At 64.9% G+C, this 55,105-nt stretch carries 55 protein-coding genes and 2 pseudogenes (2 of these 57 cut by a window edge); 30 read left to right on the forward strand and 27 right to left on the reverse strand.

The features are described 5' to 3' along the window. The 8 genes from H0I86_RS12640 to H0I86_RS12675 form a co-directional block, all read left to right on the forward strand. Window positions 1–62, forward strand: partial view of a Gfo/Idh/MocA family protein gene (locus H0I86_RS12640; protein WP_180925268.1) — the final stretch only. The gene continues 997 nt to the left of window position 1, outside the view; only the last 62 of its 1,059 coding nucleotides appear in the window; the start codon falls outside the window, past its left edge; the stop codon is at window positions 60–62. A gap of 130 nt (window positions 63–192) precedes the next feature. Continuing rightward, a complete protein-coding gene (locus H0I86_RS12645; protein WP_180925269.1) occupies window positions 193–378 on the forward strand; it encodes a hypothetical protein in 186 nt (61 codons plus the stop codon). 54 nt (window positions 379–432) lie between these two features. After that, window positions 433–1,359, forward strand: coding sequence for a sugar ABC transporter substrate-binding protein (locus H0I86_RS12650; RefSeq protein WP_009048473.1), 927 nt, complete (start codon window positions 433–435; stop codon window positions 1,357–1,359). 100 nt (window positions 1,360–1,459) lie between these two features. Beyond that, entirely contained in the window at window positions 1,460–3,025 is a 1,566-nt protein-coding gene (locus H0I86_RS12655) for a sugar ABC transporter ATP-binding protein (RefSeq protein ID WP_180925270.1), read from the forward strand. A 70-nt stretch (window positions 3,026–3,095) separates the two neighbouring features. Beyond that, window positions 3,096–4,118, forward strand: a complete 1,023-nt coding sequence (locus H0I86_RS12660; RefSeq protein ID WP_023968959.1) for an ABC transporter permease — start codon at window positions 3,096–3,098, stop codon at window positions 4,116–4,118. 435 nt (window positions 4,119–4,553) lie between these two features. Beyond that, a complete protein-coding gene (locus tag H0I86_RS12665; RefSeq protein WP_007923643.1) occupies window positions 4,554–4,958 on the forward strand; it encodes a TraR/DksA family transcriptional regulator in 405 nt (134 codons plus the stop codon). 603 nt (window positions 4,959–5,561) lie between these two features. Continuing rightward, window positions 5,562–6,800 (forward strand): methyl-accepting chemotaxis protein, encoded by a 1,239-nt coding sequence (locus H0I86_RS12670; RefSeq protein ID WP_373369427.1) that lies wholly within the window; start codon window positions 5,562–5,564, stop codon window positions 6,798–6,800. A 131-nt stretch (window positions 6,801–6,931) separates the two neighbouring features. After that, a complete protein-coding gene (locus H0I86_RS12675) occupies window positions 6,932–7,150 on the forward strand; it encodes a hypothetical protein (RefSeq protein WP_180925272.1) in 219 nt (72 codons plus the stop codon). Here the strand turns inward: H0I86_RS12675 and H0I86_RS12680 are convergent. The 3 genes from H0I86_RS12680 to H0I86_RS12690 form a co-directional block, all read right to left on the reverse strand. Continuing rightward, window positions 7,147–7,386 (reverse strand): DUF2789 domain-containing protein, encoded by a 240-nt coding sequence (locus tag H0I86_RS12680; RefSeq protein ID WP_124350635.1) that lies wholly within the window; start codon window positions 7,384–7,386, stop codon window positions 7,147–7,149. The genes H0I86_RS12675 and H0I86_RS12680 overlap by 4 nt on opposite strands. Window positions 7,387–7,471: 85 nt before the next feature. Further along, entirely contained in the window at window positions 7,472–7,864 is a 393-nt protein-coding gene (locus H0I86_RS12685; protein ID WP_180925273.1) for a hypothetical protein, read from the reverse strand. 65 nt (window positions 7,865–7,929) lie between these two features. Next, complete coding sequence (locus H0I86_RS12690; RefSeq protein WP_009043392.1) at window positions 7,930–8,160, reverse strand: hypothetical protein; 231 nt, start codon at window positions 8,158–8,160, stop codon at window positions 7,930–7,932. Between the two features lie 544 nt (window positions 8,161–8,704). Here H0I86_RS12690 and H0I86_RS12695 point away from each other — a divergent pair. From H0I86_RS12695 to H0I86_RS12705, 3 genes are all read left to right on the forward strand, one after another. After that, entirely contained in the window at window positions 8,705–9,154 is a 450-nt protein-coding gene (locus H0I86_RS12695; RefSeq protein WP_031286381.1) for a hypothetical protein, read from the forward strand. Beyond that, window positions 9,151–9,348: a hypothetical protein gene (locus H0I86_RS12700; RefSeq protein WP_180925274.1), complete on the forward strand. Its 198-nt coding sequence runs from the start codon at window positions 9,151–9,153 to the stop codon at window positions 9,346–9,348. Before H0I86_RS12695 ends, H0I86_RS12700 begins: the two co-directional genes overlap by 4 nt. 117 nt (window positions 9,349–9,465) lie before the next feature. Continuing rightward, on the forward strand, window positions 9,466–10,482 hold the full coding sequence (locus H0I86_RS12705; RefSeq protein ID WP_180925275.1) for an ABC transporter substrate-binding protein: 1,017 nt from the start codon (window positions 9,466–9,468) through the stop codon (window positions 10,480–10,482). Window positions 10,483–10,592: 110 nt separating this feature from the next. Here H0I86_RS12705 and H0I86_RS12710 read toward each other — a convergent pair whose 3' ends face one another. Further along, entirely contained in the window at window positions 10,593–12,728 is a 2,136-nt protein-coding gene (locus tag H0I86_RS12710; RefSeq protein WP_180925276.1) for a TonB-dependent receptor, read from the reverse strand. 91 nt (window positions 12,729–12,819) lie between these two features. Then, window positions 12,820–13,209, reverse strand: coding sequence for a DUF2946 domain-containing protein (locus H0I86_RS12715; RefSeq protein ID WP_180925277.1), 390 nt, complete (start codon window positions 13,207–13,209; stop codon window positions 12,820–12,822). A gap of 97 nt (window positions 13,210–13,306) precedes the next feature. On the opposite strand from H0I86_RS12715, the gene H0I86_RS12720 reads away from it, so the two are divergent. After that, the gene (locus H0I86_RS12720; RefSeq protein ID WP_180925278.1) at window positions 13,307–13,744 is read left to right on the forward strand and encodes a DUF3995 domain-containing protein; all 438 of its coding nucleotides are present in this window, start codon (window positions 13,307–13,309) and stop codon (window positions 13,742–13,744) included. Between the two features lie 113 nt (window positions 13,745–13,857). Here H0I86_RS12720 and H0I86_RS12725 read toward each other — a convergent pair whose 3' ends face one another. The 6 genes from H0I86_RS12725 to H0I86_RS12750 are packed head-to-tail and all read right to left on the reverse strand — an operon-like array spanning window position 13,858 to window position 19,927. Further along, window positions 13,858–14,226 (reverse strand): Na+/H+ antiporter subunit G, encoded by a 369-nt coding sequence (locus tag H0I86_RS12725; RefSeq protein ID WP_180925279.1) that lies wholly within the window; start codon window positions 14,224–14,226, stop codon window positions 13,858–13,860. Beyond that, window positions 14,223–14,501 (reverse strand): K+/H+ antiporter subunit F, encoded by a 279-nt coding sequence (locus tag H0I86_RS12730; protein WP_007932799.1) that lies wholly within the window; start codon window positions 14,499–14,501, stop codon window positions 14,223–14,225. The genes H0I86_RS12725 and H0I86_RS12730 overlap by 4 nt, the downstream gene beginning before the upstream one ends. After that, window positions 14,498–14,986 carry a Na+/H+ antiporter subunit E gene (locus tag H0I86_RS12735; protein WP_180925280.1) on the reverse strand — a complete coding sequence of 163 codons (489 nt, stop codon included), beginning with the start codon at window positions 14,984–14,986 and terminating at the stop codon, window positions 14,498–14,500. The genes H0I86_RS12730 and H0I86_RS12735 overlap by 4 nt, the downstream gene beginning before the upstream one ends. Beyond that, on the reverse strand, window positions 14,983–16,668 hold the full coding sequence (locus H0I86_RS12740) for a monovalent cation/H+ antiporter subunit D (RefSeq protein WP_180925281.1): 1,686 nt from the start codon (window positions 16,666–16,668) through the stop codon (window positions 14,983–14,985). Before H0I86_RS12740 ends, H0I86_RS12735 begins: the two co-directional genes overlap by 4 nt. Beyond that, window positions 16,665–17,009, reverse strand: coding sequence for a Na+/H+ antiporter subunit C (locus tag H0I86_RS12745; RefSeq protein ID WP_003202835.1), 345 nt, complete (start codon window positions 17,007–17,009; stop codon window positions 16,665–16,667). Before H0I86_RS12745 ends, H0I86_RS12740 begins: the two co-directional genes overlap by 4 nt. Beyond that, complete coding sequence (locus tag H0I86_RS12750) at window positions 17,009–19,927, reverse strand: monovalent cation/H+ antiporter subunit A (protein WP_180925282.1); 2,919 nt, start codon at window positions 19,925–19,927, stop codon at window positions 17,009–17,011. Before H0I86_RS12750 ends, H0I86_RS12745 begins: the two co-directional genes overlap by 1 nt. A 245-nt stretch (window positions 19,928–20,172) precedes the next feature. Between H0I86_RS12750 and H0I86_RS12755 the strand changes: the two genes are divergently transcribed. Then, window positions 20,173–20,616: a hypothetical protein gene (locus H0I86_RS12755; protein WP_180925283.1), complete on the forward strand. Its 444-nt coding sequence runs from the start codon at window positions 20,173–20,175 to the stop codon at window positions 20,614–20,616. A 1-nt stretch (window position 20,617) separates the two neighbouring features. Here the strand turns inward: H0I86_RS12755 and H0I86_RS12760 are convergent. After that, window positions 20,618–21,635 (reverse strand): annotated as a pseudogene (locus H0I86_RS12760) (DMT family transporter). A gap of 15 nt (window positions 21,636–21,650) precedes the next feature. Here H0I86_RS12760 and H0I86_RS12765 point away from each other — a divergent pair. The 6 genes and pseudogenes from H0I86_RS12765 (at window position 21,651) to H0I86_RS12790 (ending at window position 27,352) form a co-directional block, all read left to right on the forward strand. Beyond that, window positions 21,651–22,214 carry a helix-turn-helix domain-containing protein gene (locus H0I86_RS12765; protein ID WP_038583791.1) on the forward strand — a complete coding sequence of 188 codons (564 nt, stop codon included), beginning with the start codon at window positions 21,651–21,653 and terminating at the stop codon, window positions 22,212–22,214. A gap of 172 nt (window positions 22,215–22,386) precedes the next feature. Beyond that, window positions 22,387–23,589 carry an SfnB family sulfur acquisition oxidoreductase gene (locus H0I86_RS12770; RefSeq protein WP_180925284.1) on the forward strand — a complete coding sequence of 401 codons (1,203 nt, stop codon included), beginning with the start codon at window positions 22,387–22,389 and terminating at the stop codon, window positions 23,587–23,589. A 10-nt stretch (window positions 23,590–23,599) separates the two neighbouring features. After that, the gene (locus H0I86_RS12775) at window positions 23,600–24,013 is read left to right on the forward strand and encodes an acyl-CoA dehydrogenase (RefSeq protein WP_180925285.1); all 414 of its coding nucleotides are present in this window, start codon (window positions 23,600–23,602) and stop codon (window positions 24,011–24,013) included. Between the two features lie 62 nt (window positions 24,014–24,075). Then, complete coding sequence (locus H0I86_RS12780) at window positions 24,076–25,494, forward strand: LLM class flavin-dependent oxidoreductase (protein WP_180925286.1); 1,419 nt, start codon at window positions 24,076–24,078, stop codon at window positions 25,492–25,494. Between the two features lie 3 nt (window positions 25,495–25,497). Next, window positions 25,498–25,904 (forward strand): annotated as a pseudogene (locus H0I86_RS12785) (ATP-binding cassette domain-containing protein); the annotation flags it as partial. Window positions 25,905–25,918: 14 nt separating this feature from the next. Next, window positions 25,919–27,352, forward strand: a complete 1,434-nt coding sequence (locus H0I86_RS12790) for an FAD/NAD(P)-binding protein (protein WP_180925287.1) — start codon at window positions 25,919–25,921, stop codon at window positions 27,350–27,352. 103 nt (window positions 27,353–27,455) lie between these two features. Here H0I86_RS12790 and H0I86_RS12795 read toward each other — a convergent pair whose 3' ends face one another. From H0I86_RS12795 to H0I86_RS12815, 5 genes are all read right to left on the reverse strand, one after another. Beyond that, entirely contained in the window at window positions 27,456–28,571 is a 1,116-nt protein-coding gene (locus H0I86_RS12795; RefSeq protein ID WP_180925288.1) for a Gfo/Idh/MocA family protein, read from the reverse strand. A gap of 284 nt (window positions 28,572–28,855) precedes the next feature. Next, window positions 28,856–29,623 (reverse strand): SDR family oxidoreductase, encoded by a 768-nt coding sequence (locus H0I86_RS12800; RefSeq protein WP_007923881.1) that lies wholly within the window; start codon window positions 29,621–29,623, stop codon window positions 28,856–28,858. 35 nt (window positions 29,624–29,658) lie between these two features. Further along, complete coding sequence (locus tag H0I86_RS12805; protein WP_180925289.1) at window positions 29,659–30,726, reverse strand: phosphotransferase family protein; 1,068 nt, start codon at window positions 30,724–30,726, stop codon at window positions 29,659–29,661. Between the two features lie 255 nt (window positions 30,727–30,981). Continuing rightward, a complete protein-coding gene (locus tag H0I86_RS12810) occupies window positions 30,982–31,932 on the reverse strand; it encodes a 2-hydroxyacid dehydrogenase (protein WP_180925290.1) in 951 nt (316 codons plus the stop codon). A 235-nt stretch (window positions 31,933–32,167) separates the two neighbouring features. Beyond that, window positions 32,168–32,707: a cysteine hydrolase family protein gene (locus H0I86_RS12815; protein WP_180925291.1), complete on the reverse strand. Its 540-nt coding sequence runs from the start codon at window positions 32,705–32,707 to the stop codon at window positions 32,168–32,170. A 620-nt stretch (window positions 32,708–33,327) separates the two neighbouring features. Here H0I86_RS12815 and H0I86_RS12820 point away from each other — a divergent pair. The 5 genes from H0I86_RS12820 (at window position 33,328) to H0I86_RS12840 (ending at window position 40,077) form a co-directional block, all read left to right on the forward strand. Then, complete coding sequence (locus H0I86_RS12820; protein WP_180925292.1) at window positions 33,328–33,810, forward strand: formate dehydrogenase subunit gamma; 483 nt, start codon at window positions 33,328–33,330, stop codon at window positions 33,808–33,810. After that, on the forward strand, window positions 33,804–35,363 hold the full coding sequence (locus H0I86_RS12825; protein WP_180925293.1) for a formate dehydrogenase beta subunit: 1,560 nt from the start codon (window positions 33,804–33,806) through the stop codon (window positions 35,361–35,363). The genes H0I86_RS12820 and H0I86_RS12825 overlap by 7 nt, the downstream gene beginning before the upstream one ends. Next, window positions 35,360–38,236 (forward strand): formate dehydrogenase subunit alpha, encoded by a 2,877-nt coding sequence (gene fdhF / locus H0I86_RS12830; protein WP_180925294.1) that lies wholly within the window; start codon window positions 35,360–35,362, stop codon window positions 38,234–38,236. Before H0I86_RS12825 ends, fdhF begins: the two co-directional genes overlap by 4 nt. Then, window positions 38,233–38,460, forward strand: coding sequence for a formate dehydrogenase subunit delta (locus H0I86_RS12835; RefSeq protein ID WP_009048514.1), 228 nt, complete (start codon window positions 38,233–38,235; stop codon window positions 38,458–38,460). Before fdhF ends, H0I86_RS12835 begins: the two co-directional genes overlap by 4 nt. A gap of 336 nt (window positions 38,461–38,796) precedes the next feature. Next, entirely contained in the window at window positions 38,797–40,077 is a 1,281-nt protein-coding gene (locus H0I86_RS12840; protein ID WP_180925295.1) for a serine/threonine transporter, read from the forward strand. Here the strand turns inward: H0I86_RS12840 and H0I86_RS12845 are convergent. From H0I86_RS12845 to acnB, 4 genes are all read right to left on the reverse strand, one after another. Further along, on the reverse strand, window positions 40,059–40,718 hold the full coding sequence (locus H0I86_RS12845) for an acyl-homoserine-lactone synthase (RefSeq protein WP_180925296.1): 660 nt from the start codon (window positions 40,716–40,718) through the stop codon (window positions 40,059–40,061). The genes H0I86_RS12840 and H0I86_RS12845 overlap by 19 nt on opposite strands. 30 nt (window positions 40,719–40,748) lie before the next feature. After that, window positions 40,749–41,474, reverse strand: coding sequence for an autoinducer binding domain-containing protein (locus tag H0I86_RS12850; protein WP_038579745.1), 726 nt, complete (start codon window positions 41,472–41,474; stop codon window positions 40,749–40,751). Between the two features lie 338 nt (window positions 41,475–41,812). Further along, a complete protein-coding gene (locus H0I86_RS12855; protein ID WP_180925297.1) occupies window positions 41,813–42,694 on the reverse strand; it encodes an alpha/beta fold hydrolase in 882 nt (293 codons plus the stop codon). Between the two features lie 358 nt (window positions 42,695–43,052). Further along, window positions 43,053–45,653, reverse strand: coding sequence for a bifunctional aconitate hydratase 2/2-methylisocitrate dehydratase (gene acnB, locus H0I86_RS12860; protein WP_180925298.1), 2,601 nt, complete (start codon window positions 45,651–45,653; stop codon window positions 43,053–43,055). A 641-nt stretch (window positions 45,654–46,294) separates the two neighbouring features. Here acnB and H0I86_RS12865 point away from each other — a divergent pair. Further along, window positions 46,295–46,765, forward strand: a complete 471-nt coding sequence (locus H0I86_RS12865; RefSeq protein ID WP_025809403.1) for a DUF1289 domain-containing protein — start codon at window positions 46,295–46,297, stop codon at window positions 46,763–46,765. A 71-nt stretch (window positions 46,766–46,836) separates the two neighbouring features. On the opposite strand, the gene uspL is transcribed toward H0I86_RS12865, so the two are convergent. Beyond that, window positions 46,837–47,700, reverse strand: coding sequence for a universal stress protein UspL (gene uspL / locus H0I86_RS12870; RefSeq protein ID WP_180925299.1), 864 nt, complete (start codon window positions 47,698–47,700; stop codon window positions 46,837–46,839). A 227-nt stretch (window positions 47,701–47,927) separates the two neighbouring features. Here uspL and H0I86_RS12875 point away from each other — a divergent pair, with 227 nt between their 5' ends. The 3 genes from H0I86_RS12875 (at window position 47,928) to H0I86_RS12885 (ending at window position 50,701) form a co-directional block, all read left to right on the forward strand. Continuing rightward, complete coding sequence (locus H0I86_RS12875) at window positions 47,928–48,533, forward strand: MiaE family protein (protein ID WP_110175138.1); 606 nt, start codon at window positions 47,928–47,930, stop codon at window positions 48,531–48,533. A gap of 176 nt (window positions 48,534–48,709) precedes the next feature. Further along, on the forward strand, window positions 48,710–49,417 hold the full coding sequence (locus H0I86_RS12880) for a winged helix-turn-helix domain-containing protein (protein WP_180925300.1): 708 nt from the start codon (window positions 48,710–48,712) through the stop codon (window positions 49,415–49,417). Further along, the gene (locus H0I86_RS12885) at window positions 49,418–50,701 is read left to right on the forward strand and encodes an ATP-binding protein (protein ID WP_180925301.1); all 1,284 of its coding nucleotides are present in this window, start codon (window positions 49,418–49,420) and stop codon (window positions 50,699–50,701) included. It abuts the gene before it with no gap. A gap of 51 nt (window positions 50,702–50,752) precedes the next feature. Here H0I86_RS12885 and H0I86_RS12890 read toward each other — a convergent pair whose 3' ends face one another. The 3 genes from H0I86_RS12890 to H0I86_RS12900 form a co-directional block, all read right to left on the reverse strand. Further along, a complete protein-coding gene (locus tag H0I86_RS12890) occupies window positions 50,753–51,568 on the reverse strand; it encodes a MipA/OmpV family protein (protein ID WP_180925302.1) in 816 nt (271 codons plus the stop codon). A 6-nt stretch (window positions 51,569–51,574) separates the two neighbouring features. Then, entirely contained in the window at window positions 51,575–51,826 is a 252-nt protein-coding gene (locus tag H0I86_RS12895) for a hypothetical protein (RefSeq protein WP_180925303.1), read from the reverse strand. Between the two features lie 104 nt (window positions 51,827–51,930). After that, the gene (locus H0I86_RS12900) at window positions 51,931–52,416 is read right to left on the reverse strand and encodes a GFA family protein (protein WP_180925304.1); all 486 of its coding nucleotides are present in this window, start codon (window positions 52,414–52,416) and stop codon (window positions 51,931–51,933) included. Between the two features lie 146 nt (window positions 52,417–52,562). Here H0I86_RS12900 and H0I86_RS12905 point away from each other — a divergent pair, with 146 nt between their 5' ends. Continuing rightward, window positions 52,563–52,853, forward strand: coding sequence for a double zinc ribbon domain-containing protein (locus H0I86_RS12905; RefSeq protein WP_180925305.1), 291 nt, complete (start codon window positions 52,563–52,565; stop codon window positions 52,851–52,853). 6 nt (window positions 52,854–52,859) lie between these two features. On the opposite strand, the gene H0I86_RS12910 is transcribed toward H0I86_RS12905, so the two are convergent. Both H0I86_RS12910 and H0I86_RS12915 read right to left on the reverse strand, forming a co-directional pair. Then, a complete protein-coding gene (locus tag H0I86_RS12910) occupies window positions 52,860–53,426 on the reverse strand; it encodes a GNAT family N-acetyltransferase (RefSeq protein ID WP_180925306.1) in 567 nt (188 codons plus the stop codon). 133 nt (window positions 53,427–53,559) lie between these two features. Beyond that, window positions 53,560–54,447 carry a LysR family transcriptional regulator gene (locus H0I86_RS12915; RefSeq protein WP_180925307.1) on the reverse strand — a complete coding sequence of 296 codons (888 nt, stop codon included), beginning with the start codon at window positions 54,445–54,447 and terminating at the stop codon, window positions 53,560–53,562. A 136-nt stretch (window positions 54,448–54,583) separates the two neighbouring features. On the opposite strand from H0I86_RS12915, the gene H0I86_RS12920 reads away from it, so the two are divergent. Then, a protein-coding gene (locus H0I86_RS12920; RefSeq protein WP_180925308.1) for an HTD2 family dehydratase crosses the window boundary here: on the forward strand, window positions 54,584–55,105 show its 5' portion. It continues 321 nt past the right edge of the window; only the first 522 of its 843 coding nucleotides appear in the window; its start codon is at window positions 54,584–54,586; its stop codon lies off the right edge, out of view.

The following is a 55,105-nucleotide window of genomic DNA, read 5'->3' on the forward strand; positions in this document are numbered from 1 at the left end:
AGCGCCAGGTGGTGGAAATGGCCGATTTCCGGTTGCAGAATGAATTTGGAATAAAATTCTAAAATGAGTTGATATAGAAATTATTTTCCAATAAAGTCGTTTCCAGGTTGCCGACTAGCAGGGTTCTCGCACCGATCTCAAGCCCGCCTTGAGCCGAGTGGAACCCGCCAACAAAAACAACAGGTACCGTCGATGAAAACCTTCAGTTCCGCTTTGCACCTGCTTCGTCGCGCATTCTTGCGCCGCCGTCCGCTGTCTCGCCAAATATCCCGGCCTGCCGCCATCGTCCAGTCCCTGGTCCGCCTGCTTTGCGTCGAACGCAAGGGCGCGCTGGTGTGCTGCATGCCCGGCGCGCCGATCGTGCGTCTGCCTCACTGAGTGGTTTCTGCGCCTTATCCATAAAACCTACAAGAATGTGGAGAAAGACCTTTCATGAAGACCAAGACCCGTTTTGCCACGCTCGCCCTGTCCCTGTTGCTGGGCAGCGGCTCGGCGTTCGCCGACCTGAAGATCGGCGTGAGCATGTCGCAGTTCGACGACACCTGGCTGACCTACCTGCGCGAATCCATGGACCAGAAAGCCAAGTCCCTGCCGGATGGCGTCACGCTGCAGTTCGAGGACGCCCGGGCCGACGTGGTCAAGCAACTGAGCCAGGTGGAAAGCTTTATCAGCCAGAAGGTCGACGCCATCGTGGTCAACCCGGTGGACACCGCGGCGACCCGCAAGATCACCGAGGCGGCGGTCAAGGCCGGGATTCCGCTGGTCTACGTCAACCGTCGTCCGGACGACTTGAACCTGCCCAAGGGCGTGGTCACCGTGGCCTCCAACGACCTGGAGGCCGGGCAGATGCAGATGCAGTACCTGGCCGACAAGATGGGCGGCAAGGGCGAGGTGGTGATCCTGCTGGGCGACCTGGCGAACAACTCCACCACCAACCGCACCAAGGGCGTCAAGGAAGTGCTGGCCAAGTACCCGGGGATCAAGGTCGAGCAGGAGCAGACCGGGATCTGGCTGCGGGACAAGGCCATGACCCTGGTCAACGACTGGCTGACCCAGGGCCGCAAGTTCGACGCGGTGGTGGCCAACAATGATGAGATGGCCATCGGCGCCGCCATGGCGCTGAAACAGGCCGGGGTGGAGAAGGGCAGCGTATTGATCGCCGGTGTCGACGGTACGCCCGACGGCCTGCGCGCGGTGCAGAAGGGCGACCTGGCGGTCTCGGTGTTCCAGGATGCCAAGGGCCAGGCCGACGGCTCGATCGACACCGCGGTGAAGATGGCCAGGCACGAGCCGGTGGAACAGGCGGTGTGGGTGCCTTATCGCCTGATCACCCCGGAAAACGTCGCCCAGTTCAAATAGGCCCGGTTCAAAAAAGCCTGGTTCAAGAAAGCTCGCCCGTTCCACAACAACAATAAGCCGGCGGGGTGGCCCAGTTGCCCCGCGGATGGAGTACCTGATCATGTTCGCTTCAGCGACTGCTTCGAGCATCCCGGCGGCGGCCGTGCCGCCCGCCGCCCAGTCCGGGCAAGAGCCCTATCTGCTGGAAGTCATCAACGTCAGCAAGGGCTTTCCCGGTGTTGTCGCCCTGTCCGATGTGCAACTGCGGGTGCGTCCCGGCACGGTGCTGGCGCTGATGGGGGAGAACGGCGCGGGCAAGTCGACCCTGATGAAAATCATCGCCGGGATCTACCAGCCGGACGCCGGCGAGCTGCGGCTCAAGGGCCAGCGGGTGAATTTCGAGACGCCGCTGGCGGCCTTGCAGGCGGGGATCGCGATGATCCACCAGGAACTCAACCTGATGCCGCACATGAGCATCGCCGAGAACATCTGGATCGGCCGCGAGCAGCTCAACGGCCTGCACATGATCGATCACCGCGAGATGCACCGCTGCACCGCGCTGTTGCTGGAACGCCTGCGCATCAACCTCGACCCCGAGGAACAGGTGGGCAACCTGAGCATCGCCGAGCGGCAGATGGTGGAGATCGCCAAGGCGGTGTCCTACGACTCCGACATCCTGATCATGGACGAACCGACTTCGGCCATTACCGAGAAAGAGGTGGCGCACCTGTTCTCGATCATCGCCGACCTCAAGGCCCAGGGTAAGGGCATCATCTATATCACTCACAAGATGAACGAAGTGTTCGCCATCGCCGATGAAGTGGCGGTGTTCCGCGACGGCGCCTACATCGGTCTGCAACGGGCCGACAGCATGGACGGCGACAGCCTGATCTCGATGATGGTCGGCCGCGAACTCAGCCAGCTGTTCCCGGTGCGCGAGAAGCCCATAGGCAATCTGCTGATGTCGGTGCGCGACCTGCGCCTGGACGGGGTGTTCGAGGGCGTGTCCTTCGACCTGCACGCCGGGGAGATTCTCGGCATCGCCGGGCTGATGGGTTCGGGCCGCACCAACGTGGCCGAGACGATTTTCGGCATCACCCCCAGCGACGGCGGCGAGATCCGCCTCGACGGCCAGCCGGTGCGCATCAGCGACCCGCACATGGCCATCGAGAAGGGCTTTGCCCTGCTGACCGAGGACCGCAAGCTCAGCGGCCTGTTTCCCTGCCTGTCGGTCCTGGAAAACATGGAGATGGCGGTGCTGCCGCACTATGCCGGCAACGGCTTCATCCAGCAGAAGGCCCTGCGCGCCCTGTGCGAGGACATGTGCAAGAAGCTGCGGGTCAAGACCCCGTCCCTGGAGCAGTGCATCGACACCCTGTCCGGCGGCAACCAGCAGAAGGCCTTGCTCGCCCGCTGGCTGATGACCAACCCGCGGCTGCTGATCCTCGACGAACCGACCCGTGGCATCGACGTCGGCGCCAAGGCCGAGATCTACCGGCTGATCGCCTACCTCGCCGGCGAAGGCATGGCGGTGATCATGATCTCTTCGGAGCTGCCGGAAGTGCTGGGCATGAGCGACCGGGTGATGGTCATGCACGAGGGCGAGCTGATGGGCACCCTCGACCACGGCGAAGCGACCCAGGAGAAGGTCATGCAACTGGCTTCCGGGATGTCCCTGGTCCACTAGCCGGCAAACGTATCAAGGCCATCGGCGAGCTGTGTTCGCCGCCGGCCATACAAGAAGAAGGTGAAGGCTTATGAACGCGATACTGGAAAACAAACCCGCGGCGGCGCCAGCCAGAACGCGCCGGCGCCTGCCCACCGAACTGAGCATCTTCCTGGTGCTGATCGGCATCGGCCTGGTGTTCGAACTGTTCGGCTGGATAGTGCGCGACCAGAGCTTCCTGATGAACTCCCAGCGCCTGGTGCTGATGATTCTGCAGGTGTCGATCATCGGCCTGCTGGCCATCGGCGTGACCCAGGTGATCATCACCACCGGCATCGACCTGTCGTCCGGCTCGGTGCTGGCGCTGTCGGCGATGATCGCCGCCAGCCTGGCGCAGACCTCGGATTTCACCCGCGCGGTGTTCCCGTCGCTGACCGACCTGCCGGTGTGGATACCGGTGGTAGCCGGGCTGGGGGTAGGGCTGCTGGCGGGGGCGATCAACGGAAGTATCATCGCGATGACCGGCATCCCGCCCTTTATCGCCACCCTCGGCATGATGGTCTCGGCGCGCGGCCTGGCGCGTTACTACACCGAAGGCCAGCCGATCAGCATGCTCTCGGATTCCTACACGGCCATCGGCCACGGTGCGATGCCGGTGATCATCTTCCTGGTGGTGGCGGTGATCTTCCATATCGCCCTGCGCTACACCAAGTACGGCAAGTACACCTACGCCATCGGCGGCAACATGCAGGCGGCGCGGACCTCGGGGATCAACGTCAAGCGCCACCTGGTGATCGTCTACAGCATCGCCGGGCTGCTGGCGGGGCTGGCCGGGGTGGTGGCCTCGGCGCGGGCGGCGACCGGGCAGGCGGGCATGGGCATGTCCTATGAGCTGGACGCGATCGCCGCGGCGGTGATCGGCGGCACCAGCCTGGCCGGCGGCGTGGGGCGCATCACCGGCACCGTGATCGGCGCGCTGATCCTCGGGGTGATGGCCAGCGGTTTCACCTTCGTCGGTGTCGATGCCTACATCCAGGACATCATCAAGGGCCTGATCATCGTGGTGGCGGTGGTCATCGACCAGTACCGCAACAAGCGCAAGCTCAAGCGCTGATTTTTCTTCTGTAGGAGCGAGCGGGCGGCGATCCGACTTGCCCGCGATGGCGTACTGACTGATACACCGCTATCGCGAGCAAGCTTCGCTCCTACAGAAGCGTCAGGCGCGCCATACTCCACGGCAGCGTCAGGCCTTTTTCGGGCCTGCCGCTGCCGTTTGTCTTCTAAAAGACCCCGGTCGATGGAATTTCTTGTTATAAACGCACTCCGATAACCGCCGCCAAAGCCAGCCCTGGCGGGCTTTCAGGGCTTGTCGGACAAATTCGATGTCATTTCAGTTGCTGAGGCCTCAAACGGGCCTTAGACTGCCGCCCCTCGTAAATTGAGTGCCGGGTGGCGCTTGGAATGTACGGCGCCTTTCCGATGCCCCGAAAGGGGGCACGGAAAACAGCTTTAATTCGCCTTAATGCACGTATTTTTTATAGAGAAATCAATGACAAAGGAAAAGTTGCTGGCCATGCCGGCGGATGACTACATGAACGCCGAGCAGCTGGCTTTTTTCACTGAGCTGTTGCAGGCCATGAAGGTCGAAACCCACGAGCGCATCGAACAGAACCGAATCGCCATTGAGAGCCTGGACACCCCGGCCGACCCTGCCGACGCGGCTTCCGTAGAGGAAGAGCGGACCTGGCTGGTCAACGCTATCGACCGCGACCAGCGCATGCTGCCGCAGCTGGAGCAGGCCCTGGGCCGTATCGGCGACGACAGCTTCGGCTGGTGCGACGACAGCGGCGAGCCGATCGGCCTGAAACGCCTGCTGATCAGCCCGACCACCAAGTACTGCATCGAAGCTCAGGAACGTCACGAGCAGATCGACAAGCACCAGCGTCAGGCCTGATCGCCAAGACTTCTCCCCTCGCGGGCAAGCCCCATCCCAAGGTCGCCACTGCACCTGGGATGGCGGGCTTGCCCGCGAGTCGTTTATGGGCGCCCTGAAAGCCCCCGCGCATTTCTATTGATCTGCTGCAAACCTGCGACTAATGGACCATGGATAATGGCTTTTTAGTGGCGTTCAATGCAGAGCAAATAATTAGAAAAACGTGGGGTAATCCAGATGACGCAAGACGGATCTTTGTCGGCTGCCACTGCGCAACCGCTGCCAACAGCCCAAGCCACCCGGCGCTGGCGGGGGCCAGCCCTGCAAAGCAGCGCCTTGCTGCTGGTGTTGTATGCCCTGTCCCAGGGGCTGCTTTCCTTCTACCTTGCCGTGCCGCTGATGCTGCTGATCGTCTGGCTGCCGCGCCTGGTCGCGACCAAGGCCGTGACGCCGGCCAGCAATGTCGACAACGGCGAGATCGCCGCGCTGACTCGCGACCTGTCCTACAGCACCAGCCATAACGCGCTGTCGGCCGCCGGCGTGGCCTATTCGGTCCGGCAACTGGCCGGGCGGGTGCAGTCGCAACTGGACTCGGCGGCGCGCATCGTCAGCAGCGCCGAGGCGATGATCCACACCGAGCAACTGGCCGCGCAGCTCAGCCAGCAGGCCCTGAGCGCCGCCAGCGAAGCCCATCGCAGCAGCGCCGAAGGCAGCGCGGTGCTGGGCGAATCCATCACCCGCATGCACCGCCTCAGCCAAAGCGCCAACGACAGCCGTGAACTGATCGAAGCCTTGAGCCAGCGCAGCGAAGACATCCAGCGGGTGGCGCTGGTGATCCAGTCGATCGCCAGCCAGACCAACCTGCTGGCGCTGAATGCCGCCATCGAGGCGGCGCGGGCCGGGGAGCATGGGCGCGGGTTCGCCGTGGTGGCCGATGAGGTGCGCGGCCTGGCCGGGCGCACGGCCACCGCCACCGACGAGGTCGGGGTAATGGTCGGCGATATCCAGCAGCGCACGGCCCAGGTGGTGGAGCAGATCCGCCAGCTGTCCAGCGACCTGAACACCGGGGTGGAGCAGGTCGAGTCCACCGGCCAGCACTTGCAGAACATCGCCCGGCTGGCGGCCGGGGTGGAAAGCCAGGTCGGCGAGATCGCCCGCGGCGCCGAGACCAATCGCCAGCAACTGGACAGCCTGTTCCATGCCGTGGAGCAGGTGCGCGGCGACCTGGCGGTGAGCGACCAGCAGACCCGCAGCCTGGCCGAGGCGGCGGTGCAGATGGAAGGGCAGACGGAAATTATCAGCGAGCGCCTGGCGGCGGTCGGCCTGGATGACTATCACCAGCGCATCTACGACCTGGCCCAGGAAGGCGCCCGACGCATCGCCGAGCAGTTCGAGGCGGACCTGGACGCCAGCCGCATCAGCTTCGACGACCTGTTCGACCGCAGCTACCAGCCAATCGCCAATACCCAGCCGGTGAAATACCAGACCCGCTTCGACCGTTACGCCGATCAGGTGCTGCCAGCGATCCAGGAACCGTTGCTGGCGCGGCACGAAGGCCTGGTGTTCGCCATCGCCTGCACGCCCCAGGGCTATGTGCCGACCCACAACAAGGTGTTCTCGCAGCCGCTGACCGGCGACCCGCAGGTAGATACCCTGCACAACCGCACCAAGCGCAAGTTCGAGGACCGCACCGGCATCCGCTGCGGCAGCCACCAGCAGCCACTGTTGCTGCAAACCTACACCCGCGATACCGGCGAGCTGATGCACGATTTGTCGGTGCCAATCAGGGTCAAGGGCCGGCATTGGGGCGGCCTGCGCCTGGGCTACAAACCGGAGCAGGCCGTCGAGGCCGCGCGCGGCTGAGCCCGAACGGGCCGGTCATTGTTACCGGCCCTGCAACGAAGCTGTGCAAGAGATGGCTTTTTCCCAGCATGGGAACTCATTAGCATGAGCGACATTGTTAGCTGGCTAACTAGTTACCAGGAGAAGTCCTCATGCAAAGCAAAGTCGATGTCGCAGTGATGATTGGTAGCGGTGTACCGGCCACCTTTCGCGCGGTCGGGCTGAATGTGTGCTGGGTCGTGCTGGTCAATGGCGAGCGCCGCGGCGCGCCGTTCGCCAGCCGGGAGGAGGCCGTGGAATGCCAGGCGTCCTGGCTGGCCCAGCTGGCGCGGGACAAGGCCGGACACCCAGTGTTCAGCCGTTCGGCCTAACGGCGCTGATGCAGGCGCAGGTTGAGCTCGTCGACTACCCGCGCCCAATCGGCGTCCTCGCGTAATTCTTCCTTGAGAAAGGCCGCCTGCTGGGGCGTCCAGAAGTCGGCATCGATCATCCGCACGTCCGCGGGCAGCGGCGAATGTCGGGCGATGAAGGCGTCGATGGCGCCTGGGCTGGAGTCCAGGCCGAGTTGGTCGAACAGCCCTTTGAGGTCGTGGGTCGGTGAGTCCATGTTGATCTCCTTCGCTTGGCAATCCGGGCGTTGTCTTGTATCTGAGGCGCCGGGCAACCAGGCGTTCGATCGGCTTGGCGGGCGCTCAGACCTCGCTGCCGATCACCGCGCTTTCGGCCTGGAACAGCGCCACCTGGGCCATCGACAAGGCGCTGCTGGCGGCCTGCGCCTGGGCCCGGGCGGCGGACAATGCCTGCATGTGCGCATCGGTGGCGCGATGCCGGGCGGCGCTTTGCACCATCGCCAGGCGCTCGTTGGCCTTGCGCAGCCGTTGCTGCAATTGCTCGATCTGTTTGCGCAGCAGCCTGATGCGCTTCTTTTTCGCTTCGAGCACGCCGTCGGGAGCGGCATTGCTCGCCCGGGTGATCGCGGTGCGCAGGTCCAACGGATCGCTCGCCGGGCTTTCGCTGCCCGCCGCGCCTGGCAGGGCGAACTCGGCCAGGGACGGGAGGCGGGCAGGTGGGGTGAGGTCGATCATCATGGCGCTCTTTATCGGAAGGCTCGCCAATATGTCGGTCGGGCGCGGCAATCCTTTATCGCCGTTCAGAGGTTCAGGGCGCCCTGGTCGACGGCCTGCTTGAGTGCGCGGGCGGCTTCCTTGGCGGCAGCTTCGGCCAGTTCCGCGGTCTTGAACCAGCGGTCCTTCTCCACCTGGTGGCAGCGCACGGTGCGCAGCGGTGGCTTGGCGCGCATCACGATCACGGCCTGGAACTCACCCTCGACATCCCGGGCCTCGCCATGAATGAAAAACTCGCCTATATCGAATTCCGTCACGTCCGACTTTCCCCTGGAAAATATGCTGGTGAAGCTGGCCGGTGGCTGGCTTCAAGGTCGCGGCAGTATGGCAGTTGTTGCCCGTCGATGGCTGAGTTAAGTCATGCAAGTGGCTGGCCGGCACGGTGAAAGAGATTTTTTCAGCGATTTGCTAACGCATGGGTTGCTCTGAATACATAAAGTTGCTCTAGAATTGCCCCGGCAGTCAGAGATTGATGTTTACCTGCAGCACTCCCGTCCCATTAAGGGTGACGAAAGGATCGTGAGGTTTTCCGATCGACAGTGAGGGCGCAGCTTTCTCGGCGGGTCGGAACCACTTCTTCTGCGCTTGATGCGGGCCAAACGGTCCGGTAGTCCTTCCGGTTGTCCTGGGGAGGGGCGCACCGGTGTTTGCGTCTATGCGTTGGCGGGTGGTGCTTTTTCGGATTGTTTTCATGTGGAGTCACGGCGCCGGTTCGGCCGCCTTTTTCTGCTGTCCGTCGTTTACGCGGGCAGAGTCATTTTCAGTTTCGGGGATCTTTCCTTGGCAGTCAGTAATCTTGATATGCACGCGTTGTTCGTCCTGGGCGACTTGCGCGCAAAGTTGGTCAAACAGTTCCAGTCACGTTTCGTCTACATCACCGAACAGACGCCGGAAGGCATTTACGTCGCCGAAATCGACACCGAGACGGCGCTGGTCGTGGACGACAAGCCACGCCTGGAACTCAAGGTCGGCGATCATTTCCGCGCGGCGGTCCTGCCCAGCCGTGAAGGCGGCAAGTTCGAAATCCGTTTTCGCGAAATCAAGCTGACCGTCTACGGCCTGGGCGAATACGCCTTTGTCAGCACCGCCGACGGCCACGCCATCCTGTTCAAGGAAGGCCACAGCGTAGTGACGGTATTTGCCGCCAACCAGCAGTTGCAGGAAGGCCTGACCAAGACCCTGAAAGCCGTGACCGGCAAGGCCGCCAAATGGCGCAAGGGTGAACTGGTGAGCTTCAAGGCCAGCGAGTGAGCCGCACCGAATTCCACCAGCAGCATCTTGCGCGCGCCCGCGCCGAGGCCCAGCGCCTGTTCGAACGCAAGGCCGTGCTGCAAGGCGCCTGGCTGGCCTGGGTGGCCTCGCAGCTGTATGTCCTGAAGCCTGCGGCATACGCCAGCATGGTGCGCCGCGAGTTGCAGCGCCTGCAGGAGCAGGGCGAAAACTGAAGTCCCCTTGAAAGCAGGAACCTCTACTACAGTCAGATGACTCAATTAGTCAGAGGCTTGCGGTCCCAAACCGCGAGACCATCCTGCAACGCTGTGAACGGCAAAAGGGGCACAGGCATGAAACGACTGCGGACACTGCTGGGCGGCGCGCTGCTCGGCCTGGGTATTTTGCTGGCGCCCGCCGGCGCTTGGGCGGCACCGGCGCCGATCCACTTCGCCGACCTGAACTGGGAAAGCGGCAGCCTGATCACCGATATCCTGCGCACCATCGTCGAGAAGGGCTACGACCTGCCGACCGATACCTTGCCGGGCACCACCATCACCCTGGAAACCGCACTGGCCAACAACGATATCCAGGTCATCGGCGAAGAATGGGCCGGACGCAGCCCGGTGTGGGTCAAGGCCGAGGCCGAGGGCAAGGTGGCGGCCCTGGGCGACACGGTGAAGGGCGCGACCGAAGGCTGGTGGGTGCCGGAGTACGTGGTCAAGGGCGACCCGGCCAAGGGCATCAAGCCGCTGGCGCCGGGCCTGCGCAGCGTCACCGACCTTGCGCGCTACAAGGATGTGTTCAAGGATCCGGAAAGCCCGGGCAAGGGACGTTTTCTCAACAGCCCCATCGGCTGGACCTCGGAAGTGGTGAACAAGCAGAAGCTCAAGGCCTATGGCCTGACCGACAGCTATGTGAATTTCCGCAGCGGTTCCGGCGCGGCGCTGGACGCCGAGATCACTTCATCGATCCGTCGCGGCCAGCCGGTCCTGTTCTACTACTGGTCGCCGACCCCGTTGCTCGGCCGCTTCAAGCTGATCCAGCTGGAAGAGCCGCCGTTCGACGCCGAGGCCTGGAAAACCCTGACCGATCCCGAGCACCCCAACCCACGTCCCACGCGTTCGCTGGCCTCGAAGCTGTCGATTGGCGTGTCCACGCCGTTCCAGAAGCAGTACCCGCAGATCGCCGAGTTCTTCAGCAAGGTCGATTTGCCGATCGAACCGCTGAACAAGGCCCTGGCGGAGATGAGCGAGAAGCACACGCCACCCCGGGAAGCTGCGCAGGCCTTTCTCAAGGCGCATCCGCAGGTATGGCGGGCGTGGCTGCCCGAGGATGTGGCGGACAAGGTCAGCGCCAGTCTCGACTGAGACGCTGTGGTGAGGATGAGATCGCTATCGCGGGCAAGCTCCGCTCCTACAGCAGCATGCAGTCTTCTGTAGGAGCGAGCGGGCGGCGATCCGTCTTGCCCGCGATGCTTCTAGAAGCGGCTCTGCACCGCCAGTTCGAAGGTCCGCGGCGTGCCCAGGTAGTAAGCCGGCGAGACATGGGCGAACTCGGCGTAGACCTCGTTGGTCAGGTTGCGCACCCGCCCGGTGATCGAAGTGTGGCTGTCGAGCTTGTAGGTGAGGAAGGTGCCGTACAGGGTGTAGGACGGCACGGTCAGGGTGTTGGCCGTGTCGGCGTACACCGACGCCACATAACGCGCGTCGACCCCGGTCTGCCACTGCGGCGCCAGGTCATAGGTCAGCCACAGGTTGCCGACCCGGTCCGGCACGTTGGTCGGGGTATTGCCCTTGCGTGACACCACCACGCCCGCGGCGTTCTTCTCGGTGAACTCGTCGTACTGCGCATCGACCCAGGCGAAGTTGCCCTCGAGCAGCAGCTTCGGGGTGACCCGCAGCGAGCTGGCCAGCTCGATGCCCTTGGAGGTCTGCTGGCCCACCGGGATGCTCAAGATCGGGTCCAGCGGGTCGGTCACCGCGAAGTCCTTGCGCTCGATACGGTAGGCCGCCAGGGTCGCCGAGCCGCGGCCGTCCAGGTAATCGAACTTGCTGCCCACTTCCCATTGCTTGCCCGTGGAGACATCGAAGTCCTGGGTGCTGTTGTTGGGCTGCTCGGCGGCGGTGCTGTACTGCAAGTAGACGTTGGCGCTGGGCAGGAACTGGTAGGTCAGGCCGACTCGGCCGGTGACCGGTTCCCAACGGCGCTTGAGGTGCCGGGGATTGCTCGCCGTCACCTGGCGATGGTTGGTCACGTCCAGGTCGATGTCGTCGTAGCGCAGGCCGGTGAGCAGCGCCAGCTGGTCGGTCAGGGCCAGGCGATTCTCGACGAACAGCGCCTTGGTGGTGACCTCGTTGGTCTTATCGCTGACAAAGCCCTGGCGAGTGCCCGGCAGGTCGTAGAAATGCCCCGGCTGGTAGTCGTTCGGGTCGACGCTGTTGGCCGCCTTGACGTTCAGCGGCGAGTTGGTGGTGCGGTTGACCTTGTACTCGAAGCCACCGGACCAGGTGCTGTCCAGGCCGAAGATCGAGGTATCGTGGCGCAGCTCGAACTGGTTGCCGTTCTGCTCGCCCTGGTGCCGCACCTGATAGGCCGTGGAGCGGTTCACCGCGCTGTTGTCGGCGTTGTACTGGTAGGTCTCCAGGTTGCGGTAGTCGCGCTGGCTGTCCAGGTGATAGAGGGTGTTGCGCAGGCTGGTGCTGTCGTTGATCCGGTAGTCGACGATCGAGCGCACCCAGATCGTGCGCTGCTCGTAGCGGCCGTCCTCGACGTTGTAGTTGTTGAAGCGGTTGTGCTTGTCGATCTTCAGCTCGCCGGCCTTGGGGTTGAGCACCGGGGTGCCCCAGTACGGGCTGTCCTCGTGTTCGTCCTGGTATTCCACGGCCAGGGTGTGGGACAGGTTCGGCGTCAGGTCGCTGAGCAGGGAAAACGCCAGGCTCCAGGCATCGCGCTCCTGGCGGTCGATGTAGCCGTTGCTGGTGTTGTGGCTGACGTCGAGGCGGGCGTAGTGCTGCACCTCGTCGCCGGCTTCACTGAGGGCGTGGTTGAGGCCGAAGGCGGTTTCCGTGGTGTCGTAGCTGCCGTAGCTGACCCGGCCCTCGATGGCCCGTTCCTGGCGGTCGGCCAGCTTGGTCACGTAGTTCAGCGAACCGCCCACGGAGCCGGCGCCGTTGACCTGCGAGGACGGGCCGCCGAGCAGCTCGACCCGGTCATAGATCCACGCGTCCACCGGCCGTGCCAGGCCGCTGGACACGTTGATGCCGTTGAACATCTGGGTGATCTGGCTGTTGGTGAAACCACGGTAGGAGACGAAGCCGCCGAACCCCGGCGGGGCGCTGGCATTGACCCCGGGCAGGCTGTTGGCGGCGTCCTGGAAGTTCTGCGCACCGCGCCGCTCGATGTCGTTGCGGTTGGCCACCGCCACCGAGGCCGGGGTTTCGCGCAGGCTCAGGCCCAGGCGCGAGGCCATGCCGCTGGACTGATCGAGGGCCAGACCGGGTTCGACGGGCTGCTCGCCGTCGATGGTGATCGGTGCCAGGTCGACGCTGGATTGCGCCCAGGCGCTGACGGACAGGCAGCCGCACAGGCTGGCCAGCAGGGGAATGTGTTTCATCGGTAGATCCTGAATTCTTGGCTAGGAAGCAGCCCACGGACAAACACCGTGGGTCAGGGCACGGGGCGGGCTGATGACAGGGGCAGAAGACTCAGGCGAAGGCGGGCGGCGCGCGCGGGTGGGCCGCGGGCCAGGTGAAGCGGGTGGGGATGTCAGCGGTGGCGCGGGGCGCCAGCGGCGGGCTGTGGTGCTGCGGCAGGATCGCCAGGGTCAGGCTGGAGTTGAACGCCGGGCCCATGCCGCCGGTGGAGCACAGCGGGCAACCGAAGGCCTTGGACAGGGTCGGTAGCGATTCGTCGGCAGGGTTGGAGGAGGCCGGCGCCTGGGTACGCGGGTCCACCGTACAGAACTGGCCGCCGATTCCGTTGAGCTGCTGGCCGACCATTTGCCCGTGGCCGATGCTGCAGGCGAACACGTTGAACAGGACACAGCAATAGAGCATCCAGGCAACGAGCGAGCGATCGGTTCGGGCGAGTTTCATGGGGCGGCACTTTACCATCGCAGGCGACGAACGTACTTACAAAAACGCGCGAGCGGGTCCATTCTTCAGCAACATTTTTTGCCATGGATGTTTGCATATGAATGTTTTGATCGCGCAATGGATGGCGGGAGCCTTCCTGCTGATCAGCCTGATCCACCTGTACTGGGCCGCCGGTGGCAAGCGCGGCAGCGACGTGGCGATTCCCCAGGTGCCGGGCAGGAGGCCGGGCGAGCTGGAGCCGGCGTTCAAGCCCTCGGGGTTCGCCACCTTGCTGGTGGCGGTGGGCTTGCTGCTGATTGCGATGCTGGTGTGCCTGCGGGTGGGCCTGTACCTGCCGACGGTGAGCCACCCGGCGCTGCAATGGGTGATCAGCGCGATGGCCTTGCTGATGTTCGCCCGGGCCATCGGCGACTCGAACCTGGTGGGGTTCTTCAAGGAAGTCAGCGAGTCCAGGTTCGCCCGGCTGGACACCTTGTTCTATTCACCGCTGTGCGTGGTGCTGGGGGCGGGGTTGCTGGTGGTGGCCTGGAGCTGAGCAAAAGCATCGCGGGCAAGTCGGATCGCCGCCCGCTTCTACAGAAGCACACAAATCTTCTTCTGTAGGAGCGAGGCTTGCCCGCGATAGCGTTGGTCCAGGCGCTGAAGAACTCAGCCGCCGCTTTCGCGACGCCGGCTACTGACCTCCGCCGGCACATCGTCGCCGGCCATGCGCTTGCGGAACAGCGCCGCCCGCGCCAGCAGCAGGGTGGTCACCGGCACGGTGATCGACAGCAGGATCGGAATCAGCCAGGCGTGCAGCACCGGCGCGGATTTCATCCCCGAGAAATACAGGATCGACGCCAGGGCCACGCACCAGGCGCCCAGGGTCGAGGCCAGGGCCGGTGGGTGCATGCGCTGGAAGTAGCCCTTCATGCGCAGCATGCCGATAGCGCCGATCAGGGCGAAGGCGCTGCTGAGCACCAGCAGGATCGCCACCGGTATCTCGATCCACCACGACAGTTCACTGACGGCATTCATTCGATCACCTCGCCACGCAGGAGGAATTTGGCCAGGGCGAAGGAGCCGACGAAGCCGAACAGGGCGATCAGCAGCGCCGCCTCGAAGTAGGTGTCGCTGGCATAACGGATGCCCAGCACCAGCATCATCAGCATCGCCAGGATGTACAGGTAATCCAGGGCCAGGACCCGGTCCTGGGCCGAGGGGCCCTTGAACAGCCGGACCAGGGTCAGGACCATGGCCACGGAGAACAGGAACAGGCTGAACAGGATCGCGTTCGTGAGCAGGGCACTCATTCGAAGATCTCCATCAACGGACGCTCGTAGGTCGTCTTGAAGTGCTGGATGAAAGCCGCTTCGTCGTCCAGGTCGAACACATGCAGCAGCAGGACGCTGCGGTCCAGGGACAGCTCGGACCACACCGTGCCCGGCACCACCGTGGTGATGGTCGAGAGCGCGGCCAGGCCGTTGGCGTCGCGCAGGTCCAGGGGGATCTTGACGAAGCGCGAGCGCGGCGGGCGGCGCCCGGCGTTGAGCACGCCCCAGGCCACGGCCAGGTTCGACAGCAGCACATCGCGGCCGACCAGCAGGAACAGGCGCAGGATGGTCGCGGGGCGGCGGATGCGGATCGGCAGCGGGCGCAACGGCCGCATCATCAACGGCGCGCAGAAGCCCAGGAGCGCGCCGAGCAGCAGGTTGCCGGGGCTGACGGACAGGTTCAGCACCAGCCACAGCAACCACAGCGCCAGCGACAACCAGGGCGCGGGGAACAGGCGCTTCATGGCTGCACCTCCGGCAACGCCGCCTGGGCCTCGGGGCTGGGGATCGCCCGGGTGCCGAGCACGGCCATCACATATTGCTGCGGGTCGTTGAGGCTGTCGGCGGCGGCCTGGGTAAAGCGCAGCAGCGGCTCGGCCTTGACGGTCAGCAGCATGCACAACCCGAGCAGGGCAATGATCGGCACGCACTCGAAGCGCCGCAACAATGGCGACGGCCGTTCTTCCGGGGTCCAGAAGCGCTGGATGCCCAGGCGTGAAAAGGCGATCAGCGACGCCAGGCCGGAGAGGATCAGCAAGGCCAGCAGGCCCCAGGCGGCGCCGGACAGCGGCGTATCGCTGGCCTGGCCCAGCCCGGCCGGGTTGAGCAGGGCGCCGATCAGGCTCAGCTTGCCGATGAAACCCGACAGCGGCGGCATGCCGATGATCAGCAGCGCGCAGGCGATGAAGCTCAGGCCGAGGAAGGCCATGGTCCAGGGAATCACCTGGCCGACCACGGCTTTGCGCTCGTCGTCGAGGTTGGTGCCCGGTGGCGGTTGCAGCGACTCCAGGGGCCGGGGCAGGGTTTCGGCCTCGTCGTCCAGGGGGATTTCGTTGGCCGAGCGCGAGCGTTCGATCAGCTCCGCCAGGAGGAACAGCGCGCTCAGGGCCAGGGTCGAGCTGACCAGGTAGAACAGCGCGCCGGCGATCAGCCTGGGCTGGGCGAAGCCGATCGCCGCCAGGAGGATCCCGGCCGAGACCAGGATGCTCAGGCTGGCCATGCGTTCCAGGCGCTGCGCGGCGAGGATCGCCAGGGCCGCGCAGACGATGGTCGCCATGCCGCCGTAGATCAGCCAGTCGCCGCCGAAGTAGGCCGAGGCCCCGGCCTGGCCGGAGAACAGCAGGGTCCACAGGCGCAGCAGGGTGTAGACGCCGACCTTGGTCATGATCGCGAACATCGCCGCCACCGGCGCGCTGGCCGCGGAGTAGGCCGGCACCAGCCAGAAGTTCAGCGGCCAGATGCCGGCCTTGGCCAGGAACGCGGTGGCGAGGATCGCCGCGCCGGCGTGCAGCAGGCCGCGGTCGGCTTCCGGCACCAGCGGGATCTTCAGCGCCAGGTCGGCCATGTTCAGGGTGCCGGTGACGCCGTAGATCAGCGCCGCGCCGATCAGGAACAGCGACGAGGCCAGCAGGTTGATCGCCACGTAGTGCAGGCCGGCGGACACCCGCGCGCGGCCCGAACCGTGGAGCATCAGGCCGTAGGAGGCGGCCAGCAGCACTTCGAAGAACACGAACAGGTTGAACAGGTCGGCGGTCAGGAAGGCGCCGTACAGGCCCATCAACTGGATCTGGAACAGCGCGTGGAAGCTGGCTCCGGCGCGGTCCCAGCGGGCCATGGCGAACAGCAGGGCGCTGACGCCGATGATCCCGGTGAGCACCAGCATCAGCGCCGACAGGCGATCGACCACCAGTACGATGCCGAACGGCACCTGCCAGTTGCCCGGCAGGTACACGCCGACGGAGCCGGGCACGCCGGTCTGCTGGGTCCAGTACAGCAACAGCACGGAGATGCCCAGGCCGAGCATGCTGGAGAACAGGTTGATCCTGGCTTTGAGCGGGCGATGTTTCTCGCCGAGCATCAGCATCACCGCGGCGGTCAGCAGCGGCAGCAGGATAGGCGCGACGATCAGGTGCGGCATCAGGCTCATTCCTTGGGCTCCCGGCCATCCACATGGTCGGTGCCGGTCAGGCCCCTGGACGCCAGCAGCACCACCAGGAACAGCGCGGTCATGGCGAAGCTGATGACGATCGCCGTGAGCACCAGCGCCTGGGGCAGCGGGTCGGTGTAGTGCAGCAGGTCCTGGGGCACGCCGTCCTTGATGATCGGCTCCTTGCCGATGAACAGGCTGCCCATGCTGAAGATGAACAGGTTGACCCCGTAGGACAGCAGGCACAGGCCCATCACCACCTGGAAGGTCCGTGGCCGCAGCACCAGCCAGACGCCGGAGGCCGCCAGCACACCAATGGCGATTGCAATGACTTCTTCCATCAGGCGGTGGCTCCTGTCTTGGCAAGGGATTTGGACGGGCTCGGCTTGTGCGCCCGCACCGACTGGTGCGCCAGCGCGGTGAGGATCAGCAGGGTCGAGCCGACCACCACGGCATACACGCCGATGTCGAAGAACAGCGCGCTGGCGATATGGATATCACCCAGCAGCGGCAGGTCCAGGTGCAGGGTGTGGGTGGTCAGGAACGGGTAGCCGAACGCCAGGGCGCCGAGCCCGGTCAGGGTGGCGAACAGCAGGCCGGTGCCCATCCAGCGCAGCGGCCGCAGGCTCATCTGGGCCTCGACCCACTGGGTGCCGGCGACCATGTATTGCAGGATGAACGCCACCGACATCACCAGGCCGGCGACGAAACCGCCGCCCGGCAGGTTGTGGCCGCGCATGAACAGGTAGAACGACACCACCAGGGCGATCGGCAGCAGCAGGCGCACCAGTACCGCCGGCACCATCATGAAGCCCAGGGCGGTGTCGCTGGCATGGCGCGGGTTGACCAGGTCGGTGACCACGTCGGGCGCCAGCAGGCGCTGCTGGGCTGGCAGCTGCATGCTTTCCTTCGGTGGGCGGAAGCGCCGCAGCAGGGCGAACACGGTCAGGGCCACGGCCGCCAGCACGGTGATCTCGCCCAGGGTGTCGAAGCCGCGGAAGTCCACCAGCATCACGTTCACCACATTGCTGCCACCGCCTTCCGGCAGGGCGCGGCTGAGGTAGAACGAGGAAATGTCGTTGGGGGTCTGGCGGGTCAGCATGGCGTAGGACAGCACGGCCATGCCCAGGCCGACGGCGATCGACAGCAGCAGGTCGCGCAGGCGGCGGGCACGGGCCTTGGGCACGCTGCTCGGCAGCGGCGAAACATCCTCGATCCGCCGTGGCAGCCAGCGCAGGCCGAGCAGGATCAGCACCGTGGTCACCACTTCCACCACCAGTTGGGTCAGGGCCAGGTCGGGCGCGGAGAACCAGACGAAGGTCACGCAGGTCATCAGCCCGCAGACGCTGACCATGGTCAGGGCCGCCAGGCGGTGGTACTTGGCTTGCCAGGCGGCGCCCAGGGCGCAGGCGATGGCCAGCAGCCAGAGGGTGACGAAGACGATGGAGCCCGGGATCTTCGGCCGGTCGCCCCAGCTCAGGCTGCTGTAGAGCATCGGGATCAGGCCGGCCAGCACCGCCACCAGCACCAGCAGGAACAGCTGGGTTTGCAGGCGCAGGGTGCTGATCCGCCGCTCCAGGCGCCGGGCCAGGCGCATCATGCTCACCAGGCTGCGCTCGAACAGGCGCTTGCCGTTGAAGCGGCCAATGAGCGGCGGGTAGGCGAAGTGGCCGCGCACCAGCGGGGCACGCAGCAGCAGGTAGAGCACGATGCCGCCGGACATGGCGATCAGGCTCATGATGATCGGTGCATTCAGGCCGTGCCAGATCGCCAGGCTGTACTCCGGCAGGGTGCCGCCGACCACCGGCTGGGCGGCCGCGGCCAGCAGCGGGCCGACCATCTGCGCCGGGAAGATCCCCACCAGCAGGCAGGTGAACACCAGCAGTTCCACCGGCGCGCGCATCCAGCGTGGTGGCTCGTGGGGCGTGTGCGGCAGGTCTTCGGCCGGCTTGCCGAAGAACACATCCACGGTGAAGCGCAGGGAGTAGGCGACGCTGAAGGTCCCGGCGATGGTGGCGATCACCGGCAGGGCGGCCTCGACCCAGGCGGTGGAATTGATGAACACCGTTTCGGCGAAGAACATCTCTTTCGACAGGAAACCGTTGAGCAGCGGCACGCCGGCCATGGAGGCGCTGGCGACCATGGCCAGGGTAGCGGTGAACGGCATCAGCTTGATCAGGCCGTTGAGCTTGCGGATGTCACGGGTGCCGCTTTCGTGGTCGATGATGCCGGCGGCCATGAACAGCGAGGCCTTGAAGGTGGCGTGGTTGAGGATATGGAACACCGCGGCCACCGCGGCCAGCGGGCTGTTCAGGCCCAGCAGCAGGGTGATCAGGCCCAGGTGGCTGATGGTCGAGTAGGCCAGCAGGCCCTTGAGGTCGTTCTGGAACATTGCGCAGTAGGCGCCCAGCACCAGGGTCGCGGCGCCGGCGCCGCCAACGATCCAGAACCATTCTTCGCTGCCGGACAGCGACGGCCAGAGGCGGGCGAGGAGGAAGACCCCGGCCTTGACCATGGTCGCCGAGTGCAGGTAGGCCGAGACCGGTGTCGGCGCGGCCATGGCGTGGGGCAGCCAGAAGTGGAAGGGGAACTGCGCGCTTTTGCTGAGGGCGCCGATCAGGATCAGGGGCAGGAGGATGGGGTAGAGGGCATGGGCTCGGATGAGATCTCCGGCAGCCAGGACCTGGTCCAGGTCGTAGCTGCCGACCACATGGCCGAGCAGCATGACCCCCGCCAGCAGGCACAGGCCCCCCGCGCCGGTGACCATCAGCGCCATGTAGGCGCCGCGCCGGGCATCGGAGCGGTGGTGCCAGTAGCCGATCAACAGGAAGGAGAACAGGCTGGTCAGTTCCCAGAAGAACACGATCTGGATCAGGTTGCCGGAAATCACCAGGCCGAGCATGGCGCCCATGAAGGCCAGGAAAAACGCGAAGAAGCGCGGCACCGGGTCTTCCGGCGACATGTAGTAGCGCGCGTACAGCGACACCAGAGTACCGATGGCCAGTACCAGCATGGAGAACAGCCAGGCGAAACCGTCCATGCGCAGGACGAAGTTCAGGCCGAGGCTGGGCAGCCAGTTGAACTCTTCACGGATCACGCCGCCATGGGCGATCTGCGGGTACATCGAGGCCACCGCCACGGTACCGGCCAAGGCGACCAGGCCTGCCAGCAGGGACTCGGTGTTACGCGCGTTGTGCGGTAGCAGGGTCGCCAGACAGCTGCCGATAAAAGGCAGAAGCAGTAGAACTATCAGGGACATAGGCTTCTAATCTGCGGGAAATTGTGATGCATCATACGTGCCGACTCTGTGATCACCAACCTTGAAGCTGTGGCAGGATCCTACAAAACCCCTTCGGCCAGCATTCAAGACCGGGGACAAAAAGCCGGCTGGCGCCAAAGTCATGGCAGTTTGCCCGGCGTGAATGACAGCAAAGCGCTGCGCGCGGTGTTAGGGTCGCGCCCCTCGGCAACGGACCCGCTTGAAAGGAAGCAGACAGGCCCCTTATGACCCTCGGAACCTTTACCCGCAAAGCCCTAACCGGCCTGCTGCTGATGGCCTTCGGCGGCTGGATCGTCTGGCTGTGGCTGACCCTGGCTGGGCCCACTGCCGGCATGAGCCGCTTCAAGACCCTGGAACCCTTGTCGATCGAGGGGCAAGCGGCGGCGGCCTTGCCCGCCGGCACGGTGCTCTATTACGACACCGGCTTTGCCGAGGGCCATAGCCGCTACCTGGCGTACTTCTATCACAAGGGCGTTATCGCCCAGGAAGCCCTGCCCAAGGCCTTCTGGCCGGGGCAGGCGCAGATCAGCCCCCTGTGGTTATGGAATGTCGATGTCGAGCAGGTCCCGGATAAAACCATGACGCGAGAAGACATTGTCGCCGCGCTGCAGGCTGGCCAGCTCTCCCGGCAGGAGCTGGCGGCCATTGTCGAGTCGTTGCCGCGCTAACTCAGTGTTGCGAATCCGCGGTCTCGTCCAGCCGATCCGCCTCGAGCATCTCGCCACTCTTACCCTTGGTCTTCAACTCGCTGACGATCACCGCCGCGACGATCAGCGCGCCGCCCAGCAGGGCCAGGGCCGGCAGGCGCTCGCCGGCGATGCGTCCGACCAGCCCGGCCCACACCGGTTCGCCGGCGTAGATCAGGGTGGCGCGGGTCGGCGAGACGCTTTTCTGCGCCCAGTTCATCGCCACCTGGATCGCCGCGCTGGCGGCGCCCAGGCCCAGGGCGCTGGCCAGCAGCAGCCAGGAAAAGTCCGGGATGGTTTCCTGGGTCGGCACCACCATCAGGAACGACAGCACCGAGGTCGCGGCCAGTTGTACTACTGTGACCCGGCGCACATCGACCTGGCCGGCGTAGGTGCTGATCAGGATGATTTCCGCGGCGATGGCCACGGTGCTGATCAAGGTGGCGATTTCGCCCGGGCTGAAGTCCAGCGCGGCGCCGCTCGGCCCGGAGAGCAGCATCAGGCCGGTGAAGGCGAGCATGATGCCGATGCTCGGCATCAGCCCCGGGCGCTTGCCCATGAACAGCCATTGCAGCAGCGGCACGAAGGGCACGTACAGCGCGGTGATAAAGGCCGACTGGCTGCTGGGAATGCTTTGCAGGCCAACCGTCTGTAAGCCGTAGCCGAGCATGATGGCGGTGCCGATGAAGACCCCGGCCTTGAGTTCGAACAGGGTCAGCCCGCGCAGGCTGCGCAGGGAGAACAGCCCGACGATGCAGGCCGCCGCGGCAAAGCGCAGGCCGACGAAGAACATCGGGCCGCTGACGGTCATGGCGTGCTGCACGGTGAGAAAGGTCCCGCCCCAGACCATGGTGATCAGCACCAGCACGCACTCGGCTTTGCTCAGTTTGAGGAAGAAGGAGGAAGGTTTGGAGGAGTTCACCGACGTCATGCCCTTGCGCGCTACCCGGGGCGGCCGCACAATGCGCCGCGAAGTTGGGCAGTATACTGCGCAAATCCATACAGTGAGCAATATAGTGCACAAAGATCCCGGGCAGCGCGCATCCGTGCTGCAGCATGTCAGTCATAACGTCCGGCGCTTGCGCCACGCCGCCGAGCTGAGCCAGAGCGCCCTGGCGGAAAAGTCCGGGGTCAGCCGGCGCATGCTGGTGGCCATCGAGGCCGGTGAGAAGAATGTCAGCCTCAGCACCCTGGACCGGGTGGCCGAGGCCCTGGACGTGGCCTTCAGCGACCTGATCCAGGCCCCCGATGCCCGCGACCCGAGCCGCATCAACGAACTGGCCTGGGCCGGGCTGATTCCCGGGAGCAAGGCGGTGCTGCTGGCCAAGGCCAACGCCTGCCGCGAAGTGGAGCTGTGGGAGTGGCGCCTGGAGCCGGGCGAGCAATACCTGTCCGAGCCGGACGCCGAAGGCTGGAGCGAGCAGCTGTATGTCTGCGAGGGCTGCCTGACCCTGGTCCTGGGCGAGCAGGAGCGGCGCCTGGACAGCGGCGAGTTCTTCATGTTCGCCAGCAACCTGCCGCATGCCTATCGCAACGATGGGACGGTGGCGGTGCGTTTCGTGCGCAACGTGGTGATCTGAGCACTGTTGCCTGAGCAACAGTGCTTGAACATTTTGCCTGTTTTAAGTTGATTCCATTTCTTATGAATTCGATTCAACTTACTGATTCACAAGCTTTACAGGCTTCGGCACGACTCCTGCAATCTCCCGGTCAGAACGGATCTTCCGCATTCGACAGGACCTGGAGTCGGCCATGACAGCCACTGCTCAACCCACCCGAACCGCCCACCTCATCCGCTCCGATGCCGAGGCAATCGCCGTCGCCCGGACCCTGGCCGAACGTTTCGCCGTCGAGGCCAGCGTGCGCGATCGCGAGCGGCGCCTGCCGTTCGCCGAGCTCGACGAGTTCTCCGCCAGCGGCCTGTGGGGCATCACCATTCCCAAGGCCTACGGGGGCGCCGGGGTGTCCTACGTGACGGTGGCGGAGGTGATCAAGATCATTTCCGCCGCCGACTCGTCCCTCGGCCAACTGCCGCAGAACCACCTGGGCGTGCTCGACATCCTGCTGCAGACCGCCAGAGAAGAGCAGAAGCGCTACTACTTCGCCAAGGTGCTGCAGGGTTATCGCTTCGGCAACGCGTTCTCCGAAGCCGGCAGCAAGCATGCCGGCGCCTTCGAGACCCGAATCCGTTTCAATGCCGACGGCGCGCGGATCGACGGCGAGAAGTTCTACTGCACCGGCGCCTTGTTCGCCCATATCGTGCCGGCGGTGGCGGTCGACGAAGAGAACAAGGCGTTCATCGCCTTTATCGAACGGGATAACCCCGGCCTGACGGTGATCGACAGCTGGGACGGTTTCGGCCAGCGCACCACCGCCAGCGGCGGCGTCACCCTCGAGGCGGTGCAGGTGCCGCTGAGCGCGGTGATCCCGGCCCATCGCGCGTTCGACGAGCCCACCGCCGACGGGCCGATTTCGCAGATCATCCAGGCAGCGGTGGACACCGGCCTGGCGCTCGGCGCCCTGGAAGAAGCCAAGCGCCACGCCCGCCAGTCGCGGCCCTGGATCGACAGCGGCCAGGACCATGGCTGGCAGGACCCGTTCACCCTCGCTGCCATCGGCGACCTGGAATGGCGGGTGCACGGCAGCGAAGCGATCCTGGAAAAGGCCGGCCTGGCCATCGACCAGGCATTGCGCGAACCCAACGAAGACACCGTGGCCCACGCCTCGGTGGTGGTGGCGCAAGCCAAGGTGCTGTCGACGGAAAGCGCCTTGCTCGCCAGCAGTAAGCTGTTCGAGCTGGCCGGCACCCGCTCGGTGCTCGGCAAGTACAACCTCGACCGCTACTGGCGCAACGCGCGGACCCACACCCTGCATGATCCCGCGCGCTGGAAATACCACCTGATCGGCAACTTCCTGCTCAACGGCGTCAAGCCGGCCCGCCACGCCTGGAACTGAGGAACCGCCCATGAATGCATTGAGCCAAGCCAGCGCCCAGCAAAAGCACTCCGATGTACAGTCCGAATCAAGCCACGACGACCTGAGCCGCGCCCGCGAACTGCTGCAGTCGACCCTCACCTTTGTCCGCGAACAGGCCAAGCCCTGGCCCGGCAGCGGCCTGGCCAGGGCCAGCGACGACCCTTATGTGATCAGCCGCTTTGGCGACCTGCTGATCCGGATCGAAGTTGCCGCCGCCTTGCAGGAGCGGGCGCAGGCCTTGCTCGCCAGGGAACAGGATGTCGCCGAGGTCGGCGTGGCCCAGGCCGAGGCGGCCATCGCCAGCCGCGAGGCCTTGCTCGCGGTGAGCAACGCCGAGTTCGAGCTGACCGGCCAGCGCAGCCCGCTGCCCGCCGCGCAGGATGAGCCGTTGCGCTGGAAATAGCCGTTGATCGGCAACTACCGCCTCAACGGCGTGGTGCCGCCCAGTTTCAGGAGTGCGGTTTGATGCCCCGTGAAATCCGTCTCAATGCCTTCGACATGAACTGTGTCGGCCACCAGTCGCCGGGCCTGTGGGCCCATCCCCGGGACCGTTCCTGGCAGTACAAGGACCTCGAATACTGGACCGACCTGGCGCGGATCCTCGAACGCGGCAAGTTCGATGGCCTGTTCATTGCCGATGTGCTGGGCATCTATGACGTCTATCAGGGCAATGGCGAGGCAGCGATCCGCCAGGCAGCCCAGGTGCCGGTGAACGACCCGCTGCAACTGATCCCGCCCATGGCCCTGGTCACTGAGCATCTGGGCTTCGGCCTGACCGCGTCGCTGTCGTTTGAGCATCCCTATCCCTTCGCCCGGCGTCTTTCGACCCTCGATCACCTGACCAAGGGCCGGGCCGGCTGGAACATCGTCACCTCCTACCTGGAAAGCGGGGCGAAGAACCTCGGGCAGAAAGCCCTGACCGAGCACGACGCCCGCTACGACTACGCCGAGGAATACCTGCAGGTTTGCTACAAGCTCTGGGAAGGCAGCTGGGAAGAGGGCGCGGTGCTGCGCGACCGGGAACGGCGGATTTTCAGCGACCCGAGCAAGATCCATGAAATCCGCCACTTCGGCCAACACTTCCAGGTACCGGGCATCCACCTCTGCGAGCCTTCGCCGCAACGCACCCCGGTGCTCTACCAGGCCGGCGCATCGAGCCGCGGCAAGCAGTTCGCCGCCGAGCAGGCCGAGTGCGTGTTTGTCGCCGCGCCGTCCAAGGTGCTGCTGAAGAAGACCGTGGCCGATATCCGTCACCGCGCCGCCGAGGCCGGGCGCGATCCGGCGAAGATCCTGATCTTCAACCTGCAGACGGTGATCCTCGGCGAGACCGACGCCAAGGCCAGGGCCAAGTTCGAGGAGTACAAGTCCTGGGTCAGCTACGAGGGCGCCATGGCGCTGATTTCCGGCTGGACCGGCATCGACTTCAGCCAGTTCAAGCCCGATGAGCCGCTCAAGCATGTGCACACCAACGCCATCCAGTCGGCGGTGGAGGCCTTCTCCACGGCCGACCCGAACAAGGTCTGGACGCCCCATGAGCTGGCGGACTGGGTCGGCATCGGCGGCTTCGGCCCGCTGTTCGTCGGCAGCCCGGAAACCGTGGCCGACCTGCTCCAGGAGTGGGTCGAGGACACCGATGTGGACGGTTTCAACCTGGCCTATGCGTTGGCCCACGAGACCTTTGTCGACGCCGTCGAACTGCTGGTCCCCGAGTTGCAGAAGCGCGGCGCGTACAAGACCGAATACGCCCCCGGCACCTTGCGCGAGAAGCTGTTCGGCGCCGGGCCGTGCTTGCCGGAGCGTCATCCGGGCAGTGCTTATCGCGATCTGGCGGCCTGGCATCGCCAGGAGCAGCAGGAGGCCTCCATCCGGATACCTTCTCTGTAGCCGCTGCAGCAGGCTATGGTCCATGTGCTGGAGGGGCGCCATGTGTTCCCGCAGTTGACGGTGGAGGACAATCTGCGCAGCGGCGGTTTTGTCCGTGGCTTGAGTCGCCGGCAACTGTCCGCCGACCTGGAGCGCATCTACGCCTGGTTCCCGCGCCTGAAGACCAAGCGCGGCACCCGCGCCGGGCTGACCTCGGGCGGCGAATCGTCCAGGAGATTTTCGAAATCGTCGCGCAACTCAATCGCGAGGCGCGGGTGAGCTTCCTGATCGCCGAACAAAACATTAATGTGGCGCTCAAGTACGCCTCCAGGGCCTACCTGCTCGACACCGGGCGTGTGGCCTGGTCCGGCACGGCCGATGAACTGCTGGCCCGGGGCGATCTGCAGGACTTCTACCTAGGCAGGCACTGATCCGTGAGAACCCCATGAGCCAAACACCCAACGGACAGGCGACTGGCGCCACCCGTGATGCCGATGTACTGATTGTCGGCGGCGGCCTGAGTGGCGCCTTGCTCGCCGCCCAACTGCTGCGCCTGCCGGGCCGGCGCCAGGTGCGGGTGATCGAGCCGCGCAGCGAGCTGGGGCGCGGCGAGGCCTACAGCGCCGTCGAGCTGGGCCACACCCTGAACGGCAACGCCGCGCGCATGAGCGTCGACCCGGACAACGCCGACGACCTGACCCAGTGGCTGAGCGACTACATCGCCGGCGGCGGCTGGCCCGAGTCGGAGCAGCAGCCCGTGCCGGTCAGCGAGCTGTTTCCGCCTCGCGGGATCTTCGGCCTGTATGTCCAGCAGCGGCTGGCCGAAGCCCAGGCGATCGGCGCCTTGCAGGGCTCGACGGTGGCGCATGTGCGCGCCGAGGCGGTGGACTTGCAGGCCGACGCCGAGGGTGCCTGGCTGACCCTCAACGACGGCCAGCAACTACGCGGCGCCTTTGCCGTGCTGGCCACCGGCATGTTCCCGGCGGCGCGTACGCCGCAGACCGAATCCAGCGGCCTCAACGCTGCCGCCCTCGACCCCTGGGATGTCTCGGCCATGAGCCGGCTCGACCCGCAGGCAACGGTGCTGATCATCGGCTCCGGGCTGACCATGGTCGACGCCGTGGTGTCCCTGGAGCAGGCCGGGCATCGCGGGCCGATCGAGGTGTTCTCGCGCCACGGCCTGTTGCCCCATGTGCGGCGCCAGCCACCGGCCTGGGTCGATTTCCTCGCCGAGGATCCTGGCATCCGCACTCCGCGCCAGCTGGTGCACGAGCTGCGTCGCCAGTGCCGCCAGGCGCTGGCGGACGGCGTGGACTGGCAGGCGCCGCTGGATACGGTGCGCGCCCATATCGGGCGTTTGTGGAGCCAGGCCACGGATGGGCAGCGCCGGCAGTTCGTGCGGCATGTGCGGCCCTGGTGGGAAAGCCATCACCACCGTTCTCCGCCCCTGAGCGCCGAGCTGGTGGCGCGTTTGCACGGGGAAGGGCGGCTGCGCATCCATGCCGCCTCGTTCAAGGGCCTGGAGCCTTCGGCGGATGGGCGCCTGGCGATTCGCCTTCGCCGCCGCGGCGAGACGCAAACCAGCTGGGTCGCGGGCGATGCGCTGATCAACTCCAGCGGCATCGAATACGACTGGCGCCGGGTGGCCCGACCGTTGCCGCAGCAACTGCTGGCCCGTGGCCTGATCCAGCCGGGACCGCTGGCCCTGGGGATCCGGGCCGACGCCGGTGGCGCGGTGGTGGACGCCCAGGGGCAGGTGGCCAGCCGGCTGTTCGCCATGGGCCCGCCGTTGCGTGGCATGTGGTGGGAAAGCACCGCGGTGACCGATGTGGCCAGCCAGGCCAAGGCATTGGCGGCGCGGTTGGTGGCGCTGGCGTAACAACGCCACCCCCCGTAGGAACGAGCTTGCTCGCGATAGAAACAACGCGGTGTGTCTGATACAACGCTTCGCGAGCGAGCTCCTACAGGTATGGCGATGGGCTTTAAAGGGAGTCGACCCTCACCCAACGTTGCTCCCGCGCCGCAACCCGGATCGCCGCCGCCAGCCGCTCCACCTGCCAGGCCTGCGCGAAATCCGTCCCGCCGTGCCCCTGGCCGCCGAGGGCCATGATCAGTTCATGCACCTCCAGGGTCTTCAGCTCGTTGTAGCCCAGTTGATGCCCCGGGGCCGGGCTGAAGGCGGCGTAGCCGGGCAGGGCGGGCCCGGCCTGCAGGCGCTGGAAGCCGCTATCGCCGGCACGGTACAGGCGCAGTTCGTTGAGGCGTTCCTGGTCGAAGGCCAGGGTGCCGCGGGTGCCGCTGATCTCGAAACTCAAGTGGTTCTTGTAGCCGTGCTTGAGCCAGCTGCTGCTGAAGGTCCCGCGGGCGCCGCTGGCGAAACGCAGCAGGGCGTGGGCCTGGTCGTCCACGGCGATCGGGCGCTGTTCCTGGCTGCCGGCGCTGGCCGGGCGCTGGTGGTGCACGGTCTGGCTGTCGGCGCAGACCGCCTCGACCTCGCCCAGCAGATAACGCGCCATGGCCAGCAGATGGCTGCCCAGGTCGGCCAGGGCGCCACCGGCGTGCTGTGGGTCGCAGCGCCAGGAGAAAGGCGAGGCCGGGTCGGCCATGAAGTCTTCGCTGAACTCGCCCTGGAAGCTGACGATCTGCCCCAGTTCGCCGCTGTCGACCAGCGCCTTGGCCTGCACGACCATCGGGTTGTGCTGATAGTTGTAGCCGACCCGGGTGACCACCCCGGCGGCCTGGGCCGCGTGTTGCATCTGTTGCGCCTGCTCGACGCTGACCGCCAGGGGCTTCTCGCAATACACCGCCTTGCCGGCTTTCAGGGCGGCCATGGCCATGGGGAAGTGCAGGTGATTGGGCGTGGTGATCGCCACCAGGTCGACCCTGGGGTCGTCGATCAGCCGTTGCCAGTCGTTGTGGGCCCGGGCAAAACCCCAGGCCGCGGCGCAGTGCTCGGCGCGCTGGCGGTCGGCATCGGCCAGCGCCGCCAGGTGCAGGCGCACCGGCAACTCGAACACCGCGCTGACATTGCGGAACGCCAGCGCATGGGCCCGGCCCATGAAGCCGGTGCCGATCAAGCCTATTCCCAGTTCACCCATAACCGACCCCTTGCAGAATTGTTGTTTTAAGGAAGGTTATTTATGGAATAAATATTCTCTAATTGCAATTAGTGGAAAAAATATTCATTTTTGCTCCCCAGAGCTTCTGTAGGAGCGAAGCTTGCTCGCGATGGTCGTCAACGGTAACGCGTATTGCCTGAATGAACGCGTTGTCCTTGCGTTTATCGCGAGCAATCGAGCGTCGACCGGCTGCTCCTACACGTCCGTGCCAGAAATGAAAAAAGGCAGCCCGCAGGCTGCCTTTGTTGTACGGCGAGAATCGATCAGGACAGGAAACCGCCATCCACGTTCAGCGACACGCCCGTGGTGTAGCTCGAGGCATCGCTGGCCAGGTAGAGCACGGCGCCGGCCATTTCGCTCGGGTCGGCCACGCGCTTGAGGGGGATCTGCGCCAGGGCGGTCTTGAGGATGGCGTCGTTCTTCACCAGCGCCGAGGCGAACTTGGTGTCGGTCAGGCCCGGCAGCAGGGCGTTGCAGCGGATGCCGAACTGCGCGCATTCCTTGGCGAAGACCTTGGTCATGTTGATCACCGCCGCCTTGGTCACCGAGTAGATGCCCTGGAAGATGCCGGGGGACACGCCGTTGATCGAGGCCACGTTGATGATGCTGCCGCCGCCGTTGTCGCGCATCAGCTTGCCGGCTTCCACCGACATGAAGAAGTAGCCGCGGATGTTCACGTCGACGGTTTTCTGGAAGGCGCCGAGGTCAGTGTCCAGCACATTGCAGAACTGCGGGTTGGTGGCGGCGTTGTTGACCAGGATGTCCAGGCGCCCGAACTGTTCGCGGATGCCGGCGAACACCTGGCTGATCTGCTCCATCTCGCCGATATGGCAGGCGATGGCGGTGGCCTTGCCGCCAGCGGCAACGATCGCGTCGGCCACATGCTGGCAGCCTTCGAGCTTGCGGCTCGAGACGATCACATGGGCGCCTTGCTGGGCCAGCAGCTTGGCGATGGCTTCACCGATGCCGCGGCTGGCGCCGGAGACGAAAGCGATCTTGCCATCGAGGTCGAACAACTGAGTCTTGGACATGGTTTTTCCTTATTGTGTGCCTGGCGCCGGGACGATCAGAGGCTGGATTTGTGGATGACCTGCAGGCTCATCTGCTCCAGCAGCTTGTTCATGTGGATGAACTGCGCGAAGCGTTTGTCCTGGGTCTGGCCATGGAAGAAGCGGTAGTAGATCTGCTGCACGATGCCGGCCAGGCGGAACAGGCCGTAGGTGTAGTAGAAGTCGAAATTGCCGATCTGGATGCCGGCGCGTTCGGCGTAGTAGTCGACGAACTGCTGGCGGGTCAGCATGCCCGGGGCGTTGCTCGGCTGGCGGCGCATCAGTTGTACCGGCGCCGGGTCGCTGGCTTCGATCCAGTAGGCCAGGGTGTTGCCCAGGTCCATCAGCGGGTCGCCCAGGGTGGTCAGTTCCCAGTCCAGCACGCCGATGATCTGCATCGGGTTGGCCGGGTCGAGGATCACGTTGTCGAAGCGGTAGTCGTTGTGCACGATGCTGGAGGTCGGGTGATCGGCCGGCATCTTGTCGTTGAGCCAGGCCTTGACCGCTTCCCACTTGGGCGCGTCGGGGGTCAGGGCTTTCTCGTAGCGGTCGCTCCAGCCCTTGATCTGGCGTTGCACATAACCTTCGGGCTTGCCCAGGTCGCTCAGGCCGCAGGCTTTGTAGTCGACGCGGTGCAGCTCGACGAACTTGTCGATGAAGCTCTTGCACAGGGCTTCGGTCCTGGCCGCGTCGAAACCCAGCTCCGGCGGCAGGTCGGAGCGCAGGATGATGCCCTTGACCCGCTCCATCACATAGAACTCGGCGCCGATCACCGATTCGTCGGTGCAGTGCACATAGGCTTTCGGGCAATACGGAAAGCCGTCCTTGAGCTGGTTGAGGATGCGGTACTCGCGGCCCATGTCGTGGGCCGACTTGGCCTTGTGGCCAAAGGGCGGGCGGCGCAGGACGAATTCCTGTTCCGGGTATTCCAGCAGGTAGGTCAGGTTCGAAGCGCCGCCCGGAAACTGGCTGATCTGCGGGGTGCCGGTCAGGCCCGGAATATGTGCCTTGAGGTACGGATCGATCAGGCTGGCATCGAGTTCCTCGCCGGAGCGAGTACGGGTGGACTGGTCAGTAAGCGCCATGCTTATCCCTTCTGCTTATTCTGGAGGCCAGAGATTATTGACTAATCTAATGCGCCCACCTGAGCGCCACAATCGCCGAAGGGCTTTATAGGTGAGCGTGTTGCCGGACAATCATTGCTTTTGATACAAGCGTTTGAATGTGCCCGGCTTCACTCTAGTCCAGATCGCGGGGCCTGAATGAGCATTCCGACCGGGCTCGCGCATCGGCAGCCGGTTTCTACGCAGCGTGGCGGGCGCCTTCGTACCGCGCCTGGTTCAGTTCGGCGCAGGCAGGGCGATAGGCGTCAACAGCGGCTGGCCGCTGAAATGGGCGACGAGGTTCTTGCCCACCAGATCCACCGTGGCCTGGGTCGCTTCCGGCGACAGCCCGGCGACGTGCGGCGTCAGCACCACATTGTTCAGGGTCTTCAAGGCATCCGGCACCCGCGGCTCGTCGTCGAACACGTCCAGGGCCGCGCCGGCGATGCTGCGTTGCTCCAGGGCTTGCAGCAGGTCGGCGGTATTCACCACGCTGGCGCGGGCGATGTTCACCAGGAACCCCTCCGGGCCCAGGGCCTGGAGCACGGCTTTGTCGATCAGCTGGCGAGTGCCCAGGCCGCCGGGCGTGGCGACTATCAGGAAGTCCGAATGCCGTGCCAGCTCGCTCGGGGTCGAACAGAAGCTATAGGGCACGTCGCTGCGGATCTGCCGGTTGTGGTAGCTGACGCTCATGTCGAAGCCATTGGCGCAGCGTTTGGCGATGGCCAGGCCGACGGCGCCAAGGCCGAGGACACCCAGGCGCTTGCCGGCCAGGGAAGGGCGCATGACTTTCGGCCATTCGCCACGCCGCACGGCGGCATCGACGCGGGGAATGTCACGGACCAGGGACAGCAACAGGGCCATGGCGTGGTCGGCCACCGACGAGGCGTTGACCCCGGCGCCGTTCGTTACTGCGACCCCGCGGTTGCTCGCCGCTTGCAGGTCGACCTGCTCGTAGCCGGCGCCGATCACACAGATGATTTCCAGGTGCGGCAGGGCGGCGATTTCTTCGGCGGTCAGGCCCAGCGGGCCCCGGGTGAGCACCGCGTTGATCTGCCCGGCATGGGCCTTGATGGCGGCCGCCCGTTCGCTGGGCGTCGGCGCGAGGATCAGGTGGAAGCCCTGGTTTTCCAGGATCCACAGGTAGTCATTGATGGTTTCGACGAGGACCAGAACGGTGGCGGGCATGCGTGTCTCCTGAAGGACTGAAGAGGGAGGGACGGCGTACGGCACATCGACGACAACCGGCGTACAGCTCATGGAACTGCTGTACCGTGATAAACCACTCAAGCGCTCAAGATTGCGGATTGCAGGGCACTTTGGCAAGGCGCTGTCGCGGGTTTTCCCCGCGACAGCGGCCTGGAAAGCGTCGCCGTCCGCGAGGGCCTGATCGCCGGCAAGCCGGCTCCTGCAGAGAGGGCATTCAGAAGCGGATATCGGCGGTTTTCACTCGCCGGACAAAGGCGCCATCCAGGGTCGCGTTGTGGTGCTCGATGATCGCCCGGGCCGGCAGCGCCGGGGTGTCCATGCAGGTATGGGCATCCTCCACCAGCACGGCGGCGAACCCCAGGTCCAGGGCGGCGCGGCAGGTGGCGTCGATGCAGTACTGGGTCTTCATGCCGACGATCACCAGTTCATCGATCTGCTCGGCCCGCAGCTGTTCGGCCAGCCCGGTGCCGACAAAACAATTGGGGCGGGTTTTGTCCAGCCGCTGGTCGCTGGCCTCGAGCTGCAATTGCGGCAGCAGTTGCCACGGCGCGCTGCCGGCGGCGATGGGCGAACCTTGCGGGCCGGTATGGCGCACGGCGATCACCGGCGTGCCGGCCTGCCGGGCGCGGTGGATCAGTTGGTTGATGTTGTCGAGCACGCGCTGCCCCTCGAAGGGCTGCTCTGGTCCGTGAAACAGGCCGACCTGCATGTCGACGATCAGCAGGGCGGGGCGCTGGGCCTGGGGTGACGGCATGGTGTTTCTCCTTGTGAGCCAGCTGGACGGAGAAACAAAAGGCCCCGTCCATTGCTGGCGGGGCCTTGGGTTCGACTGCGCTGTTGTCAGCTCATGCAGCGACCACACGACCCGCCGGAAGCGGTCGTGGTGGTAGTGCGGGTGAGGTGGCGCGGGAAAGGATTCATGGCGCCGATCATGGGGCCAGGGTTTGCGCACTGTCAATCCGAGGGGGATGCTGGTTTGAGTGTCCGGGCCTTGGCGGTTTCCAGCCGTCGGGCGAAGGCGCCGAAGGATTGTTGCCGCTTTTTGCAGCGCTGGATCAGCGAGCCGGGTGGGTAATCGATGGGGCCTGTGAACTACGCTGAGCTTGCTTGAGTGTCTTGAGCGGGTGCGGGTCAGTGCTCCTGACCAGCAGGTCGCTTTCAGGACACGATGGGTCGCCTGGGTGCAATCGCCGGGCTATGGTGATGGGCAAGCTTCCAGGATGCCCCGGACCCGGTGCGCCAAGACACTTGGCCGGAGAGCAAGAATGGTGACCGAGGATCCACGCCTCCGTGACGTGGTCGGGCGCTGCAGCCGAAGACTCCGGACGGGCTGCCGCTATGCGGCGGTGGCGTTCGAGATGCCGAGGTACGTTTATGTCTGATGACACGCTTCACCTGCCTCTGATTCACAGCGTGTTGGAGCGCGAAAAGGACACCCCCGGTGCCTTGCTGCCGATTCTCCACGCCATTCAGGACGGTTGTGGGTACATCCCCGACGCCGCCATCCCCGAGATCGCCCATGCCCTCAACCTCAGCCTGGCTGAAGTGCACGGCGTGATCAGCTTCTACCACGATTTCCGTACCACGCCGCCCGCGCGCCATACCCTGCGCCTGTGCCGGGCCGAGTCCTGCCAGAGCCGGGGCGCCGAACACCTGGCTGCGCAACTGCGCGAACAACTGTTGCTGGACGACCATGGCACCACGGCCGACGGCAGTATCAACCTGCGACCGGTCTATTGCCTGGGGGCCTGCGCCTGTTCGCCGGCCCTGGAACTGGACGGCGAGCTGCACGCCCGGATCACCCCCGAGCGCCTGCGCCAGCTGGTCAGTGGCTGCCTGGAGGATGGCGCATGCTGAAGCTCTATATCCCCCGCGATTCGGTGGCCCGTGCCGTGGGCGCGGACAAGGTGGCCGTTGCGCTGGTGCGTGAGGCCGAACGTCGACAACTGCCGTTGGAGCTGTGCCGCACCAGCTCCCGTGGCCTCTATTGGTTGGAGCCGCTGCTGGAAGTGGACAGCGCCGACGGCCGCCTGGGTTTCGGCCCCCTGACCCCGGAGGACGTGCCGAGCCTGCTCGACGCCCTGGCGGCAGACCCAAACAGCCACCCATTGGCCCTGGGGCCGGTGGAAGAGATCCCCTATCTGAAGAGCCAGCAGCGCCTGCTGTTCGCTCGGGCCGGCATCACCCAGCCGCTGTCCCTGGACGATTACCGCGCCCAGGGCGGTTTCCGGGGCCTGGCCCGGGCCATCCAGATGGAGGGCGCGCAGGTGGTGGCCAGCGTGCTCGACTCCGGCCTGCGCGGCCGGGGTGGCGCGGCCTTTCCGGCGGGTATCAAGTGGCGCACCGTGCGCGAAGCCGCGGGTGCCCAGAAGTACGTGGTCTGCAACGCCGATGAAGGCGACTCCGGCACCTTCGCCGACCGCATGCTGATGGAGGGCGACCCCTTCCTGCTGATCGAAGGCATGATCATCGCCGGCCTCGCCGTGGGCGCCAGCAAGGGCTATATCTACGTGCGCTCGGAATACCCGGACGCCATCGGCACCCTGAACGAGGCCCTGCGCATCGCCCGCGAGGCCGGTTACCTGGGGGCGAACGTGGGCGGTAGCGGCCGCCCCTTCGAGCTGGACGTGCGGGTGGGGGCCGGCGCCTACATCTGCGGTGAGGAGACGGCGCTGCTGGAGTCCCTCGAGGGCAAGCGCGGCACGGTTCGCGCCAAGCCGCCGCTGCCGGCCCTGCAGGGCCTGTTCGGCTTGCCGACGCTGGTGCACAACGTGCTGACCCTGGCCTCGGTACCGATCATCCTGGAGAAGGGCGCGCAGTTCTATCGCGACTTCGGCATGGGACGTTCCCTGGGCACCATGCCGTTCCAGCTGGCCGGCAACGTCCGCCAGGCGGGCCTGGTCGAACGTGCCTTCGGCCTGAGCCTGCGCGAACTGGTGGAAGGTTATGGCGGCGGTACCGCCAGCGGTCGACCATTGAAGGCGGCGCAAGTGGGTGGGCCGCTGGGAGCCTGGGTGCCCCCCGCGCAATTCGATACGCCGCTGGATTACGAGGCGTTCGCCGCCATGGGCGCGATGCTCGGCCACGGTGGCGTGGTGGTCGCCGACGACAGCCTGGACATGGCCCAGATGGCCCGTTTCGCCTTGCAGTTCTGCGCCGAGGAATCCTGCGGCAAGTGCACGCCGTGCCGGATCGGTTCGACCCGCGGGGTGGAGGTGGTGGACCGCTTGATCGCCAGCACCGACGCCGCAGCCCGTGAGGAACAGGCGCTGCTGCTGCAAGACCTCTGCGACACCCTGCAATACGGCTCGCTCTGTGCCTTGGGCGGGATGACTTCCTACCCCGTCGCCAGCGCCCTCAAGCACTTTCCCGCCGACTTCGGTCTGGCGACCACGGAGGCCGACCAATGATCAATATCTTCGACCCTACCAGTGATATCGACCTCGGCACCCCGGCCCGCGAAAGCGCGGTGCAGGTCAGCCTGACCATCGACGGCCGCGAAATCAGCGTGGCCTCCGGCACTTCGGTGATGCGCGCCGCGGCGTTGCTCGGCACCAGCATCCCCAAACTCTGCGCCACCGACAGCCTGGAAGCCTTCGGCTCCTGCCGCATGTGCCTGGTGGAGATCGAGGGCATGCGCGGCTATCCGGCCTCCTGCACCACGCCGGTGACCGAGGGCATGGTCGTCCACACCCAGACCTCCAGGCTCGCCAGCCTGCGGCGCAACGTGATGGAGCTGTACATCTCCGACCACCCGCTGGACTGCCTGACCTGCTCGGCCAACGGCAACTGCGAGTTGCAGACGGTGGCGGGGCAGGTGGGCCTGCGGGAAGTGCGCTACGGCTACGAGGGCGCCAACCACCTGGACGAACGGAAGGACGTCTCCAACCCCTATTTCGACTACGACCCGAGCAAGTGCATCGTCTGCAACCGCTGCGTGCGCGCCTGCGAGGAAACCCAGGGCACCTTCGCCCTGACGATCAGCGGGCGCGGCTTCGACTCCCGAGTGGCGGCGGCCGGCGGCGACAATTTCCTCGACTCCGAGTGCGTGTCCTGCGGCGCCTGCGTACAGGCCTGCCCGACCGCCACGCTGATGGAAAAGAGCGTGGTGGAGATCGGCCAGCCCGAGCGCAGCGTCATCACCACCTGCGCCTACTGTGGCGTGGGCTGCTCCTTCCGCGCCGAAATGAAAGGCGAGCAACTGGTGAGCATGGTCCCGGACAAGAACGGCCAGGCCAACCACGGCCACTCCTGCGTCAAGGGGCGCTTTGCCTGGGGCTACGCCACTCACCCGGACCGCATCACCAAGCCGATGATCCGCAAGCACATCAGCGATCCGTGGCAAGAGGTCAGCTGGGAAGAGGCGGTCACCTACGCGGCCAGCGAGTTGCGCCGCATCCAGCTGAAATACGGACGCGACTCCATCGGCGGCATCACCTCCAGCCGTTGCACCAACGAAGAGACGTACCTGGTGCAGAAGCTGGTGCGTACCGCCTTCGGCAACAACAACGTCGACACCTGCGCACGGGTCTGCCATTCGCCCACCGGCTACGGGCTCAAGCAGACGCTGGGCGAGTCCGCCGGCACCCAGAGTTTCGACTCGGTGATGCAGGCCGACGTCATCCTGGTGATGGGCGCCAACCCTACCGACGCGCACCCGGTATTCGGCTCCCAGCTCAAGCGCCGCCTGCGCCAGGGCGCGCGGCTGATCGTCATCGACCCGCGGCGCATCGACCTGGTGGATTCGCCCCATGCCCGTGCCGACCTGCATTTGCAGCTGCGTCCGGGCACCAACGTGGCCATGCTCAATGCATTGGCCCATGTGATCGTCACCGAGGGCCTGGTCAACCAGCCTTTCGTCGATCGGCGCTGCGAGGCGGCGGACTTCGCCCGCTGGCGCGATTTCGTCAGCCTGGCGGAGAATTCCCCCGAGGTCCTGGGGCCGATTTGCGGGGTACCGGCCAAACAGATCCGCGACGCCGCGCGGCTGTACGCCACCGGTGGCAACGCGGCCATCTACTACGGCCTGGGCGTCACCGAGCACAGCCAGGGCAGTACCTCGGTGATGGGCATCGCCAACCTGGCGATGGTCACCGGCAACATCGGCCGCGAGGGTGTCGGGGTCAACCCGCTGCGCGGGCAGAACAACGTCCAGGGCTCCTGCGACATGGGCTCCTTCCCCCACGAGCTGCCTGGCTATCGGCATATTTCCAACGAGGCGGTGCGCGCCCAGTTCGAACAGGCCTGGAACGTGACCCTGCAACCCGACCCGGGCCTGCGCATTCCCAACATGTTCGAGGCGGCCCTGGACGGCACCTTCAAGGCGCTCTACTGCCAGGGCGAGGACATCGCCCAGAGCGACCCCAACACCCAGCACGTGACCGCCGCCCTGACGGCCATGGAGTGCGTGGTGGTGCAGGACATCTTCCTCAACGAGACGGCCAAGTTCGCCCATGTGTTCCTGCCGGGCAGCTCCTTCCTCGAGAAGGACGGCACCTTTACCAACGCCGAGCGCCGCATCTCGCGGGTGCGCAAGGTCATGGAACCGCTGGCCGGCAAGGCCGACTGGGAGGCCACCATCGCCCTGGCCGACGCCCTGGGCTACAAGATGCAGTACAGCCATCCATCGGAGATCATGGATGAGATCGCGCGCCTGACGCCGACCTTCCACCGCGTCAGCTACGCCGAGCTGGACCGTCACGGCAGCCTGCAATGGCCATGCAACGATGCCGCGCCGGACGGCACGCCGACCATGCACATCGATGAGTTCGTGCGCGGCAAGGGCCGCTTCATGCTCACCGGCTACGTGCCCACCGAGGAGAAGGTCAACAGCCGCTACCCGTTGCTGCTGACCACCGGGCGCATCCTCAGCCAGTACAACGTCGGCGCCCAGACCCGGCGCACCGACAACGTGGCCTGGCACGAGGAGGACCGCCTGGAAATCCACCCGGCCGACGCCGAGAACCGCGGCATCGTCGATGGCGACTGGGTCGGCATCGGCAGCCGCGCCGGGCAAACGGTGCTGCGGGCCAAGGTCAGCGAGCGGGTGGCGCCGGGGGTGGTCTACACCACCTTCCACTTCCCGGAATCGGGCGCCAACGTGATCACCACCGACAACTCCGACTGGGCCACCAACTGCCCGGAATACAAGGTGACGGCGGTGGAGGTGGTGCGGGTCAACCAGCCTTCCGAATGGCAGAAACGCTATCAGGCGTTCAGCGATGAACAGGGGCGCCTGCTGCGGGAACGTCGTCACGCCGAGAAAGCCGAGGTGCGCCGATGAGCAGCGAAAGCCTGATCAAGATGGCCAACCAGATTGCCCAGTTCTTCGCCAGCGAACCAGACAAGGCCCAGGCAGTGCGCAGCGTGCGCCAGCACCTGAAAAGCTTCTGGACGCCGGCCATGCGCAGAGAGTTGACCGCCTGGGAGGTGACACACCCTGGCGCGGCGCTGCACCCCCTGGTGCAGGCGGCGTTGAAGGAAGAGGAAACGCAAGGGCAGACCTAGCGTCTGCCGTTGGCGGGCAAACCTTGAACCGGACCGCCTCGTTGCAACCAACCAGAAGCCAGGGCCTTGCCCTGGCTTCTGCGTTACATCTCCAGCACGAAGGCCAGGCCTGAACCCGAGCCCAGCACTTGCCGCAGATCAATGAAAGGCGGTGCCTGACCCCGCAAAACCGCGCTCCAGACATCTGCACCGGCAAACCGTTCCTCAGCTAAGTCTTTGCTTCTGCCGAGTAATCCCGGACAATCGCGCCCCTGTTTCGGCGAGGGCTCTGTCTGTCGGGTATTCCGACGCGTCCTGGCCGAGTGGCAAATGACCGGAATGTGGAGATCCCACCGGATGAATGATCAGGCCAACAGCGTTGATCAACGCTTTGAAGCGGCAGCCCCAGCGACCCTCGCGAGCTGGAATCGCCAAGACACTACCTGGATGCTGGGCCTGTTCGGCACCGCCATCGGCGCAGGGACCCTGTTCTTACCGATCAACGCCGGCCTGGGCGGCTTCTGGCCGTTGTTGATCCTGGCGCTGCTGGCGTTCCCGATGACCTTCTTCGCCCACCGTGGCCTGACCCGCTTCGTGCTCTCCGGGCGTGACGGCGCGGACATCACCGAAGTGGTGGAAGAGCATTTCGGGATCAAGGCCGGCGCCCTGATCACCTTGCTCTACTTCTTCGCCATCTTCCCGATCCTGCTGATCTACAGCGTGGCCCTGACCAACACCGTGGGCAGCTTCATGGAGCACCAGCTGCACATCATGCCGCCGCCGCGCGCCGTGCTGTCGCTGGTGCTGATCCTCGGCCTGCTGGCCGTGGTGCGCTGCGGCGAGCAGGCGATCGTCAAGGCCATGAGTCTGATGGTCTACCCGTTCATCGTCGCCTTGCTGTTCCTCGCGGTGTTCCTGATTCCGCACTGGAACGGCGGCATCCTCAGCACCGCCAGCACCCTGCCTGAACCTTCGGCGTTCCTGCACACCCTGTGGCTGGCGATCCCGGTCATGGTGTTCTCGTTCAACCATTCGCCGATCATCTCGGCCTTTGCCGTGGACCAGAAGCGTCGTTATGGCGCACACGCCGAAGAGCGCAGCTCGCAGATCCTCTCCCGCGCGCACTTGCTGATGGTGGCGATGGTGCTGTTCTTCGTCTTCAGTTGCGTGCTGACCCTGTCGCCGGCCCAACTGGCCGAAGCCAAGGCGCAGAACCTGTCGATCCTGTCGTACCTGGCCAACCACTTCAGCAACCCGACCATCGCTTTCGCTGCGCCGTTGATCGCGTTCGTGGCCATCGCCAAGTCGTTCCTGGGTCACTACATCGGCGCCAGCGAAGGCCTCAAGGGGCTGATCGTGAAGAGCGGCCGCCGTCCGGGCGCCAAGGCCCTGGACCGCATGACCGCGGCCTTCATGCTGGTGGTGTGCTGGATAGTCGCCACGCTCAATCCGAGCATCCTCGGGATGATCGAAACCCTGGGCGGCCCGATCATCGCGGCCATCCTGTTCCTGATGCCGATGTATGCCATCCGCAAGGTGCCGGCCATGGCCCGCTACCGCGGCCAGGCTTCCAACGTGTTCGTCACCCTGGTCGGCCTGGTGGCGATCACCGCGCTGGTCTACTCCCTGAGCGCCTGACCCGCCGGCGGCCCACCGCGCGTTGGCGGTGGGTTGCCGCGCAGAAATGCCTGATTCAGCGAAGCCACGGCCGCTGACTGCGTATAAAGCGCGGCGCGGCCGTTTTTTTGGTAAGCCGGAAAGTCCAGGGCCAGCAAGCAGTCGCGGTTGACCCGCTGCGGCTGGCCGAGCCGGCTCAGTGCCACGCCATGGCGCAGGAAATAGCGCTCCAGGGCTGGCGTGGTCACCGCCACCACCGAGTTCGCCCCCAGGGTCCAGGCGGTGTGCAGGGTGTGCCAGAACACCCGCATCGGCAGCTTGCCGTTTTCCAGGGCCGAGGCGGCGAAACGCGAGATTTCCCAGGTGTCGTGCTGCCGCGGCGCGGGCCGGTCGCAGAGAAAACCGAACACGTCCGCCAGCAGATAGGGCTGGGTGGTCGGCAGCAAGCGGGCGCAGCCATGGACCTTTTCCTCGCTGTCCAGCGCCAGTGTGTAGCGGGTGTCGGCATGGTCGAACTGATCGACCTCGTGCCCGCACTGGCGGGTGCCGGCGGGCAGTCGCCAACCCAGTTGCTTGATGAAGACCGCATGGCGATAGCGACCGAGGTCGTCGCGCAGTGTCGGTGAAAGCTGGCTTTCATGCCGTGATATCACAGTGATCATGGGTCGATATCCTTATCGTCGGGTGAAGCGTCAGATCAGCCCCAGGACGGCGGCATAGGCGGCGGCCAGGGTCTTGTTGGCCGCGCCGAATTTCTTCTGGATGACCTTGAGGTGGAAGTTCACGGTATTCACCGAGATGCCCAGGATCAGGGCTATCTCCCCGGAACTCTTGCCGTCGGCCGTCCATTGCAGGATTTCCCGCTCGCGCGCGCTCAGCTCCAGCTGTTCGACCTGGCTGCTGGGGTGCCCGAGTTCGCCGAGGCGCGTGGTTGCCAGTTCGATGATGCAGCGCAGGCGCAGGCGGATTTCTCCCAGTTCCACGGCGCTGATCGCCGTGCATTCCCGGGCCACCGACAACACGCTCAGGGCGCTGTCGGGCGTGTGGATGGGCAAGGTGGCGCCCACCCGCAAACCCCATTCCCGAGCCTCGCCCCACAGCACCGAGCCTTTGCCGAACAAGGCGTCGCTCCAGATCACCATTTCCGTGGAGCGCAGGCCGTTGAGGATCGTCGGGTCGATCGCGGCGTAGTTCTGTTGCTGGTAACGCTCTATCCAGGCTTGCGGATAAGAACCATAGATATCGATTTTCGGGCGGGTAAAAGGTATCGAATGCCTGACTCCGTAAGCGTAGAAATCAAACCCCAGGGACCGGACTTCCCGTTCCAGCAGCGCGAATACCTGTGCGCTTTCCTGTTGCTTGAGCATCTCCATGCGCAGGTCGTTCCACCAGTGCATGAAATCCTGTCGTTTCTCCATGGCGTTTGCCTTGATTCCTTGCACGTCAGGGAATCTAGTCCAGGGCAATACGCTGTCAATATTCATGAAGTTCATAGAAAATCCCACAACTGCCCTGATCCTGCGTCCTTCACCTGGCCGCCCGGGCGCGGGGCCGGCAATTCGGAAGGTGGCACTCTGCAAGGGGGGTCATGGCCAAGGCTGGGTTGCGTCAATACGTCGCGCTGTGGCCGTGTGCCGTAAAGGTGCTGGCCAGGCCAGTAAGGGGAAAAGACGTCCCCGGCAAAACCGCTGGCGATCATGCACATAACTCTTTTCCTTGAGTGTTCTGGCTGTCTCCGGCCAGGGGATGGGCAGTTTCAGGCAAAACGCAGGCGGGTGATGGGTTCCACAGCGGTGGCCGGCTCGCGGGCGCTCGGCAGCAACTGGGCGAGTAGCGCGCGATGCACGCCGTCGGCGGCGGTTCTCGATTCCAGGTCGAGAAAATGCCCGCTGCCCTCGACCACCGCGAAGCTGCAATCGCGGACATAACGGCGGAACTGCTGGGCATCCTGCGCCGGGGTGTATTCGTCCCACGCGCCATTGATGAAATGCACATGGCTGTCGATCGCTGCCAGGCGCTGGACGAAGGTGCCCTGGTTGAGCCTGAGCGCCTGTTCGATATGAAAGCACACCTGGTGCCGCTCGGCGTCCACCAGGGTGGCCATGTGCAGCTGGTTGGCGACCTTCAGGCGCGGTGGCAGGTGCTTGCCCAGGGTGCCGTTGAGCAGGTGGCCGATCCCGCCGCTGTCCTGCCGCTCCAGCAAGGCCTGGGCGCCGCTTATGTAATCGAGCATCGGCGGGTTGAGGGTCGGGGTGAAGGACATCACCACCGAGCTTTCCACCGTATCCGGGTTGTGGGTCAGGGCCAGCAGGGTCGACAGGCCGCCCCAGGAGGTGGACACCACATGGTTGACCTTGAAGCGCTCGATCAGCGCCAGCAGGATCGCCACTTCGTCGTCCTTGGTCACCAGGCGCTGGTCCGGGTTGTGCGGCCGCGAGTTGCCGGAGAACGGCAGGTCGAACATCACCACATTGAAATGTTCGGCCAGGCAGCGGCTGGTGCGGGCGAAGGCGGTGGTGGTGGCCATGGCGCCGTTGACCAGCAACACCGTCTTGCGTTGCGGGTCGTTGCCCAATTGTTCGACATGCACACAGTAGTCGTTGAACGCTTTTTCGATCACACAATGGTTACGCCACATAGCACACCTCCATTTGTTGCTTTTGACGGGGCGAAAGAGTCCGCGGCAGCTGAGATCCAGCTGTCGTGCGCGGGATGTTTTTATAGTCGTGTGAGCGCTTTGAGCGATCGGCGCGGGTTGACAGCTGTCATCCCAAGGCCGTGGCAAGCGGGCAGCGTTCGACGTTCGGACGAGCGTCGGGTGCCGTTGGCAGTGGCGTGATTTTTAGCAAGGGCGGGGAGGGCTAACAACTACCAGATCTGGTAGGCAAAGACGCCTGGCGTTCTGCTGCCAGAGCGACTAGCGAGGTGATCGCCGGGATAAAAAAAACGCCGCGTATCGTCGTGGGATACGCGGCGTTCTTCATTGCCTTGCAACCTTAGGCTTGAACCACCGGAATCTTGGCGTTCGCAGCAGCCTCACGGAACTCGGCGATCTGGTCGAAGCTCAGGTAGCGGTACACGTCCGCTGCCATGCTGTCGATCTTGCCGGCGTATTCCATGTACTCCTCGACGGTCGGCAGGCGACCCAGGATGGACGCAACGGACGCCAGCTCGGCCGAAGCCAGGTAGACGTTCGCGCCGTCACCCAGACGGTTCGGGAAGTTACGGGTCGAAGTCGAAACCACGGTGGAGTTCGGCTCGACGCGGGCCTGGTTACCCATGCACAGCGAGCAGCCCGGCATTTCCATGCGCGCGCCAGCCTTGCCGTAGATGCCGTAGTAGCCTTCCTCGGTCAGCTGGTGAGCGTCCATCTTGGTCGGCGGCGACAGCCACAGGCGGGTTGGCAGCTGGCCCTTGACCTGATCCAGCAGCTTGCCGGCAGCACGGAAGTGGCCGATGTTGGTCATGCAGGAACCGATGAACACTTCGTCGATCTTCTCGCCAGCCACGCTGGAGAGCAGGCGAGCGTCGTCCGGGTCGTTCGGCGCGCAGAGCACAGGCTCCTTGACGTCGGCCAGGTCGATCTCGATGACTTCGGCGTATTCGGCGTCCTTGTCGGCTTCCAGCAGCTCAGGGTTGGCCAGCCAGGCTTCCATGGCTTGAGCGCGACGCTCCAGGGTACGGGCATCGCCGTAGCCTTCGCCGATCATCCAGCGCAGCAGGGTGATGTTCGACTGCAGGTATTCGGCGATCGACTCTTTGGACAGCTTGATGGTGCAACCGGCAGCCGAACGCTCGGCCGAGGCATCGGACAGTTCGAAGGCTTGCTCGACGGTCAGGGTTTCCAGACCTTCGATCTCCAGGATGCGGCCGGAGAAGGCGTTCTTCTTGCCTTTCTTCTCGACGGTCAGCAGGCCTTTCTGGATCGCGTAGTAAGGGATGGCGTGGACCAGGTCACGCAGGGTGACGCCAGGCTGCAGCTTGCCCTTGAAGCGGACCAGGATCGATTCCGGCATGTCCAGCGGCATGACGCCAGTGGCGGCGGCGAAGGCCACCAGGCCGGAACCGGCAGGGAACGAGATGCCGATCGGGAAACGGGTGTGGGAGTCGCCACCGGTGCCGACGGTATCCGGCAGCAGCATGCGGTTCAGCCAGCTGTGGATGATGCCGTCGCCCGGACGCAGGGATACGCCGCCACGGGTCATGATGAAGTCAGGCAGGGTGTGGTGGGTGGTGACGTCGATCGGCTTCGGATAGGCCGCGGTGTGGCAGAACGACTGCATCACCAGATCGGTAGAGAAGCCCAGGCAAGCCAGGTCCTTCAGTTCGTCACGGGTCATCGGGCCAGTGGTGTCCTGGGAGCCGACGGTGGTCATCTTCGGTTCGCAGTAGGTGCCTGGACGCACGCCTTTGACGCCGCACGCCTTGCCGACCATTTTCTGCGCCAGGGTGAAGCCCTTGGTGCTTTCGGCCGGAGCTTCCGGCTTCTTGAACAGGTCCGAAGGTGGCAGGCCCAGTTCGGCGCGTGCCTTCTCGGTCAGGCCACGGCCGATGATCAGCGGGATACGGCCGCCGGCACGGACTTCGTCGAGCAGGACCGGGGTCTTCATTTCGAAGGTGGCCAGGACTTCGTCGCTGTTGTGCTTGGTGACTTTACCGGCGTGCGGGTACAGGTCGATCACGTCGCCCATGTTCATCTTCGACACATCGAATTCGATCGGCAGGGCGCCGGCGTCTTCCATGGTGTTGTAGAAGATCGGTGCGATCTTGCTGCCGAAGCAGAAGCCGCCCGCGCGCTTGTTCGGCACGTAAGGAACGTCGTCGCCGAAGAACCACAGTACGGAGTTGGTCGCCGATTTACGGGACGAACCGGTACCGACCACGTCGCCGACGTAGGCGATCGGGAAGCCGTCGTTGCGCATCTGCTCGATCTGTTTCATCGGGCCGATGGCGCCTTGCTGGTCCGGAACGATGCCGTCACGGGCCATTTTCAGCATGGCCAGGGCGTGCAGCGGGATGTCAGGACGGGACCAGGCATCCGGGGCAGGGGACAGGTCGTCGGTGTTGGTTTCGCCAGGCACCTTGAACACACGCAGGCTGATCTTGTCGGCCAGTACCGGGCGGTTCTTGAACCACTCGCCGTCGGCCCAGGATTGCAGTACGGCTTGGGCGTGAACGTTGCCGTTCTTGGCTTTTTCCGCGACGTCGTGGAAGGCATCGAACATCAGCAGGGTGTGCTTGAGCTGTGCGGCCGCGACCGGAGCCAGCTCGGCGTCGTCCAGCAGCTCGACCAGGGTCACGATGTTGTAGCCGCCCTGCATGGTGCCCAGCAGTTCAACGGCGCGCTTCTTGTCCAGCAGAGGGGATTGGGCTTCGCCTTTGGCCAGCGCGGAGAGGAAACCGGCCTTTACATAGGCGGCTTCGTCGACTCCTGGCGGAACGCGATGGGTGATCAGGTCAACGAGGAAGGCTTCTTCGCCAGCGGGGGGATTCTTCAGCAGCTCGACCAGGCCTGCAGTTTGTTCGGCGTTTAGCGGCTGGGGAACGATACCCAGGGCTGCACGCTCTTCGATATGTTTGCGGTAGGCTTCAAGCACAGTATTACCCTCATCAGTGGTCCCAAATGGGTGTCCGGGACGCTCATCCCGAAATTGCCGTACTCATGCGCTGCGTGACGTTGTGGGTCGCTTAGCCAGAATTGCCGACAATTCCTTACAGAAGCTGCTTTCAAAGTTTTACGCCTGCAGAACGGGAGCTGATGAGGGTTGGCGCTGGGCTTTCCCCGCTGGAAAGACCCATCGCCAACACCGCTCTGAAGGAACGACTGTGCTCGTGACGCTTTGAAAACAGCTTCTAACGGACATTGGCGCCTAAAAAGGCTGGCTGATTCTACGGCAAAAAAAAATTAAAGGTAAGACAGGGTCTATTGGACTTTGGTGGCGGCCGCGACGGATGCCCGCTTGGTGCAGGGCAAGGCGCGAGCAACGCAGCCCTGCACCAAGCGGGCCCCGTCCCTTCGGGTTGCGTGCCAACGTGCGCGAGGCTGCGGCGCGGGATTTGCCAAGGGAACGACCATTGGCGGCATCCCGTGCCTTGCCTCGCACACGTTGGCCCAGCAACGCGGCTCGCCACCAAAGTCCAATAGACCCTGAGGCCCCTGAAGCTTGAGGGGTGATCAATGTCAGACAAAGGGCTAACATGCGGGCCTGTTTCGCTTTTTTCCGCCAATTGCCTACTTATGCCCAATCAGACGATCAAGACCCCCTGCGTCGGCCTCTGCTCCACTGTCTACGGTGACCTGGTGTGCCGTGGCTGCAAGCGTTTCCACCATGAAGTGATCCACTGGAACGGCTACAACGAGGAAGAAAAGCGCGCGGTGTGGCTGCGTCTCGAGCAATTGCTGGTGCAGGTGATGGCGGCCAAGCTGGAAGTCTTCGATCCCCAGCGGCTGCGCGAGCAACTGGAGCAGCGCAAGATCCGCTTCGTGCCGCACCAGTCGGAATATTGCTGGGCCTATCAGCTGATCGCCCGCGGGGCGCGGGTGATCAACCAGCTGGAAGCCTATGGGATGGTGTTGCTGCCGGAGTTTCGCGACTGGGAACTGCCGGAATTGCGCGATGCCATCGATCGGGAGTTTTTCCTCCTGTCGGAGGCCCACTACCAGCGTTATATCGCCCCGGGGTTTCTCAAGGACGCCTTTGGCGCCTGACCATTAAAAGCATCGCGGGCAGGCGGCGATCCGACTTGCCCGCGATAGCGTTCTCTCTGCTAACCCATCATTCAATGCTTGCTGGCCACCTCTTCCAGGTGGTCCATGATCACCTCCGGCTTGAGCACCAGCACGTCGCTTTCCAGGGCATCGAGCACCACTTCCGCGGTGTTGCCGATCAGCGCCCCGGAAATCCCGGTGCGCGCCACGGTGCCGATGATGGTCAGCGCTGCCTGCAATTCATGGGCGGTGTGCGGGATCAGCACGTCCGCCGGGCCTTCTTCTATATGCAGGTGGGTATCGTCGATGTCGAATTCGGCCTGGAACGCCTTGCACTGCTCGCGGTAGCGCGCCTCGATGGTTTCCTTGAGCTGGAACACCGGGTCGGACGCCGACAGCATGGGCGACGGATGGGCGCTGATCACATGCAGCTGCGCCTTGGCCAGGCTGGCGATGTCGAAACCATGGTCGATGATGCTGGCATGCAGGGTGCGGTGCTCGCCATCCGTATTGCCGACGTCGATGGCCGCCAGGATTACGCCGCCGGTCCAGGGCTTGGCGGTTTTCACCAGCAGCACCGGGCTTGGGCAGTAGCGCAGCAGTTTCCAGTCGGCGGGGGTGAGCAGGGCCTTTTTCAGCGGGTTGTCGGCAAAGTGCTGCTTGATCACCAGGCCACAGCCTTCGGCCTGCTGCACGTCGATGATGGTGCCGTGCAGGCTGTCGTTCCAGGCCTGCTCGGTGGTCACGCTGTAGCCCTCGCTGAGCAGGCTGCTCTTGAGCACGCTCAACAGCGCCGAATGCTCGTGCTTCTTGTCGCACACCAGCAGGTGCAGATGGGCCTGGGTCACCCCGGCGATCAGCTTGGCGCGCTTGAGCGCGAGGCTTTCGGAATGCTCGGGCTCGATGACCACCAGGATGCTGCGGATGGCTTGCATGGTCGGGATCTCCAGAGAGGGATGAAGGCTACGTTGCACAACTATAGTTGCTGCGCGTCGCCGTGGCTGTTGACGCACATCAAGCGCCGCGGCTGGTGGTCTGCGACGCGGCCGGTATAATCGGCGCCCTTCGCCGTGAACCCTTATGCCGTGAGCCCCATGTTATCTATCCCTGAAGTCGCCACCGTCCTGCCTTGCGAGCACCTTCTCCAAAAGGACAAACGGCCATGAACCTGCCGGAAATCCATGAGTTCCTCGGCTGCCGCACGCCGGATGCCTGGGTCCGAGCGGCCCTGGCGGATCAGGAAACCCTGCTGATCGACCACAAGAACTGCGAATTCAAGGCGGCCAGCACGGCCCTGAGCCTGATCGCCAAGTACCACTCCCATGTCGACCTGATCAACATGATGTCGCGCCTGGCCCGGGAAGAGCTGGTGCACCACGAACAGGTCATGCGCCTGATGAAGCGGCGCAAGATCGAACTGCGCCAGCTGTCGGCCGGGCGTTATGCCTCGGGCCTGCGCAAGGTGGTGCGCAGCCACGAACCGGTGAAGCTGGTGGATACCCTGGTGGTCGGCGCCTTTATCGAGGCCCGCAGCTGCGAGCGTTTCGAGGCGCTGGTGCCGCACCTGGACGAAGAACTGGGCAAGTTCTACTTCGGCCTGCTGAAAAGCGAGGCCCGGCACTTCCAGGGTTACCTGAAGCTGGCCTATCAGTACGGCGACGCCAAGGATATCGCCCAGGTGATCGAGAAGGTGCGCGCCGCCGAGCGCGAACTGATCGAGTCGCCGGACGTCGAGTTCCGTTTCCACAGCGGCGTGCCTGCTCTGTAAAGGATGAAAATCCTAGGTGTTGGAAACTGCGGGCAAATTGTAAAAAACTCTTAAAAGCATGAAACATCACTGAAAACCGGCCATCTTGGCCGGTTTTTGCTGTCTGCCCTGGTCTCAGATTTATCCGATGCCGCCTATAATGCGCGCCCCAATTGTGCGCACTCAGACTGGTATTTATGGATAACCCGGGTCTTGGCAAAGTATTGCTGGTGGAAGATGACGAGAAGCTCGCCGGGCTGATCGCGCACTTCCTGTCCCAACACGGTTTCGAGGTCCTGACGGTACATCGTGGCGATGTGGCGCTGGCGGCCTTTCTCGAGTTCCAGCCGAAAATCGTCGTCCTCGACCTGATGCTGCCGGGCCAGAGCGGCCTGCATGTGTGCCGGGAAATCCGCAACGTGGCGGACACGCCCATCGTCATTCTCACCGCCAAGGAAGACGACCTGGACCATATCCTGGGCCTGGAGTCCGGCGCCGACGACTATGTGATCAAGCCAATCAAGCCGCCGGTGCTGCTGGCCCGCCTGCGCGCCCTGCAACGGCGCCAGTTGCCGGAGCCGACGGTGCGCGGCGCGCTGGAATTCGGCCGCCTGACCCTCGACCGCAGTTGCCGCGAAGTGCGCCTGGCCGGCGAGTCGATCGAGCTGACCACCATGGAGTTCGAGCTGCTGTGGCTGCTGGCCAGTTCGGCGGGCAAGATCCTCTCCCGCGACGACATCCTCAACCGCATGCGCGGCATCGCCTTCGACGGCCTCAACCGCAGCGTCGATGTCTACATCAGCAAGCTGCGCGGCAAACTCCAGGACAACCCCCGCGAGCCGGTGTGCATCAAGACCATCTGGGGCAAGGGCTATCTGTTCAATCCGTTCGCGTGGGAGCTCTAGATGCTGCGGCTGTTCCTGGGGTTGTACATTGTTCTGGCCATAGGTTTTGCCGGGGCGATCACCGCGGTCGATCACATCTTCACGGCCATCCTCGAAGACCCGCTGGAAGCCTATAACCGCGATGCGGTGCGTGGGCCGGCCTATAGCCTGGTGGAACAGTTGCGGCCGTTCGATAGCGCCGAGCGCGAACGGCAATTGCAGGCGTTGCAGCCGCACTACGGCTTGCAGTTGCGCCTGGTGAACGCCGATGCGCTGGGCCTGAGTGCCCGGGAACAGGCCTTGCTGGCATCCAACCAGTTGGTGGTGCGGCAAGCGTTCACCGAGTTTATCGCCAGCATCGACCAAGGCCGGCAATTGCTCAGCATCAAGTTGCCGGAAGAGCCCTCGCTGACCCGCTTCTACACCACCGCCGCCTATTTTCTCCTCGCTACGCTGGTGGGCATTGTCCTGTATTTCTGGGTGCGCCCGCACTGGCGCGATCTGGAGCAACTGCGGCTGGCGGCCGAACGATTCGGCGACAACGACCTGAGTACGCGCCTGCACCTGTCGCGGCGCTCGAACATTCGCGAGCTGGCCGAGCACTTCAACCGCATGGCCAGCCGCATCGAAGGCCTGATCGCCAATCAGCGCGAGCTGACCAACGCGGTGTCCCATGAGCTGCGCACGCCCATCGCCCGCCTGTCGTTCGAGCTCGACCAGCTCAAGCAGTCCGATCCGAAACACAACCGCGAGCTGATCGCCGACATGTACGCCGACCTTGGCGAGCTGGAGGAAATGGTCTCCGAACTACTGACCTATGCCAGCCTGGAACACGGCGCCACGGTGATCAACCGCGAGACTATCCAGGCCCACAGCTGGCTCGACAGCGTGGTCGGCAGTGTCGCCCTGGAGGCGGAAGCGGCGGGGGTGCAGATCCTGATCCGCGCCTGCGAGGTCGAGTGCATCAGTATCGAGCCGCGGTTCATGGCGCGGGCGGTGATCAACCTGCTGCGTAATGCCATTCGCTACGCCGAGCGGCGCGTCGAGGTGTCCCTGGTGCGGGTCGGGCAGGGTTATGAAGTCCAGGTCAACGACGACGGCCCGGGCGTGCCGGTGGAAGGACGCAAGAAAATCTTCGAGCCGTTCTCCCGGCTCGACGCCAGCCGCGACCGCCGCACCGGCGGTTTCGGCCTCGGCCTGGCGCTGGTACGGCGGGTGTCGCAGTCCCACGGCGGCCAGGTCGAGGTGACGGATTCGCAGTGGGGCGGCGCGTCGTTTCGCATGACCTGGGCTCAGGTCGAGTAACTCAGGCACCTCGGCGCGTGCCCGCGATAGCGTCAGGACGACCAACACCGCTTAAAAGTTGTACTCCAGCGTGGTCGCCAACGACGTCTGCAGCCGCCGCTCGACAATCGGGCTGTCCGCCGCTTCCCGGCCCAGGTACTGCAGCGCCAGCACCGTCGATACGTTCATCTGTTCACTGACCGGCACTGTCCAGGTCAGGTCGCCGCCACGGCTGAGAAAACCACCCTTGGGACGATAGGTGCCGAAGCGGGTCCTGCCAGCCTGGGCCGCGCTGACGCCATACCAGGTGCGCAGGTAGTCTCCATCGCCGAACTGGCTGTTGAGGCTGCCCTCGAGGCGGCCGTAGCGGCCTTCATACAGCGTGCTGCCAATGCTCAGTTGCAGGTGGTTGTAGGCCGAGCCGGTGTCCGGGTCGTCATTTTTCTTCAGCGCGTGCTGCAGCGTGGCCCCGAGCTCCACGGCGCCCAGGGTGTAGCCCAGGTGGGCGCCGAACTGCGCGCGGGACTTGATCGAGCCCATGTCGGCCAGATGGTCCGAGCCCTTGTAGCCGCTCTTGCGATCCTTGCGTGCCGCGCTGGGGCCGACCCAGGTACTGAACGCCAGGTCGCCCCATTCATTGCCCCAGCCAAGGCCCTGTTCGGTATTGAGGAACACCCCGTAGGGGCTGACGATTGCGCCGCCCAGGATCGGCGCGACGCTGCGTTCGTCGCTGCCGCTGTAGCGCGGCAGGCTGGCGGCGCCGGCTTGCAGTTGGTACTGCCAGTCCGCGGCGTAGAGCGGGCCGCTGGACGTCAGCAGGCACAGCGAAGCCAGAGGCAGCGCAGCAAGGGACAGGCACAAGGTTTTCGGACGGATCGAGGTCTTCATCGGCGGCTAGAAACTCAGCAGGGTGTGGGAATGGTCGTTGGGAGTGGAATAGGAGCTGCCCAGGCCATCGCGCGCTCGCTTGGCAGCCTTGCTCGCCGGGGCGACAGGGGCCGGTTCGGCGCGCAGGGCGGTCTCGGGTGGCGTGGCGATTTCAGGCGGCGGTTCGACGCTGGGCGTCGGGGCCGTGGGCGGCGTGCCCTGGCAGCTGAGGCCACCGAGCAGCACACCGATGAAGAGCGTGAAGAACCGACCGTACATGACGCACCCGTGGGGAAATGGATGCGTTCATGCTAGGGATGCGGGTGCGGGCAATCTTTGGCAGCTTTGTCGGAAAACTGTCAAAGACTGTGAATGCCCGGCGCTTAGCGTTCCAGGTCCAGGCGCTCATGCCACTGAGCGATGGATTCCTCGGGGTAGTGGGCGAATTGCAGGTCGTGGGGATGCCAGTCGATTTCCACCCAGGGCGCCCTGGAGTCGAGCATCAGGTGGGTATGTTCCGGCGGTATTGGCAACGGCGTGTCGATGGCCGAGGCGAAGGGATGGATCAGCTCCGGCCATTGCGGGCTGAACAGCCACAACCCGGAGCCGCAGCGGGCGCAGAAATGCCGTTCTGCGCTGCTGCGCCGGGCGCGTTTGCCGGGTTCCCTGAGCAGCGCGTGGTAGATCGTGATGTGCTGGCGGCCGCGGACTTTCAGGCTGGCGGCATCGCCGCCGAGGTTGATCGCATACCCACCGCCGCCCTGGGTCTTGCGGCAGATCGAGCAGTAGCAACGTTGATAAGGGTAGGGATGGGCGCTGTTCAGGCTGAAGTGGACAGCGCCGCAATGGCAGGAACCTTCGAGTTGCATGACGACCTCCGACGATCCATGGGCTATGACCGTCAGCCTAGTCGTTGTCGGCTGGAGCGTTCGCCATGGGCATTGGTCGCGCCGAGTTGACCCTGTAGCTGCTTCAGGCTTTTTACTGTCGACTCCCTATATCAGGAGTGATCGACATGAGCTTTTTCGAACGTTTGCTGGGCGGTCATCGGGGCCGTGGGCATGGCGGTTATCAGGGTGGGCATCACGGTGATGGGCATGGCAGCGGGCATGGCCGGCGCGCAGGTGGCGCAGCGCCGGCAGCGGGCGGCCCGCTGTGTCCGGACTGCGGGGCGAACAACGTGGCCAGGGCGCGTTTTTGCCAGCAATGCGGGACTTCGCTGCAACCCGCCGCGTGCCGCCAGTGCGGCAGCACGCTGGCCTCCGGCGCGCGGTTTTGCGCGCAGTGTGGCGGGGCGGCGGGCTGAGGCCGGTTACAGCGTCAGGTGGTAGCGGACCTGGGTCGCATCGTCCGGATCGATGGCGCGACTGAAGCCCAGGGTCGCCGCCAGCTCGCGCATACGGTGATTGGCCGGGCAATCCAGGGAGTACATCTGCTTGAAGCCCTGGTCCTTGGCCCGGGCGATCAAATGGCGCATGAGCAAGGCGTCCAGGCCCTGGTGCTGCCACTCGTCAGCCACGGTGACGGCGAATTCGCAGGTGTCCGCGTCCGCGCCGATCGTGGCGTAGCGGCTGATGCCGATTTCCCGCAGCGAGCCGTTGTCGTGGACCAGCGCCACGTAAGCCGCGCGCTCGCAGCCATCGACGTCCATCAGCTGGCTGAGCAGGGCCTCGCCGACTTCCTTGACTTCCCCGAGGAACCGGTGGTGCCGGGTGGTCGGCGAGAGGTTCTCGATAAAGGCCTTTTCGCGGTCGCGGTCTTCGGCGCGCAACGGGCGGATCAGCACCGGGCTGCCGTCGTTGAGGGCGTCTATCCAGTGTTCGCCCTTCTGCTGAGCGAAGGCGGCCAGGGCTGGCGTGTGGATGGCGGTGCTGGTCATGGGCAAGTCTCCGTGAAGGTGCAGAGGATTGCCTGAACATTCACATCTGTCAGGCGCCGGGCCCTTGATTCAGGTCAACGGGCGGCGGTGTCGCGGAGGGTTTTGCGCCAGGAGGCAGATTGGCCGCGAACCATCAGGCCTTGGGCATCAAGGTGGCGATCAGCGCCCGCACGGTGCCGGGCAGGGCCTCCAGTTCGCGGACGATGATGCTGCGTTCGCGCACCGCCCAGGCCTCGTCGAGTTTCACCGTCACCAGCTGCATGGTGTGGCTGTGCCGGATGGCGGCCGACTCGGGAATGATGCCGATACCGACGCCGGCCTCGACCATGCGGCACACCGCTTCGAAGCTCGACACCTGGATCCGCAGCGACAGTTGCTTGCCGGTGCGCTCCACGTGTTCGCGCAAAAAACTCAGCAAGGTGCTGCCTTCGTGCAGGCCGATGTGCTGGTAGGCCAGGGTCTGCTCCAGGGTCACCGCCCGCTGCGTCGCCAGCGGGTGGTCGACCGGCAGGATCAGCACCAGGTGGTCGGTGCTGAAGTGCAGGACCTGCAGGCCGCTGGCTTCCACCGGGCCGGCGATGATGCCCATGTCGGCGGTGCCGTCGAGCACGCCACGCACGATGTCCCGGGACAGGCGCTCCTGCAGGTCCACCGTGACCCCCGGGCGTTTCGACAGAAAGCCGGCGAGGATCTCCGGCAGGAATTCGGTCACCGCCGTGGTGTTGGCGAAGATGCGCATATGCCCGGTGGAATCGCCGCCGTATTGGGTGAACTCGCTTTTCAAGTAGTCCACCTGGCGCATGATCAGCCGCGCATGCTGTAACAGGCGCTCGCCCGCCGGGGTGACTTCGACGCCGCGACTGTCGCGGTACAGCAGGCGGGTCTCGAGCTGGCTTTCCAGGGCCTTGATCCGCGCGCTGGCCGCCGCCGGCGACAGAAAGGCGCGCTTGGCGCCCTGGGTCAGGCTTGGCGATTCGGCGATATGGATAAACAGGCGCAGGTCGGCCAGATCGAAATGCATGGGCGGCTCCTGGGGGGGATGAGGGGTAAAGCGGCGTTCAGCATAACCGAACGCCGGTTTATTGAAATGCAAATTCTCAGAACGCACAGCGGCTTGCATGATCGGGCTCACCACCACTGCAACAGGATCCGACCCGATGAGCGTGACCGACCCCAGCGCCTGGATAGGCCGAAGCCAGCAAGCCCGAGACCTGCTCAGCGACAACCTGCTCAAGCGCATCGCCGCGACCTTTGGCGAACCCGTGCCGGCCCATGGCGAGGCCTTGCCGCCGCTGTGGCAATGGTGCTTTTTCCAGGAGCCGCTGGCCGAAAGCGCCCTGGGCGGCGACGGCCATCCGGCCCGTGGCGGCTTCCTGCCGCCGGCGGCCAATCGCAACCGCATGTGGGCCGGTGGCCGGCTGGAGTTCCTCGAGCCGTTGCGCGCCGGTTTCGCCGCGGACTGTGTGTCGACCATCAGCCATGTCGAGGAAAAGACCGGGCGCACCGGCGCGCTGCTGTTCGTCACGGTGCGCCATGAGTATTCCCAGGACGGGCGCCTGGCGATTCGCGAAGAGCAGGACATCGTCTACCGTGAGCCGACCCCGCCCAAGCAAGCCAGCGGCGAGCCACTGATCCAGGGCGACTGGCGCGAACCCGTCGAACCCAGCCCGACCTTGTTG

The sequence above is a fragment of the Pseudomonas chlororaphis subsp. aurantiaca genome (genome assembly GCF_013466605.1).
Taxonomy (GTDB): domain Bacteria; phylum Pseudomonadota; class Gammaproteobacteria; order Pseudomonadales; family Pseudomonadaceae; genus Aquipseudomonas; species Aquipseudomonas chlororaphis_I.

Excerpts from the sequence above, each read along its gene's own strand:
- H0I86_RS12645 (WP_180925269.1), top strand. The coding sequence starts at position 193 with ATGAAAACCTTCAGTTCCGCTTTGCACCTGCTTCGTCGCGCATTCTTG.
- H0I86_RS12650 (WP_009048473.1), top strand. The coding sequence starts at position 433 with ATGAAGACCAAGACCCGTTTTGCCACGCTCGCCCTGTCCCTGTTGCTG.
- H0I86_RS12655 (WP_180925270.1), top strand. The coding sequence starts at position 1,460 with ATGTTCGCTTCAGCGACTGCTTCGAGCATCCCGGCGGCGGCCGTGCCG.
- H0I86_RS12660 (WP_023968959.1), top strand. The coding sequence starts at position 3,096 with ATGAACGCGATACTGGAAAACAAACCCGCGGCGGCGCCAGCCAGAACG.
- H0I86_RS12665 (WP_007923643.1), top strand. The coding sequence starts at position 4,554 with ATGACAAAGGAAAAGTTGCTGGCCATGCCGGCGGATGACTACATGAAC.
- H0I86_RS12670 (WP_373369427.1), top strand. The coding sequence starts at position 5,562 with ATGATCCACACCGAGCAACTGGCCGCGCAGCTCAGCCAGCAGGCCCTG.
- H0I86_RS12675 (WP_180925272.1), top strand. The coding sequence starts at position 6,932 with ATGCAAAGCAAAGTCGATGTCGCAGTGATGATTGGTAGCGGTGTACCG.
- H0I86_RS12680 (WP_124350635.1), bottom strand. The coding sequence starts at position 7,386 with ATGGACTCACCGACCCACGACCTCAAAGGGCTGTTCGACCAACTCGGC.
- H0I86_RS12685 (WP_180925273.1), bottom strand. The coding sequence starts at position 7,864 with ATGATCGACCTCACCCCACCTGCCCGCCTCCCGTCCCTGGCCGAGTTC.
- H0I86_RS12695 (WP_031286381.1), top strand. The coding sequence starts at position 8,705 with ATGCACGCGTTGTTCGTCCTGGGCGACTTGCGCGCAAAGTTGGTCAAA.
- H0I86_RS12705 (WP_180925275.1), top strand. The coding sequence starts at position 9,466 with ATGAAACGACTGCGGACACTGCTGGGCGGCGCGCTGCTCGGCCTGGGT.
- H0I86_RS12710 (WP_180925276.1), bottom strand. The coding sequence starts at position 12,728 with ATGAAACACATTCCCCTGCTGGCCAGCCTGTGCGGCTGCCTGTCCGTC.
- H0I86_RS12715 (WP_180925277.1), bottom strand. The coding sequence starts at position 13,209 with ATGAAACTCGCCCGAACCGATCGCTCGCTCGTTGCCTGGATGCTCTAT.
- H0I86_RS12720 (WP_180925278.1), top strand. The coding sequence starts at position 13,307 with ATGAATGTTTTGATCGCGCAATGGATGGCGGGAGCCTTCCTGCTGATC.
- H0I86_RS12725 (WP_180925279.1), bottom strand. The coding sequence starts at position 14,226 with ATGAATGCCGTCAGTGAACTGTCGTGGTGGATCGAGATACCGGTGGCG.
- H0I86_RS12730 (WP_007932799.1), bottom strand. The coding sequence starts at position 14,501 with ATGAGTGCCCTGCTCACGAACGCGATCCTGTTCAGCCTGTTCCTGTTC.
- H0I86_RS12735 (WP_180925280.1), bottom strand. The coding sequence starts at position 14,986 with ATGAAGCGCCTGTTCCCCGCGCCCTGGTTGTCGCTGGCGCTGTGGTTG.
- H0I86_RS12740 (WP_180925281.1), bottom strand. The coding sequence starts at position 16,668 with ATGAGCCTGATGCCGCACCTGATCGTCGCGCCTATCCTGCTGCCGCTG.
- H0I86_RS12745 (WP_003202835.1), bottom strand. The coding sequence starts at position 17,009 with ATGGAAGAAGTCATTGCAATCGCCATTGGTGTGCTGGCGGCCTCCGGC.
- H0I86_RS12750 (WP_180925282.1), bottom strand. The coding sequence starts at position 19,927 with ATGTCCCTGATAGTTCTACTGCTTCTGCCTTTTATCGGCAGCTGTCTG.
- H0I86_RS12755 (WP_180925283.1), top strand. The coding sequence starts at position 20,173 with ATGACCCTCGGAACCTTTACCCGCAAAGCCCTAACCGGCCTGCTGCTG.
- H0I86_RS12770 (WP_180925284.1), top strand. The coding sequence starts at position 22,387 with ATGACAGCCACTGCTCAACCCACCCGAACCGCCCACCTCATCCGCTCC.
- H0I86_RS12775 (WP_180925285.1), top strand. The coding sequence starts at position 23,600 with ATGAATGCATTGAGCCAAGCCAGCGCCCAGCAAAAGCACTCCGATGTA.
- H0I86_RS12780 (WP_180925286.1), top strand. The coding sequence starts at position 24,076 with ATGCCCCGTGAAATCCGTCTCAATGCCTTCGACATGAACTGTGTCGGC.
- H0I86_RS12790 (WP_180925287.1), top strand. The coding sequence starts at position 25,919 with ATGAGCCAAACACCCAACGGACAGGCGACTGGCGCCACCCGTGATGCC.
- H0I86_RS12795 (WP_180925288.1), bottom strand. The coding sequence starts at position 28,571 with ATGGGTGAACTGGGAATAGGCTTGATCGGCACCGGCTTCATGGGCCGG.
- H0I86_RS12800 (WP_007923881.1), bottom strand. The coding sequence starts at position 29,623 with ATGTCCAAGACTCAGTTGTTCGACCTCGATGGCAAGATCGCTTTCGTC.
- H0I86_RS12805 (WP_180925289.1), bottom strand. The coding sequence starts at position 30,726 with ATGGCGCTTACTGACCAGTCCACCCGTACTCGCTCCGGCGAGGAACTC.
- H0I86_RS12810 (WP_180925290.1), bottom strand. The coding sequence starts at position 31,932 with ATGCCCGCCACCGTTCTGGTCCTCGTCGAAACCATCAATGACTACCTG.
- H0I86_RS12815 (WP_180925291.1), bottom strand. The coding sequence starts at position 32,707 with ATGCCGTCACCCCAGGCCCAGCGCCCCGCCCTGCTGATCGTCGACATG.
- H0I86_RS12820 (WP_180925292.1), top strand. The coding sequence starts at position 33,328 with ATGTCTGATGACACGCTTCACCTGCCTCTGATTCACAGCGTGTTGGAG.
- H0I86_RS12825 (WP_180925293.1), top strand. The coding sequence starts at position 33,804 with ATGCTGAAGCTCTATATCCCCCGCGATTCGGTGGCCCGTGCCGTGGGC.
- fdhF (WP_180925294.1), top strand. The coding sequence starts at position 35,360 with ATGATCAATATCTTCGACCCTACCAGTGATATCGACCTCGGCACCCCG.
- H0I86_RS12835 (WP_009048514.1), top strand. The coding sequence starts at position 38,233 with ATGAGCAGCGAAAGCCTGATCAAGATGGCCAACCAGATTGCCCAGTTC.
- H0I86_RS12840 (WP_180925295.1), top strand. The coding sequence starts at position 38,797 with ATGAATGATCAGGCCAACAGCGTTGATCAACGCTTTGAAGCGGCAGCC.
- H0I86_RS12845 (WP_180925296.1), bottom strand. The coding sequence starts at position 40,718 with ATGATCACTGTGATATCACGGCATGAAAGCCAGCTTTCACCGACACTG.
- H0I86_RS12850 (WP_038579745.1), bottom strand. The coding sequence starts at position 41,474 with ATGGAGAAACGACAGGATTTCATGCACTGGTGGAACGACCTGCGCATG.
- H0I86_RS12855 (WP_180925297.1), bottom strand. The coding sequence starts at position 42,694 with ATGTGGCGTAACCATTGTGTGATCGAAAAAGCGTTCAACGACTACTGT.
- H0I86_RS12865 (WP_025809403.1), top strand. The coding sequence starts at position 46,295 with ATGCCCAATCAGACGATCAAGACCCCCTGCGTCGGCCTCTGCTCCACT.
- uspL (WP_180925299.1), bottom strand. The coding sequence starts at position 47,700 with ATGCAAGCCATCCGCAGCATCCTGGTGGTCATCGAGCCCGAGCATTCC.
- H0I86_RS12875 (WP_110175138.1), top strand. The coding sequence starts at position 47,928 with ATGAACCTGCCGGAAATCCATGAGTTCCTCGGCTGCCGCACGCCGGAT.
- H0I86_RS12880 (WP_180925300.1), top strand. The coding sequence starts at position 48,710 with ATGGATAACCCGGGTCTTGGCAAAGTATTGCTGGTGGAAGATGACGAG.
- H0I86_RS12885 (WP_180925301.1), top strand. The coding sequence starts at position 49,418 with ATGCTGCGGCTGTTCCTGGGGTTGTACATTGTTCTGGCCATAGGTTTT.
- H0I86_RS12890 (WP_180925302.1), bottom strand. The coding sequence starts at position 51,568 with ATGAAGACCTCGATCCGTCCGAAAACCTTGTGCCTGTCCCTTGCTGCG.
- H0I86_RS12895 (WP_180925303.1), bottom strand. The coding sequence starts at position 51,826 with ATGTACGGTCGGTTCTTCACGCTCTTCATCGGTGTGCTGCTCGGTGGC.
- H0I86_RS12900 (WP_180925304.1), bottom strand. The coding sequence starts at position 52,416 with ATGCAACTCGAAGGTTCCTGCCATTGCGGCGCTGTCCACTTCAGCCTG.
- H0I86_RS12905 (WP_180925305.1), top strand. The coding sequence starts at position 52,563 with ATGAGCTTTTTCGAACGTTTGCTGGGCGGTCATCGGGGCCGTGGGCAT.
- H0I86_RS12910 (WP_180925306.1), bottom strand. The coding sequence starts at position 53,426 with ATGACCAGCACCGCCATCCACACGCCAGCCCTGGCCGCCTTCGCTCAG.
- H0I86_RS12915 (WP_180925307.1), bottom strand. The coding sequence starts at position 54,447 with ATGCATTTCGATCTGGCCGACCTGCGCCTGTTTATCCATATCGCCGAA.